This window comes from Rhodoplanes tepidamans, from assembly GCF_030813915.1.
GTDB classification, from domain to species: Bacteria; Pseudomonadota; Alphaproteobacteria; order Rhizobiales; family Xanthobacteraceae; genus Rhodoplanes; species Rhodoplanes tepidamans.
The window spans coordinates 1-57,359 of record NZ_JAUSUJ010000029.1; the positions used below are offsets into that span (position 1 = coordinate 1).

The 57,359-nt window shown below is 71.3% G+C and carries 47 protein-coding genes and 1 pseudogene (1 of these 48 running past the window's edge); 36 read left to right on the top strand and 12 right to left on the bottom strand.

Annotated features, from left to right (window positions below; all coding sequences use genetic code 11):
- Together J2S22_RS26055 and J2S22_RS26060 are read right to left on the bottom strand one after the other, a co-directional pair.
- Positions 1 to 1,052 (bottom strand): annotated as a pseudogene (locus J2S22_RS26055) (hypothetical protein); the annotation flags it as partial.
- A 183-nt stretch (positions 1,053 to 1,235) separates the two neighbouring features.
- Complete coding sequence (locus J2S22_RS26060; protein ID WP_272779526.1) at positions 1,236 to 3,335, bottom strand: methyl-accepting chemotaxis protein; 2,100 nt, start codon at positions 3,333 to 3,335, stop codon at positions 1,236 to 1,238.
- A gap of 223 nt (positions 3,336 to 3,558) precedes the next feature.
- On the opposite strand from J2S22_RS26060, the gene J2S22_RS26065 reads away from it, so the two are divergent.
- From J2S22_RS26065 to J2S22_RS26115, 11 genes are all read left to right on the top strand, one after another.
- Positions 3,559 to 3,948: a gene transfer agent family protein gene (locus J2S22_RS26065; protein WP_272779525.1), complete on the top strand. Its 390-nt coding sequence runs from the start codon at positions 3,559 to 3,561 to the stop codon at positions 3,946 to 3,948.
- Positions 3,945 to 4,145 carry a rcc01693 family protein gene (locus J2S22_RS26070; protein ID WP_272779524.1) on the top strand — a complete coding sequence of 67 codons (201 nt, stop codon included), beginning with the start codon at positions 3,945 to 3,947 and terminating at the stop codon, positions 4,143 to 4,145. The genes J2S22_RS26065 and J2S22_RS26070 overlap by 4 nt, the downstream gene beginning before the upstream one ends.
- Entirely contained in the window at positions 4,138 to 4,761 is a 624-nt protein-coding gene (locus J2S22_RS26075) for a phage tail tape measure protein (RefSeq protein WP_272779523.1), read from the top strand. The genes J2S22_RS26070 and J2S22_RS26075 overlap by 8 nt, the downstream gene beginning before the upstream one ends.
- Before the next feature lie 14 nt (positions 4,762 to 4,775).
- The gene (locus J2S22_RS26080; protein WP_272779522.1) at positions 4,776 to 5,414 is read left to right on the top strand and encodes a DUF2460 domain-containing protein; all 639 of its coding nucleotides are present in this window, start codon (positions 4,776 to 4,778) and stop codon (positions 5,412 to 5,414) included.
- A gap of 28 nt (positions 5,415 to 5,442) precedes the next feature.
- Positions 5,443 to 6,294 (top strand): phage/gene transfer agent baseplate hub protein, encoded by an 852-nt coding sequence (locus tag J2S22_RS26085; protein WP_272779521.1) that lies wholly within the window; start codon positions 5,443 to 5,445, stop codon positions 6,292 to 6,294.
- Positions 6,295 to 6,434: 140 nt separating this feature from the next.
- Positions 6,435 to 6,884, top strand: a complete 450-nt coding sequence (locus tag J2S22_RS26090; protein WP_284701467.1) for an NlpC/P60 family protein — start codon at positions 6,435 to 6,437, stop codon at positions 6,882 to 6,884.
- Positions 6,885 to 7,034: 150 nt separating this feature from the next.
- Positions 7,035 to 10,913: a baseplate multidomain protein megatron gene (locus tag J2S22_RS26095; RefSeq protein ID WP_272779520.1), complete on the top strand. Its 3,879-nt coding sequence runs from the start codon at positions 7,035 to 7,037 to the stop codon at positions 10,911 to 10,913.
- A 19-nt stretch (positions 10,914 to 10,932) separates the two neighbouring features.
- Positions 10,933 to 12,387 (top strand): DUF2793 domain-containing protein, encoded by a 1,455-nt coding sequence (locus tag J2S22_RS26100; RefSeq protein WP_272779519.1) that lies wholly within the window; start codon positions 10,933 to 10,935, stop codon positions 12,385 to 12,387.
- A 131-nt stretch (positions 12,388 to 12,518) separates the two neighbouring features.
- Entirely contained in the window at positions 12,519 to 13,517 is a 999-nt protein-coding gene (locus J2S22_RS26105; protein WP_272779518.1) for an acyltransferase family protein, read from the top strand.
- Positions 13,518 to 13,812: 295 nt separating this feature from the next.
- Positions 13,813 to 14,577 (top strand): glycoside hydrolase family 108 protein, encoded by a 765-nt coding sequence (locus J2S22_RS26110; RefSeq protein WP_272779517.1) that lies wholly within the window; start codon positions 13,813 to 13,815, stop codon positions 14,575 to 14,577.
- A 1-nt stretch (position 14,578) separates the two neighbouring features.
- Positions 14,579 to 15,193: a hypothetical protein gene (locus J2S22_RS26115; RefSeq protein ID WP_272779516.1), complete on the top strand. Its 615-nt coding sequence runs from the start codon at positions 14,579 to 14,581 to the stop codon at positions 15,191 to 15,193.
- A 63-nt stretch (positions 15,194 to 15,256) separates the two neighbouring features.
- Here J2S22_RS26115 and J2S22_RS26120 read toward each other — a convergent pair whose 3' ends face one another.
- Together J2S22_RS26120 and J2S22_RS26125 are read right to left on the bottom strand one after the other, a co-directional pair.
- Positions 15,257 to 16,255, bottom strand: a complete 999-nt coding sequence (locus tag J2S22_RS26120) for a hypothetical protein (protein ID WP_272779515.1) — start codon at positions 16,253 to 16,255, stop codon at positions 15,257 to 15,259.
- A gap of 33 nt (positions 16,256 to 16,288) precedes the next feature.
- On the bottom strand, positions 16,289 to 17,230 hold the full coding sequence (locus tag J2S22_RS26125) for a hypothetical protein (RefSeq protein ID WP_272779514.1): 942 nt from the start codon (positions 17,228 to 17,230) through the stop codon (positions 16,289 to 16,291).
- A 425-nt stretch (positions 17,231 to 17,655) separates the two neighbouring features.
- On the opposite strand from J2S22_RS26125, the gene J2S22_RS26130 reads away from it, so the two are divergent.
- The 10 genes from J2S22_RS26130 (at position 17,656) to J2S22_RS26175 (ending at position 28,609) form a co-directional block, all read left to right on the top strand.
- Complete coding sequence (locus J2S22_RS26130; protein WP_272779513.1) at positions 17,656 to 17,853, top strand: hypothetical protein; 198 nt, start codon at positions 17,656 to 17,658, stop codon at positions 17,851 to 17,853.
- Between the two features lie 433 nt (positions 17,854 to 18,286).
- On the top strand, positions 18,287 to 18,718 hold the full coding sequence (locus tag J2S22_RS26135; protein WP_272779512.1) for a PepSY domain-containing protein: 432 nt from the start codon (positions 18,287 to 18,289) through the stop codon (positions 18,716 to 18,718).
- Between the two features lie 143 nt (positions 18,719 to 18,861).
- Positions 18,862 to 19,536, top strand: coding sequence for a response regulator transcription factor (locus J2S22_RS26140; protein ID WP_272779511.1), 675 nt, complete (start codon positions 18,862 to 18,864; stop codon positions 19,534 to 19,536).
- A 150-nt stretch (positions 19,537 to 19,686) separates the two neighbouring features.
- Complete coding sequence (locus tag J2S22_RS26145; protein WP_272779510.1) at positions 19,687 to 21,066, top strand: sensor histidine kinase; 1,380 nt, start codon at positions 19,687 to 19,689, stop codon at positions 21,064 to 21,066.
- A 150-nt stretch (positions 21,067 to 21,216) separates the two neighbouring features.
- A complete protein-coding gene (locus J2S22_RS26150; protein ID WP_272779509.1) occupies positions 21,217 to 22,128 on the top strand; it encodes a polysaccharide deacetylase family protein in 912 nt (303 codons plus the stop codon).
- A 125-nt stretch (positions 22,129 to 22,253) separates the two neighbouring features.
- A complete protein-coding gene (locus J2S22_RS26155; RefSeq protein ID WP_272779508.1) occupies positions 22,254 to 22,757 on the top strand; it encodes an RT0821/Lpp0805 family surface protein in 504 nt (167 codons plus the stop codon).
- Between the two features lie 191 nt (positions 22,758 to 22,948).
- Entirely contained in the window at positions 22,949 to 24,307 is a 1,359-nt protein-coding gene (locus J2S22_RS26160; protein ID WP_272779507.1) for a hypothetical protein, read from the top strand.
- Between the two features lie 266 nt (positions 24,308 to 24,573).
- Positions 24,574 to 26,094 (top strand): c-type cytochrome biogenesis protein CcmI, encoded by a 1,521-nt coding sequence (ccmI, locus tag J2S22_RS26165; RefSeq protein ID WP_272779506.1) that lies wholly within the window; start codon positions 24,574 to 24,576, stop codon positions 26,092 to 26,094.
- Positions 26,091 to 26,633 carry a cytochrome c maturation protein CcmE gene (gene ccmE, locus J2S22_RS26170; protein WP_272779505.1) on the top strand — a complete coding sequence of 181 codons (543 nt, stop codon included), beginning with the start codon at positions 26,091 to 26,093 and terminating at the stop codon, positions 26,631 to 26,633. Before ccmI ends, ccmE begins: the two co-directional genes overlap by 4 nt.
- Positions 26,630 to 28,609, top strand: a complete 1,980-nt coding sequence (locus J2S22_RS26175; protein WP_272779504.1) for a heme lyase CcmF/NrfE family subunit — start codon at positions 26,630 to 26,632, stop codon at positions 28,607 to 28,609. Before ccmE ends, J2S22_RS26175 begins: the two co-directional genes overlap by 4 nt.
- Before the next feature lie 44 nt (positions 28,610 to 28,653).
- Here J2S22_RS26175 and J2S22_RS26180 read toward each other — a convergent pair whose 3' ends face one another.
- Both J2S22_RS26180 and J2S22_RS26185 read right to left on the bottom strand, forming a co-directional pair.
- Positions 28,654 to 29,118 carry a helix-turn-helix transcriptional regulator gene (locus tag J2S22_RS26180; protein WP_272779503.1) on the bottom strand — a complete coding sequence of 155 codons (465 nt, stop codon included), beginning with the start codon at positions 29,116 to 29,118 and terminating at the stop codon, positions 28,654 to 28,656.
- A 36-nt stretch (positions 29,119 to 29,154) separates the two neighbouring features.
- Entirely contained in the window at positions 29,155 to 29,397 is a 243-nt protein-coding gene (locus J2S22_RS26185) for a type II toxin-antitoxin system RelE family toxin (protein ID WP_272779502.1), read from the bottom strand.
- 50 nt (positions 29,398 to 29,447) lie between these two features.
- On the opposite strand from J2S22_RS26185, the gene J2S22_RS26190 reads away from it, so the two are divergent.
- Positions 29,448 to 29,927 carry a cytochrome c-type biogenesis protein gene (locus J2S22_RS26190; protein ID WP_272779501.1) on the top strand — a complete coding sequence of 160 codons (480 nt, stop codon included), beginning with the start codon at positions 29,448 to 29,450 and terminating at the stop codon, positions 29,925 to 29,927.
- 251 nt (positions 29,928 to 30,178) lie between these two features.
- On the opposite strand, the gene J2S22_RS26195 is transcribed toward J2S22_RS26190, so the two are convergent.
- Complete coding sequence (locus J2S22_RS26195; protein WP_272779500.1) at positions 30,179 to 31,228, bottom strand: magnesium and cobalt transport protein CorA; 1,050 nt, start codon at positions 31,226 to 31,228, stop codon at positions 30,179 to 30,181.
- 272 nt (positions 31,229 to 31,500) lie between these two features.
- Here J2S22_RS26195 and J2S22_RS26200 point away from each other — a divergent pair, with 272 nt between their 5' ends.
- The 6 genes from J2S22_RS26200 to J2S22_RS26225 all read left to right on the top strand — a co-directional run bounded on the left by J2S22_RS26200 (position 31,501) and on the right by J2S22_RS26225 (position 39,652).
- Positions 31,501 to 33,051: a Do family serine endopeptidase gene (locus J2S22_RS26200; RefSeq protein WP_272779499.1), complete on the top strand. Its 1,551-nt coding sequence runs from the start codon at positions 31,501 to 31,503 to the stop codon at positions 33,049 to 33,051.
- Between the two features lie 430 nt (positions 33,052 to 33,481).
- Complete coding sequence (locus J2S22_RS26205) at positions 33,482 to 34,159, top strand: response regulator transcription factor (RefSeq protein WP_272779530.1); 678 nt, start codon at positions 33,482 to 33,484, stop codon at positions 34,157 to 34,159.
- Entirely contained in the window at positions 34,143 to 35,693 is a 1,551-nt protein-coding gene (locus J2S22_RS26210; RefSeq protein ID WP_272779498.1) for a HAMP domain-containing sensor histidine kinase, read from the top strand. The genes J2S22_RS26205 and J2S22_RS26210 overlap by 17 nt, the downstream gene beginning before the upstream one ends.
- Before the next feature lie 31 nt (positions 35,694 to 35,724).
- Entirely contained in the window at positions 35,725 to 38,673 is a 2,949-nt protein-coding gene (locus J2S22_RS26215; RefSeq protein WP_272779529.1) for a bifunctional [glutamine synthetase] adenylyltransferase/[glutamine synthetase]-adenylyl-L-tyrosine phosphorylase, read from the top strand.
- An 83-nt stretch (positions 38,674 to 38,756) separates the two neighbouring features.
- Entirely contained in the window at positions 38,757 to 39,095 is a 339-nt protein-coding gene (locus J2S22_RS26220; RefSeq protein ID WP_272779497.1) for an antitoxin Xre/MbcA/ParS toxin-binding domain-containing protein, read from the top strand.
- A complete protein-coding gene (locus J2S22_RS26225) occupies positions 39,095 to 39,652 on the top strand; it encodes an RES family NAD+ phosphorylase (protein ID WP_272779496.1) in 558 nt (185 codons plus the stop codon). The genes J2S22_RS26220 and J2S22_RS26225 overlap by 1 nt, the downstream gene beginning before the upstream one ends.
- Before the next feature lie 12 nt (positions 39,653 to 39,664).
- Here J2S22_RS26225 and J2S22_RS26230 read toward each other — a convergent pair whose 3' ends face one another.
- Positions 39,665 to 42,043 (bottom strand): sensor histidine kinase, encoded by a 2,379-nt coding sequence (locus J2S22_RS26230; protein ID WP_272779495.1) that lies wholly within the window; start codon positions 42,041 to 42,043, stop codon positions 39,665 to 39,667.
- 231 nt (positions 42,044 to 42,274) lie between these two features.
- Complete coding sequence (gene pepN / locus J2S22_RS26235; protein ID WP_272779494.1) at positions 42,275 to 44,926, bottom strand: aminopeptidase N; 2,652 nt, start codon at positions 44,924 to 44,926, stop codon at positions 42,275 to 42,277.
- A 399-nt stretch (positions 44,927 to 45,325) separates the two neighbouring features.
- Between pepN and J2S22_RS26240 the strand changes: the two genes are divergently transcribed.
- The 8 genes from J2S22_RS26240 to araD all read left to right on the top strand — a co-directional run bounded on the left by J2S22_RS26240 (position 45,326) and on the right by araD (position 54,254).
- Entirely contained in the window at positions 45,326 to 45,451 is a 126-nt protein-coding gene (locus J2S22_RS26240; RefSeq protein WP_272779493.1) for a hypothetical protein, read from the top strand.
- 143 nt (positions 45,452 to 45,594) lie between these two features.
- Positions 45,595 to 46,575, top strand: a complete 981-nt coding sequence (locus tag J2S22_RS26245) for a tripartite tricarboxylate transporter substrate-binding protein (RefSeq protein ID WP_272779492.1) — start codon at positions 45,595 to 45,597, stop codon at positions 46,573 to 46,575.
- 234 nt (positions 46,576 to 46,809) lie between these two features.
- Positions 46,810 to 47,841, top strand: coding sequence for a zinc-dependent alcohol dehydrogenase family protein (locus tag J2S22_RS26250; protein WP_272779528.1), 1,032 nt, complete (start codon positions 46,810 to 46,812; stop codon positions 47,839 to 47,841).
- A gap of 146 nt (positions 47,842 to 47,987) precedes the next feature.
- Positions 47,988 to 48,791: an HAD family hydrolase gene (locus tag J2S22_RS26255; RefSeq protein WP_272779491.1), complete on the top strand. Its 804-nt coding sequence runs from the start codon at positions 47,988 to 47,990 to the stop codon at positions 48,789 to 48,791.
- A gap of 234 nt (positions 48,792 to 49,025) precedes the next feature.
- Entirely contained in the window at positions 49,026 to 50,009 is a 984-nt protein-coding gene (locus tag J2S22_RS26260; RefSeq protein WP_272779527.1) for a Bug family tripartite tricarboxylate transporter substrate binding protein, read from the top strand.
- 253 nt (positions 50,010 to 50,262) lie between these two features.
- A complete protein-coding gene (locus tag J2S22_RS26265; protein ID WP_272779490.1) occupies positions 50,263 to 51,264 on the top strand; it encodes a Bug family tripartite tricarboxylate transporter substrate binding protein in 1,002 nt (333 codons plus the stop codon).
- Positions 51,265 to 51,552: 288 nt separating this feature from the next.
- On the top strand, positions 51,553 to 52,524 hold the full coding sequence (locus J2S22_RS26270; RefSeq protein ID WP_272780530.1) for an MBL fold metallo-hydrolase: 972 nt from the start codon (positions 51,553 to 51,555) through the stop codon (positions 52,522 to 52,524).
- Positions 52,524 to 54,254 (top strand): L-arabinonate dehydratase, encoded by a 1,731-nt coding sequence (gene araD / locus J2S22_RS26275; protein WP_272780529.1) that lies wholly within the window; start codon positions 52,524 to 52,526, stop codon positions 54,252 to 54,254. The genes J2S22_RS26270 and araD overlap by 1 nt, the downstream gene beginning before the upstream one ends.
- A gap of 272 nt (positions 54,255 to 54,526) precedes the next feature.
- On the opposite strand, the gene J2S22_RS26280 is transcribed toward araD, so the two are convergent.
- From J2S22_RS26280 to J2S22_RS26290, 3 genes are all read right to left on the bottom strand, one after another.
- Entirely contained in the window at positions 54,527 to 55,507 is a 981-nt protein-coding gene (locus J2S22_RS26280) for a Bug family tripartite tricarboxylate transporter substrate binding protein (protein WP_272780528.1), read from the bottom strand.
- 211 nt (positions 55,508 to 55,718) lie between these two features.
- Positions 55,719 to 57,137: an MFS transporter gene (locus J2S22_RS26285; RefSeq protein ID WP_370878254.1), complete on the bottom strand. Its 1,419-nt coding sequence runs from the start codon at positions 57,135 to 57,137 to the stop codon at positions 55,719 to 55,721.
- A 148-nt stretch (positions 57,138 to 57,285) separates the two neighbouring features.
- On the bottom strand, positions 57,286 to 57,359 hold the 3' end of the coding sequence (locus J2S22_RS26290; protein WP_272780527.1) for a dihydrodipicolinate synthase family protein. It continues 883 nt past the right edge of the window; the window shows 74 of its 957 coding nt (coding positions 884–957); its start codon lies beyond the right edge, outside the window — the gene reads right to left on this strand; its stop codon occupies positions 57,286 to 57,288.

The following is a 57,359-nucleotide window of genomic DNA, read 5'->3' on the forward strand; positions in this document are numbered from 1 at the left end:
CGGATGACCCGGCGGCTGACGATGGCGAGGCCGCCGGCGGCCAGCGCCAGCGCGCCGATCAGCAGCGCCAGGCTGACGATCAGGTTGGTGCGGGCCGCGGTGACCCTGGCCTGGGCGTGATCGCTCGCCGCGTCCAGCGCCGTTTCGGCCAGCGCAACGACCACCGTCAGGCGCTGCGCCGCGTCCCAGGCCGAGAGCGGAATGTCGAGCGGCTGGCCGGCGGCCGCCGCCTTGACGACGCGGTCGCGCAGCGCCCCGAGCTCGGGCGCGAAATACGCCGCCTTGGCCTTGGCGATCGCGGCCGTGACGGGCGAGGCCGGCGACAGGCCGACCGCGGCGCTCTCCAGCATCTGCCACGCCGCGACGGTGCGGCCGACCCGGTTGTAGAGGGTCTGCACCGTCTCCTCGGAGATGCGGGTCTTGAAGGCGAGCGCGTTGCTGACCACGATCGAGATGTCGCCGCCCTCGGCCCGCACCAGCCAGGCGGCGTCCTTGATCAGCATCATCTGGTCGACGAACGGATCCTCGTTGCGGGACTGCGCCGTGAGGGTGGTGCCGATCTTGTCGAGAACGGCGATCAGCTCGCGGGAGGAGGCGAGGAAGTCCTTGGCGAGCACCGGCCGCCGCTGCGCCTTGGGCTTGCCGAAGTCGTCGAGCGCCGCCTTGTCGAGCTCGTCGATCCGGTCGGTCAGGCGGGCGAGGTCCTTGATCTGGGCGTCGCGGCCCGGGAAGTCGATCTTCGGCAGAATCTGGAGCGTCTCGCGCAGCGCCGGCATCGCGGTGGCGCGCGACTGGGCGATGAACTTCAGCTGGCCCGGATCCGGCATGCCGTCGGTGTTGAGGGCGCGGGCCGTGAAGGACTGCTTCACCCGCAGGCTCGCCATCGCCCTGAACATCTGGCGGGAGGCATCGGCCGTGTCGGCGAGGCGGGTCGCGATGCGGTCGGTTCGCCACGCCTCGAACGCCCCCGTCGCAAGGACGAGAACGATGATCGAGGCCATGAGCGCGATGACGGACTTCAGAAGAACGTTGGAAGAAAGGCGCGACAACATGCTGGGGGACCTGCTTTCGGAAGCCGGCACCCTAGATGCGACGACTTAACTCGGTGTTACGCGCCGGTGGTCGTCGATCGCACAACAGTTATTCAAACAGTGAGGGTCGGCTCTCGGTCCCGACTGTGCGGGGCCGGAGCCTGACGCGACCTCACCTGAGGTCGCGTCAGGCTGCCGGCTCAATCATGCCGCGCGGATCTTCGTGAGGAACTGGTCCACCCGGGCGCGCAGCGTGTCGGACTGGACCGTCAGGGTCTCGGCGCTCGACCGCACGCCGCCGGCGGCCGTGCCGGTCTCGCCCGCGCAGGAGCGCACGCCGGCGATGTTGTCGGACAGGCTCTGGGTGCGGCGGGCCGCCTCCTGCGTGTTGCGGGTGATCTCGGCGGTCGCCGCACCCTGCTCCTCCACGGCGGCGGCGATCGAGCTCGCCACGCTCGACACCTCGCCGATCGTCGTGACGATCCGGCGCATGGCGGCGAGCGCCTGATCGGCGACCTCGCGGATGGCGCCGACCTGGCCGGAGATGTCCTCGGTCGCCTTGGCGGTCTGGCCGGCGAGGTGCTTCACCTCGGAGGCGACGACGGCGAAGCCCTTGCCGGCCTCGCCGGCGCGGGCCGCCTCGATGGTGGCGTTCAGCGCGAGCAGGTTGGTCTGGTCGGCGATGGCCGTGATCAGGTTGACGATCTCGCCGATGCGGTGAGCCGCGTCGGTGAGGCCCTGGACGGTGGCGTCGGTCTCCTGCGTCTCGGCGACGGCGCGCTTCGCCACGGTCGCCGCGTGGGTGACCTGGCGGCTGATCTCGTGGATCGAGGAGGACAGCTCCTCGGAGGCGGCCGCGACGGTCTGCACGTTCTGCGAGGCCTCGTCCGAGGAGGCGGCGGCGTCGCGGGCCTGGCCGTTGGTCTGCTCGGCCGTCGCGGTGAGCGTCTCGGAGGTGCGGCGCATCTCGCCGGCCGCCGAGCCGAGCGCCTGCAGCGCCTCGCCGATGCCGGCCTCGAACTCCGCGATGGCGTGCTCGATCGCCTGCTGGCGCAGGGCGGCCTGCTCGCGCCGCTTCTGCTGCTCCGCCTCGATGCGGGCCTTCTCGATCGCGTTCTCCTTGAAGGTGGCGAGCGCGGCCGCGAGGCTGCCGATCTCGTCGGTGCGGTCGCGATACGGAACCTCGGTCGCGAGGTCGCCGTCGGCGACCTTCACCATGGCGGACCGAATGCCCTGCAACGGCCGGATGACGCGGCGGCCGACCATCAGGATGCCGCCGGCCGCCAGCGCCAGCGCACCGATCAGCAGCGCCAGGCTGACCACCAGGTTGGTCTTCGCCGCCGCCACCTGCGCGTCGGCATGGCTGCCGGCGGCGTCGAGCGCCGTCTCGGCCACCTTGGTCAGCAGCAGCAGGCGCGGCACCGAGTCGAGCGTCCACTCGCCGACCGGGATGGCGACCGGCTGGTCGGTGGCGGTGAGCGCCGCGATCATGCGGTCGCGCTTGGCGACGAACTCCGGCGCGAAGAAGCCGGCCTTCGCCGCCGCGATGGCGGCGATCACGGGCGAGCCCGCCGGCAGGCCGATCGCGATGTCGCCCATCATGTCGAAGCCGGAGAGGGCGCGGCCGATGTTGCGCTGGAGCGTCGTCGCCGGCTCGGGGCTGAGATGCTTCTTCGCTGCGAGCGCGTTGGAGATCATGACCGAGATCTCGCCGCCGTCGACCCGGACCCGCCAGGCGGCGTCCTTCATGATCATCATCTGGTCGATGAAGGCGTCGCGGCCACGCGCCGCCGTGTCGATCGCCCGGCCGGCCTTCTCGATCACGTCGATGAGCGCGGTCGCGGTCGCGGCGAGCTCCTTGCCGAGGTCGGCGCGTCGCTGCGCCTTCGGCTTCTGCACGTCGGCCGCGGCCTCCTTGTCGAGGGCGACATAGCGCTGCGCGAGCTCCCGGAACTCGCGGGTCGTCGCCTCGCGCCCGGCGAACACGACATCGGGCAGCAGCCGGGCGACGTTCTGCAGAGCCGGATGTCCGGCCGTCCGCGTGTCCTCGATCTGCTTGAGCTGGGCGGCGTCGACCACCCCGTCGAAGGCGAGCGCCCGCGGAATCAGGGCGCGGCCGAGCCGCAGGTTGGCGAGCGACCGGAACAGGTCGCGCGACACCTCGGCGACGTCGGACAGGCGGCTCGCGGTCTCCTGCCTGCGCCACGCGTCCATGGCGCCGGCGGCCAGGACCAGAACCACGATCGACGACATGAGAAGAATGACGGACTTCAGAAGCACGTTCGCGGAGGCGCGGTGAAGCATCGGGCTCGCTCGTTTCTGTCAATTGAAAAGAACTATGCAGGCGTCCTGTTAATCGGCCGTGAAGTGTGCCGATCGTGATCAGTTTTGGTCAGGCGCTGATCGCGCCGAGGTCGAAACAGATCGTCGAAGATCCGGACTCATAGCCAGTTGTTATTAGTCCGGGATCGGACGAAGGGCCGATGCACCGGCCGTTTCGCGCCGGACCGGGCCCCGGGAGGACGACATGACCAATCGGCATCGCGGCGAGATCGACGCGGAGATCGGCGGCGAGCGGCGGCGGCTGGTGCTCACGCTCGGGGCGCTGGCCGAGCTGGAGGCCGCCTTCGGGGCCGACGATCTCGTCGCCCTGGCCGAACGCTTCGCCACCGGCCGGATGGCGGCCCGCGATCTCGTGCGGGTGATCGCGGCCGGGCTGCGCGGCGCCGGCGAAGCGGTGACGGACGACGCGGTCGCCGCCATGACGGTCGCGGGCGGGATCGCCGGATGGGTGCGCATCGCGGCCGAGCTGCTCGCCGTGACGTTCGGCGGGCCCGATCCGCCGGGCCCGGGAGATCGGGCTGGCCCGGGAGATCGGGCGGACCCTCCGCGGCCGCAGGACGTCCGGCCGGCGTGAGGGGCGCACCGGCGCCGTTCCCCTGGGACGAGGCGATCGGCCTCGGCCTCGGCGTCCTGCGGCTCACCCCCGAGGCGTTCTGGAAGACGACACCGCGCGAGCTGGCGCTGGCGCTGCGCGCCCTCGGCATCGGCGCCTCGGCGCCGATCAGCCGCGCCGCCTTCGACGACCTGATGAGGAGACATCCCGATGGCTGAAGATCCCGGATGCGATTGCATGGCGGACGGCGAGATGTTCGACGAGGCCGACGAGAAGTCGAAGACGCTGATCCAGCGTCTTCTCGACATGCAGATCAACGCCAAGGCCTTCTCCAGGACCATGACGGACGCGCTGGCGGGCGCCGTCTCCGGGAGCAAGCGTCTGGACGACGCGCTGAAGTCGATCGTCCTGCGACTGTCCGACCTCACTCTGAAGGCGGCGCTCACGCCGCTGACCAACGAGCTTGCCGGAGGCCTGAACAGGTTGCTCGAGAACAGCACCGCCGGGGCCTCCGCGTCCCTCTCCTCCCTGCTCGGGGTCGCGGCGGCGGGCGGAGCCGTGAAGCCGTTCGCGGCCGGCGGCGTGATCGGCACGCCGACCTACTTCCCGCTCGCCTCGGGCGGGCTCGGCCTCGCCGGCGAGGCGGGGCCGGAGGCGATCGTGCCGCTCGCCCGCACCGCGGACGGCCGGCTCGGCATCGCCGGCGGCGGCAGCGGCGCGACGCACGTCACCGTCAACATCGCGGCCCAGGACGTCGCGAGCTTCCGCGGCTCGGAGGCCTATCTGACCGGCCGGATCGCCCGCGCGGTCGCCCGCGGCCGCCGCGGCCTGTGAGTGGAGCGTCGGTCATGGCCGCCTTCCACGAGGTGCTGTTCCCGCTCGACATCGCGCTGCGGAGCGCCGGCGGGCCGGAGCGGCGCACCGAGATCGTCACGCTCGGCTCCGGACGCGAGGAGCGCAACGCCCGCTGGGCCCATTCGCGCCGCAAGTACGACGCCGGCTACGGCGTAAAGACGTTCTCCGCGCTGTCGGCCGTGGTCGCCTTCTTCGAGGAGCGGCGCGGCCGGCTGCACGGCTTCCGCTGGCGCGACCGGCTCGACCATTCGTCGGCCGCGACGGGGCCGCCCGCGCCGCTCGACCAGGTCATCGGCACGGGCGACGGCGCGACCACGACGTTCGCGCTGGTGAAGACCTATGGCGGCGTGCACGCGCCGTATCGCCGCCCCATCGAGAAGCCGGTGGCCGGCAGCGTGCGGGTCGCGGTCGACGGCGTGACGCAGGCCGAGGGCACGGCCTTTGCCTGCGATCCGACCTCCGGGATCGTCACGTTCCTGGCCGGCCACGTGCCGGCGAGCGGCGCCGCGATCACGGCCGGCTTCCTGTTCGACGTGCCGGTGCGGTTCGACACCGATTATCTCGAGATCGACGTCTCGGCCTTCGAGGCCGGGGCGATCCCGACCATTCCGCTGATCGAGATCCGGCCGTGAGACGCGTGGCCGGGCCGGGGAGGGGGCCATGAGAGCGATTCCGGCGGCCCTGCAGCAGAAGCTCTCGTCCGGCGTCACCACGCTGTGCCGCTGCTGGGTGCTGAAGCGGCGCGACGGCGTCGTGCTCGGCTTCACGGATCACGACCGGGACATCGTCCTGGAGGGGACCGTGTGCCGGGCCGGCAGCGGCCTCGATGCCTCGGAGGCGACCACGCGCTTCGGCCTGCAGGTCGACGGCGGCGAGGTGTCCGGGGCGCTCGCCGACGATGCGCTGACCGAGGCCGACCTCGCCGCGGGGCGCTACGACGCCGCGACGGTTGAGACCTGGCTGGTCGACTGGAGCGAGCCGGAGCTGCGCGTCCTGCTCGCCGCCGCGACGCTCGGCGAGGTGCGGCGCGAGGGCGCCGCCTTCACGGCCGAGCTGCGCGCGCCCGGCGAGCGGCTGGCGCAGGAGAGCGGTCGCCTCTACACGGCGGCCTGCACGGCCGATCTCGGCGATGCGCGCTGCCGGGTCGATCTCGCCGCGGCCGCGCATCGCGGCAGCGGCGGCGTCGCGGCGCTCGCCGGCACCGCGACGTTCCGGGCCTCCGGGCTGGACGGCTTTGCCGACGGCCGGTTCACGGCCGGGCGCCTCGCCTTCACGAGCGGCGCCAATGCCGGGCTCGACTGCGAGGTGAAGCTGCACGTCGCCGACATCGCCGGCGTCACCATCGCGCTGTGGCAGGCGATGCCGGAGCCGATCGCGCCGGGCGACGCCTTCGTGATCACGGCCGGCTGCGACAAGCAGTTCGCCACCTGCCGCGACCGCTTCGCCAACGCCGCGAATTTTCGCGGCTTCCCGCACATCCCGGGCAACGACTACGTGATCGGGCACGCGTGAGATCCGGTCGTCATTCCGGACGGGCGCGTCAGCGCCCGATCCGGAATCCAGCCACGAGGGACGGCATTCGTGTCTGGAGTGCGGGTTCGCGGCTTCGCCGCGTCCCGGAATGACGGACCTCTGAGAACTGGACTCCTTCCATGTCCATCCATCGTCTCGTCACCCGCGACGCCATCGTCACCGAGGCCCGGAGCTGGATCGGCACGCCGTACCGGCACCAGGCGTCGCTGAAGGGGGTGGGCTGCGACTGCCTCGGCCTGCTGCGCGGCGTGTACCGCGCCCTGTACGGCACCGAGCCCGAGGCGGTGCCGCCCTACACGCCGGACTGGGCCGAGGCGACCGGGCGCGAGACGCTGCTCGCCGCCGCGACCCGGCATCTGATCACGATCGAGCCGGCGGCCGTGCAGGCCGGCGACGTGCTGCTGTTCCGCTGGCGCGCCGGCCTGCCGGCCAAGCACGCGGCGATCGTCGTGTCGTCCGGGACGATGGTGCACGCCCACGACGGCGCCCGCGTCGCCGAGGTGGCGATCGCCCCCTGGTGGCGCCGTCGCATCGCCGGCGCGTTCGCGTTCCCGGGCGTGATCGCCTGAACCGACGCGTGCGCGTCGCGGCCGCGACGCGGCAATACGGATCGATCACGCCGATTTCCGTCGATCAGCTCTCCGTCGTTCCGGGCGCCGAAGCGCTGCCCCGGAATGACCACCGAGCCGATCGGTCGGACGCCGCAACAGGGTCTTCCCATGGCCTCGCTCGTTCTCTCGGTCGCCGGCGGTGCGGTCGGCGGCGCGCTGTTCGGTCCGGTCGGCGCCATCGTGGGCCGCATCGCCGGTGCCGCGGTCGGCAATGCGCTCGATCACGCGCTGCTCGGCGGCAACGACCGCTCCGTCGAAGGCCCGCGGCTCGCCGATCTCGACGTGATGGCCTCGACCGAGGGCGCGCCGATCCCGCGCGTCTACGGCCGCGTCCGCCTCTCCGGCCAGGTGATCTGGGCGACCCCGATCGAGGAGGTCGCGACCACCACGGAGGAGAGCGCCGGCGGCAAGGGCATGGACTCGGGCGGCGGCACCACCAGCACCACCACGTATCGCTACTACGCCGACTTCGCGGTCGGCCTGTGCGAGGGACCGATCGGCCGGGTCGGCCGCATCTGGGCGGACGGCGAGCCGCTCGATCTCTCCGGCCTCGTGATCAGGGTCCATCGCGGCGACGAGGATCAGGCGGCCGATCCGCTGATCGTCGCCGAGCAGGGCGACGACGGCGCGCCCGCCTATCGCGGCCTCGCCTATGTGGTGTTCGAGCGGCTGCCGCTCGCGCCCTACGGCAACCGCATCCCGCAGCTCGCCTTCGAGGTGATGCGTCCGGTCGGCGCGCTGGAGCGGATGATCCGCGCCGTCACGCTGATCCCGGGCACCACCGAGTTCGGCTACGCGCCCTCGACCGTGGTGCGCGTGCTCGGCCGCGGTGTCAGCGGCGCAGAGAACCGCCACGTCGTCACGGCGGCATCCGACGTCGAGGCGGCGCTCGACGATCTCCAGGCGGCGTGCCCGAACCTCGCCGAGGTGGCGGTCGTCGTCGCCTGGTTCGGCACCGACCTGCGCGCGGCGCACTGCGAGATCCGGCCGGGCGTCGACTCCGCGATCAAGCGGACGCATCCGCTCGTCTGGTCGGTCGCCGGGCTGCCGCGCGCCGCGGCGCCTCCCGTCTCGCAGGTCGACGGCCGCCCCGCCTTCGGCGGCACCCCGTCGGACGCGAGCGTGCGCGGCCTGATCGCCGAGCTGAAGGCGCGCGGCCTGAAGGTGACGCTCTATCCGTTCGTGATGATGGACGTGCCGGCCGGCAATGCGCGGCCCGATCCGTGGACCGGCGCCGCGTCGCAGCCGGCCTATCCGTGGCGCGGCCGCGTCACCTGCGATCCGGCCCCCGGCCGGCCCGGTTCGCCCGACGGCACCGCCGCCGCGCAGGCCCAGGTCGACGCCTTCTTCGGCGCCGACGATCCCGACGCGTGGCGCTATCGCCGCATGGTGCTGCACTACGCGGCGCTCGCGGCCGGGGCCGGCGGCGTCGACGGCTTCCTGGTCGGCTCCGAGCTGATCGGGCTGACGCGGATCCGCAGCGCCTCCGGCGTCTATCCGGCCGTGACGGCGCTCGCGGCGCTGGCCGCCGAGGCGAAGGCGATCCTCGGCGCCGGCACCATGGTCACCTACGGGGCCGACTGGACCGAGTACGGCGCCCATGTGGTGGATGCCGCCGCGACGGAGGTGCGCTTCCCGCTCGATCCGCTGTGGGCGTCGCCGGCGATCGACGCGATCGGCATCGACTGGTACGCCCCGCTCGCCGACTGGCGCGACACCGCCGGCCATCTCGACCGCGCCGCCGCCGACGACATCCACGATCGCGCCTATCTGGCCCGCAATCTGCGCGCCGGCGAGGCCTTCGACTGGTTCTACGCGAGCGAGGCCGCCCGGATCGCGCAGGCGCGCACTCCGATCACGGACGGGCGCGGGGAGCCGTGGATCTTTCGCCAGAAGGACATCTGGAGCTTCTGGGCGCATCCGCATCACGAGCGTGTCGGCGGCATGCGGCTCGCGACCCCGACCGCCTTCGTGCCGATGGCGAAGCCGATCCGGCTCACCGAGGTCGGCTGCCCGGCCGTCGACAAGGGCGCCAACCAGCCGAGCGTGTTTCCCGACGCGACGTCGTCCGAGGGCGGCCGGCCGTGGTTCTCGTCCGGGCGGCGCGACGACCTGATCCAGCGCCGCGTCCTCGAGGCGGTGCTGGCGACCTTCGATCCGGCATACGGCGCGACGCTGGAGGACAACCCGGTGTCGCCCGTCTACGGCGGCCGCATGGTCGATCCCGCGGCGATCACGCTGTGGACCTTCGACGCGCGGCCCTGGCCGCTGTTCCCGGCCGCGACCGACGTGTGGAGCGACGGCCCCAACTGGGAGACCGGCCACTGGCTGACCGGCCGGCTCGGCGCCTGTCCGCTCGACGGGCTGGTCGCCGCCATGTTGAGCGATGCCGGCGTGTCGGGCTGCGACACGGCGCGGCTGGGCGAGGGACCGGACGGCGCCGTGATCGACCGGCCGATGACGCCGCGGGCCGCTCTCGATCCGCTCGGCGCCGCATTCGCATTCGACGCCGTGGCGGACGGCGCGACGCTGGTGTTCCGCCCGCGCGGCGGTGCGCCGGTCGCCGAGATCGGCGAGGACGATCTGGTGTGGCCGGAGCAGGGGGCGCCGGCCCGGCTCGTGCGCAGCCAGGAGACCGAGCTGCCGCGCGCCGTGTCGCTCGGCTTCACCGACGTCGATGCCGACTACCGGCGCGCCGCCGTGCAGTCGCGCCGGCTGGTCGGCGGGGCGGCCCGCGTGCTGCAGGCCGATCTCGCCGTGGTGATGGACCGGGCCGCGGCGGAGCGCCGCGCCGAGATCCGCCTCCAGGATCTGTGGGCGGCGCGCGAGACCGCGAGTTTCGCGCTGCCGCCCTCACGGCTCGGCCTGATGCCCGGCGACGTGATCGGCCTGACCGTCGGCGGCCGGCGGCGTCTCGTCGAGATCCGCGAGATCGTCGACACCGCGTCGCGCGCCGTGACGGCGCAGGCGATCGATCCGGAGGTGTTCTCCCTGCCGCTGGCGGCCCGGGCCCGCACCGTGCCGCGGCTGCCCGATCCCGTCGGCCCGGCCGACGTGGTGGTGCTCGACCTGCCGACCCTGCCGGGGGACGCCTCCACGGCCGACACCGTGCTGGCGCGGCTCGCCCTGGCGGCCGATCCGTGGCCCGGGGCGCTCGCGGTGTGGCGATCCTTCGACGGCGAGACCTTCGAGCGCATCGCGGTCGCCGCCGCGCCGGCCGTGATCGGCGAGACGCTCGACGACCTGCCGGCCGGCCCGGCCGGACGCATCGACCGCCACGCCGCGGTGCGGGTGCGGCTGTCCGGCGGAGCGCTCGCCTCGATCTCCGACGCGGCGCTGCTGGCCGGCGGCAACGCCGCCGTGCTGGTGGCGCCGGACGGCCCTTGCGAGGTGATTCAGTTCGGCACCGCCGAGCTGGTCGCGACCCGCACCTGGCGCCTGTCGCGGCTCCTGCGCGGGCAGGCCGGCACCGAGCATGCGATCGCGGCGCCGCTCGCGGCGGGCGCGACGATCGTGCGGCTCGACGACGTGCTGGTGCCGGTGGCGCGCGGCATCGACAGCCTGGGCCGCACGATGGTGCTGCGCGTCGTCGCGGCCGACCGCGATCACGGCGACGCCAGTGCGGTCGCCGTGACGGTGACGCCGCAGGCGACCGCGCTGCGGCCGCTCGCCCCGGTGCGCCTCGCCGGCCGGCGCACCGCCGAGGGCATCGCGCTCTCCTGGATCCGCCGCACCCGGCGCGACGGCGACTCCTGGGAGGTCGCCGAGGTGCCGCTCGGCGAGGAGATCGAGGCCTACGCGGTCGACATCCTGAACGGCGGGACGGTGGTGCGGACGCTGTCCACCGCGGGTCCGTCGGCGCTCTACCAGACCGCGCAGGAGATCGCCGACTTCGGCACCCCGCAGGCGAACCTCTCGGTGCGGGTGGTCCAGCTCTCGGCCACGGTCGGCCGCGGCATCGCGGCCACCGCCGACCTCGCGCTCTGAGCTCACACGGGACGACACCATGACCGACACGCTCCATCTCGGGCTGCCGCTGATCGCCGCCGCCCAGGCCCAGAAGCACGTCACCCACAACGAGGCGCTCGTCCGGCTCGATGCGCTGGTGATGCTGGCGGTGCTCGACCGTGACCTCTCGGCCCCGCCGGCGGCGCCGGCCGAGGGCGACCGCTACCTGGTCGCAGCGCCGGGCAGCGGCGACTTCGCCGGCCGCGACGATCAGGTCGCCCAGCGGATCGACGGCGGCTGGGTGTTCCATCCGCCCGGCACCGGCTGGGTGTGCTACGTCGCCGACGAAGGCATGCTGGTGGTTTGGACCGGCACGGCCTGGATGCCGGTGCTGGAGGCGGCGGCGGGGGCGGCGCTGCAGAATCTCGCCCGGCTCGGCGTCGGCACCGCGGCGGATGCCGGCAACCCGTTCAGCGCCCGGCTCAACAACGTGCTCCTCACCGCGGCGCGGACGGCCGACGGCGGCGACGGCTCGCTGCGCCTGAAGGTGGAGAAGGAGAGCACCGGCGCCACCGCCTCGCTGCTGTTCCAGGACGGCTTCTCGGGGCGCGCCGAGATCGGGCTGGCCGGCGACGACGACCTGCGCGTCAAGGTCTCGCCGGACGGCGCGAGCTGGATCGACGCCATCCGGGTCGACCGCACGACCGGCCGGATCGCCTATCCGGCGTCGGGCGGGCCGCGCGAGGTGCTCACGTCGGACCGCACCTACTGGGTGCGCACCGACGGGGCGAACACCAATGACGGCCGCAGCGACACGCCCTCCGGCGCCTTCCTCACCTTCCAGCACGCCGTCGACGTGGTGCGCACGAGGCTCGACCTGGCCGGCTTCCAGGTGACCGTCCGGGCCGGCGGTGCCGGCGGCACCTTCACGGGCGGCGTCTCGGTGAACGGGCCGCTGGTCGGGGCGCGCGGCGTCGACGCGCTCGTCATCCTCGGCGACACCACGATGCCCGCGAACTTCGTGCTGCAGACCACGGACGCCGGCTCGGTGGTGCGCGCCTATCAGGGCGCCCAGTTCTCCATCGCCGGCTTCAAGCTGACGTCGACCAGCGGCGTGCTGATCGACGCGCTGCATTTCGGCTTCGTCAAGGTGACCGGCAGGATGGAGTTCGGCGGCACGGCCGCCCCCCATGTGTTCGCCCGGCGGATGGGGATGGTGGAGCTGAGCAGCATCGCCTACGTCGTCTCGGGCGGCGGCCAGTTCCACCTGCGCGCCACCAACAACTCCATCGTCACGGTCCAGAGCAGCACGGTCACGATCACCGGCACCCCGGCGTTCACCGCGTTTCTCAGCATGTCCTTCATCTCGGAGATCATCAGCATCGGGGCGACCTTCACGGGCACCGTTTCGGGTCTGCAATACGCCGGCGACACCAACAGCGCGCTGATCAACGGCGCGACCCCGATTCCCGGAGCCGGGAGTTCCTCGTCGACCGGCTTCGAGGTTTCGTAAGACTCGACGCCTCGGAGAACTCGCGGTAAATGTGCTTTTCGGGACGTTGAATGTTTTTTATCGCGGATCCACTGCCGCTTCGAGCTGATTTCTAGGAGCTCGATATGGAGAATCGCGTTGGAGGAAATTGATTGCACTACAATTCGCTCGACGGCCTGCGCGGGTTGGCTGCCCTGACGGTTGCGATCTCACACTTCTCTAATGCGACAGGGATGTTCGGTGGTCTTCTCGGCCACGGAGCAGGTCAGGTCGGTGTCATGCTTTTCTTTGTTCTGTCTGGTTTTCTGATGGGGCATTTGTATTTAGCCGAGCAGTTCTCTCGGAGAACCGTCTCACAGTTTGTCAGGCGGCGCGTGGCGCGCGTGTTTCCGCTTTATCTATTTGTTGTGTTTGTGTCTTTTGTTGCTCCTCACGGATTTCATCTACACCCCGTCACTCTCGATAATGTTGTGGAGCATCTGCTTTTCTGGCGCGGGAGCGGTGTGCTTTGGACGATTCCTGTTGAGGTTCAGTTCTATGCCGTCTTTCCTCTGATATGGTTTTTGTGGCGGAAGTCGAGCGCCGTGGCATGGGCCTCTGTTGTCTGCGCCGTTTGCGCGATCGCGTGGCTCGGGTTTCCCCGCACTCCAGCGCTCGCGCAGGGCTTTTCGTTCTTCGCAATCGGATTGTGTGTATCGCGGCTTAATGTCCTCATTGTCGCGGATCGGTCCATATTTTTCGAATTGATTTTTGTGTTCTTTTTGTTGCTTTATGTGATCCTGCTTCCGCAGATCAAGGCGGGCATTGGGTTGCCGTCTGTTGGTATTTTGGGACTGCCGCTATACATGTTTTCGCTTGGGGTGCTTCTGTTTGCGACGATCAGGTCGCGCATTGCAAAATTGGTTTTTGGTAATATTGCGAGTAGGGCATTGGGTAAGATTTCGTACTCGATGTATCTCGTTCACTCGCCCGTGTTGGTGTGGATTCTCGCGGATCAAGTCATCCCCAAGAATATCGGCGCATTGCTGATATTCTTCCTTATTTCCGTCGTTGGGCTGTCGACAGTCACCTACTGGTGCATCGAACTGCCGCTCCGTAACTGGATTTCCGGCCGCGCGACCTCGCCATCTCCTGCCCCTGCTTCTGTCTGACATACAGCCCGGGGGGGGGGGACGATCCGATCGCGCCGGCCGGTGCCCGAACACTGAGCTGAAGTCGCTCTGTTGGATTCTCTCGGGCCATCAGTCCGTGATCGTCTTTGCGCCCGTTGTCATCGACGGGCGGTGCGAGATGCCCCTGCCCGGTCGAAGACTGCAGCCCGACCGCTCTCGGGCTCGCGCGAAGTGCAGCTTCATCACCGCTGATCTCCTCGATGTCCGATGTGCCGAGCAGTGACGGCACACTCGGACGTTGTTGGATTGTTCCTAAACCTCCAGAGAAACCGACATGGCGAAAGCGACCTATGACGAGGCGCTGCGGCGTCTGCTCGTGCACGAGGGCGGCTACTCCAACCATCCGAGCGATCCGGGCGGGCCGACCAAGTACGGCATCACGATCTTCGACTATCGCAAGTACATCGACGCGCGCGGCTCGGCGGCCGACGTCAGGGCCATGACGGTCGACCAGGCCAAGGCGATCTACCGGGTGCGCTACTGGGACGCGCAGCGCTGCGACGAGCTGCCCCCCGGCGTCGACTACGCGGTCTTCGACTACGGCGTGAACTCCGGCATCGGCCGGTCCGGCCGGGTGCTGCGCCGCCTGCTCGGGCTTTCCGCCGACGGCCATGCCGTCACCGACGCCGCGATCGCGGCGGCCGCGGCGCGCGATCCGGCCGGCCTGGTGCAGGCGATCTGCGACGAGCGCCTGCGCTTCCTGAAGGCGCTGCGGACCTGGCCGGTGTTCGGCGCCGGCTGGGGACGCCGCGTCGCCGACGTGCGGCGGGTCGGGCTGCGGATGGCGGCCGGGGCGCCGGCCCCCGGTCGGCGGCGCAGGGGCGGGGCGATCGCGGCGGGCGGCGCCGCGGCCGCCGGGGCCGCCGAGGCCGCCCGGCAGGGCGGCGTTCCGGTCGAGGCGATCCTGGTCGCGGCCGGAACGGTCGCGGCTGTCGCGCTGGTCGCCGGGGCGATCTGGCTCATCCGGCGCCGGCGGGCCCGCCGCGCCGTCGCCGGCAAGGCGATCGCTCCCGAGGCGCTCGCCGGACAGGGAGGCTGACATGGACTGGCGCGATCTCGGCGGGGCGCTCGCCAAGGCGGGGGCCCCGATCATCGGCACGGCGCTCGGCGGCCCGTTCGGCGGGCTGATCGGGCAGGCGATCGGCAGCGTGGTGGCCGACGCGCTCGGGGTGGAGGCGACGCCGGCGGCCGTCGACGCCGCGGTTCGGACCACGGCCGCGCCCGATCTCGCGGCGAAGCTCTCGACGGCCGAGACGGAGGCGCAGGCCCGGTGGCCGGCGCTCGCCGAGATCGCCCGGGCGGAGGCCGAGCTCGCCGGCCGGGCGATCGCCGACACCAACGCCACCATGCGGGCCGAGCAGGCGGCCGGCGACGTGGTGCAGCGCTGGTGGCGGCCGCTCTACGCGTTCGAGCTGACGCTCGAATGCGCCGCGTTCTGGGCCGTCGTGATCGTCGCGCTGGCGCGCCGCGACACCGCTCCGCTCGACGCCGCCATCAACGCGACCGGGCTGCTGACGCTCTACTGGGGCGCCCGCTTCGCGGTGCTCGGCGTCTATGTCGACGGCCGCTCGCGCGAGAAGCTGACGGCGCTGACCGGTGCGCCGGCGAACGGGGTGGTCGGGGCGGTCGTCAAGGCGGTGCGGCGGGGCAAGTGAGCACCGCCGGTGCGTCGTCCGGCGTCGCCCGGGACGCGGTCGAGTCGCGGCGACGCGCAGGCGCTAACGCGGTGCTGCCTTCCTGGCTCGCGTCCTGCCGCGGGTCGACGTCGCGGCGCCGCGGGCGGCGACGGAAGCTGCCGGGGTCGGCACGGCGCCGTCGGACAGAACCCGAGACAGCATGTCCCTCTGCTCGGCGGTCCGCGGCCGAAGCGTGATCGGATGCTGGCTGTGGAAGCGCCAGGCCCGGGCCGCGTTCGTTCGGCGCCCGTCCAGCGTCTCCTCCACGACCCGGCAGTCGGACAGCGTGAGAACGACGCCGTGTGCTCCGGCCGGGCACTGAACCTCGACCGACTTGCCGGTGTCGTCCTTCCACAGCGCGACGACACGCGAGCGATCGTACATGGCGGTGTCGTTCGCGCGCTCGATCAGACCCAGCGAGGTGTATTTCAGGACCGAGCAGCCCGGATCGTCGGCGAGCGTGGTCGAGTACCGGGCGGACCAGCGGCTCTTGAGCTGAGGGCCGTCCATCAGCATCACGAAGACGAGATTGGGGCCGACGTCACGCAGGACCGCGTGGCAGGGGTCGCTGCGCGCCAGATCCTCGCAGATGAGCGTGGTGAAGGCCGAGGAGGACCGGAAGACGTTGAACTTGATCTCGCGGGGGCCGAGCGGCGTGGCCTCCCACCACACGGCGCGCGGATCGAGCGTCGAGCCGAGAGCGTAGTTGGAGACCTGCGGCTCGTCGATGCGCCAGGGATGGTGCTTCGACCGGCTGCCGACGAAGCAGGTGCGCGCCGTCCGCGGGGAGCCGGCGGCGTCTGCCTCCCGCAGCTCGATATCGAGGAACACAGCGGAGAGCGCGAAGTTGCCTTTCTGGTTTCCGCAGTTCGAGCTGGATCCGGAGACCAGGAATTCGAGCTTCGGGAACTCGTCCAGCACGCGGTTCTTCAAGGCCTCGAACGTCGACCAGTCGAGCGCGTACTCGGGAAAGAGAACGCCGTGAATCGCGCCGGTGTCCTGCTGGGCCTCCTTGATCAGCTCCACCGTGAAGTCGACCACGTCCGGCGACAGCCACTTCTGATCGATCTCGAATCAGCCTCGCTCGATCGCTCCATCCACCCCGTCGTCTCGCCGGGCGCCCTTCGCGCGGGTCGGGGCGAACCAGGTCGCGCGCAGCTTGAACGGATACGGCACGATCAGGATGTTCAGCGCCGCGGTCTCGTTCTCGGTCGACAAGCGGCCCGGCGGAACGTGCCACCCGGTGCTGACGATGCCGCGCGGCGGAAGCAAGGCGAGATTCTGCGTGTAGCTGCGCAGGGTGCAGCCGACGGCGGCCGTGCGCACCTTCGGCTGGACGCAGACGACGTCCGGATCGACGAGCACGCACAGGGACGGAAGGTCGTTGCTGACGACCGCGGTGCGCCTGCCGTTTCCTCGTCCCCGCCTGTCGGTGAACCGGTCGGCGCTGGCGCGCCAATAGGCCAGCGCGGCGATGCTCGCGACCCAGTTTTGCGTCGGCTCCGACGCGACGCTGTACCCGACGCCCTCGCACGCCTCGTCGGCGACGATCATGAGGGCCAGCGCGTAGGTCCACCAGATCGGGTATGCGCCGTGCCTGTCGACCTGCGGATAGATCGGCTCGGAGCCTGCGGCGACGATCCTGCTCCAGTACTCCTGCACGATATCGGGCGCCGGCAGCTTCCGCGCCCACGCCTTGCCGGCCTCCTGGAAGGTCTTTCGGAGGTCCTCGTCGTGAAGGTCTAGTCCGCCGGCTTCGACGGTGCGACACAGGTTCTCGAAGGAGGGCCGAAGAGGGGTCGGAACCCCGCCGGCCGGTGGACCCACGAAGAGCTGGTTGAGGGCCCCCGCCCGCAACAGCAGCAGAGCGGTCGCGGCGAACACGTCGGTCGGGAAGATCGGCGCCTGCGTCACCTCGACGGCCTCGCGGGTCTCCCGCCCCGTCGAAAGGAGCGTTCCGCTCGGGAAGATGCGCCGGAGGAGAGCGAGGACCGTTTTTTGCGGCGGTTCGGTCATGGGTTGGTGTTTTGCGGCGGATCGGCCGGTGGCCGAGCGTGCGGCTCACCGGCCGGGCTGGTCGTGAGCGGCCACAAGCCATGGTCGAAAAGTACCGCCGTCAAACCGGCGGAGCAACCTGTGATTGCGATTGCGGCGATCCACGCATTTGGTTAAGAGTCCTTTACCCTGAGCGGGCAGCCGAAGGATGCACGGTGTCGCATGCGGCTCGACGATCGTCGGCGCCGGCCAGGACGTCATCTCGGGCGCCGGGGCCGTGGCATCAGGGTCGCGGCATCGGGGCCGCAGCATCTCGCTGGAGCGAATTGCAGGACGAACGGGATCGACGCGCGGAAGGCCTGCGCTTTGCCCGATCGGGTTCGAGCTTTCTTAGCGACTCCCTGCCACCCTCCGCCATGCGGGGTGCGCAGCTCGAGGAACGGGCGATGACCAACCAAGTGAACAAGCGGTTCATGGAAATCGCCGACGAGACCGGAGAGACGCTGGACCAGCACCTTCGGGAGGTTGTGTTCGGCTCGTACGGACGTGACGCGAACGGCATGGTCGATGCGGCGATCGGCAAGATGATCGCCAACATTCGAGGCACGGAAGGCGAGGCTGAGCCGTCGAAGCCGTCCGACTGACCGGCACCAGCCTCGTTCCGACGACGTCCCCATGTCCTGGGGGTCGTGCAGGTCCGGACGCCGTGGCCCGCGGTGCCTGTGAATGCCCGCAGGGGGCCAGCCGATCAGAATGACGCCGTCGATTGCGCCGCCGCGAACGCGGCCCCGCGGTCGGGTGCGCCGGACGCCGCCCCGGGCGCCGGTGGCGAGCCGCGGGGACTCACGGCGGCAGCCTCCGAGCACCGCACGCCGCGTGGGGCGGCCTCGCCCGGACACCTTCACCCGCATCGTCGACTTCAACTGCCACGGGCGGCCGGTCAGGACCCGGCCGAGGGATTGCGGTCGGCACCCTCGTACCTAGATCCCCGGCTGCACGACTCGTCTGCCGACCCTATTGTTGACGCGGACCGGGTGCAGACCGCCGTCTTCGTCCCCCGGTCCGGCGAGGCATGACATGAGGCCGCGAACAGTGTTGGTTGCGCTCGGGACGGCGGTGCTGTCGGCCGCCCTGGTTCCGGGCGCCGAGGCCGCCGACCCGGAGGGCCGGCCGGAGGCGCGGCCGCAGGCCGTCGCGGTGCCGCCGCGGCCCGAGACCGGCCCGAACGGCGCCGGCACAACCGGCAACGGCACCACCGGGACGGCGACCGCCTCCGGGCTGCGCTGCCTCACCCGGGCCGAGCAGCGCAGCCGCACGGCGGCCAAGCAGGTGGTGCCGCTCGCCCGCGCCGCCAAGGCCGTGAAGGCCCGCCACGGCGAGCTGCTGCGCGCCCGCCTGTGCGAGCAGAACGGCAGGCTGGTCTATCTCCTCACCGTGCTGCCGCGCGGCGGCAAGCTCGTCCGCGCCACGGTCGACGCCGGCACCGGCACCCTGATCTCCGGCCCGTAGGCGGACCGGGCCCTCCCGCGCGGCCGACGGGCGCGGCCCTCCGGACATCGAACGTTTGCACACGCCCCGCGACCCACATTAAGGAACACCTGCCGCTGCCGTCCGGCCATCCGCCGGCGGCGCCGCCCAAAGGACCCGAGACCATGCGGCTCCTGGTCGTCGAGGACGATCCCGACCTCAATCGCCAGCTCGCCACCGCCCTGACCGACGCCGGCTACGTGGTGGACCGCGCCGCCGACGGCGAGGAGGGCCATTATCTCGGCGAGACCGAGCCCTACGACGCCGTGATCCTCGACATCGGCCTGCCCAAGATGGACGGGCTCTCGGTGCTGGAGAGCTGGCGCCGGGCCGGCCGGGCGATGCCGGTGCTGATGCTCACCGCCCGCGACCGCTGGAGCGACAAGGTGCAGGCCTTCGACGCCGGCGCCGACGACTACGTCGCCAAGCCGTTCCATCTCGAGGAGGTGCTGGCCCGCATCCGGGCGCTGCTGCGCCGCTCGGTCGGCCATGCCCGCTCCGAGTTCCTGTGCGGGCCGGTGCGGCTCGACTCGCGCACCGGCCGCGTCACGGTCGACGGCGCGCCCGTGAAGCTCACCTCCCACGAGTACCGGCTGCTCTCCTACCTGATGCACCACTCCGGCCGGGTGGTGTCGCGCACCGAGCTGGTCGAGCATCTCTACGACCAGGACTTCGACCGCGACTCCAACACCATCGAGGTGTTCGTCGGGCGCATCCGCAAGAAGCTCGGCGTCGACGTGATCCAGACGGTGCGCGGCCTGGGCTATCTGCTCACCCCGCCCGGGGAGAGCCGGTCGTGACAGGGGTCGTCACGGCGTACCATGTCCTCGAGCCCGTCATGGCCGGGCTCGTCCCGGCCATCCACGTCCTTGCGCGACCCCCGGTCGCGCCGTGGATGCCCGGCACAAGGCCGGGCATGACGACGTCGGGATCCGGGGATCCGGCCTGAGATGCGCGCCAACTCGCTCGCGCTGCGCCTCTTTCTCTCGGCCACCGCCTGGACCGTGATCATCCTGCTGGCCACCGGCATCAGCCTGTCGTCGCTCTATCGCCAGGCGGTGGAGCGCTCCTTCGACCGCCGGCTCGGCGTCTATCTGCGCACCCTGGTCGCCGAGGTGGCGGCCCCGGAGGAGGGCACCGAGCGCGGGCCGCTGTCGCTCGGCGAGCCGCTGTTCGAGCTGCCGCTGTCCGGCTGGTACTGGCAGATCACCCGGCTCGGCGCGCCCAAGCCGGAGACCCGCTCGTCGCGCTCGCTGTGGGACTCGACCCTGCCGCATCTCGCCGAGCAGGGCGTCCAGGCGGGACCGGACGGCAGCCGGCGCTCCTACGTGCCCGGCCCCGAGGATCAGCGGCTGCGGCTGGTCGAGCGCACCGTCGATCTCGGCGACGAGGGCCGCTTCCTGGTCGCGGTCGCCGGCGACCCGCAGGAGATCGACGAGGAGACGCGCTCGTTCGACAACGCGCTCGCCATCACGTTCGTGATGCTGGCGGCCGTGCTCCTGCTGATCACCATGTTCCAGGTGCGCTTCGGCCTGGCACCGCTCAAGCGGATCTCCGAGAGCCTGGCGGCGATCCGGGCCGGACGCAGCGAGCGGCTGGAAGGCGACTTCCCGCACGAGATCGCGCCGCTCGCCCGCGAGACCAACGCCCTGATCGAGGCGAACCGCGAGATCGTCGAGCGCGCCCGCACCCATGTCGGCAATCTCGCCCACGCGCTCAAGACGCCGCTGTCCGTGGTGGTCAACGAGGCGGCGACCCGCGGCGACGACGATCCGCTGGCGCGCAAGGTGCGCGAGCAGGCCGCCATCATGCGCGACCAGGTGACCCGGCATCTCGAGCGGGCGCGGCTCTCCGCCCGGCTCACCGTGGTCGGCACCGTCACCGAGGTGAAGCCGGTCGTCACGGCGCTCGCCCGCACCATGGAGAAGCTGCACCACGATCGCGGCCTGGTCATCGACGCCGACGTGCCGGAGACGCTGCGCTTCGTCGGCGAGCGGCAGGACCTCGAGGAGATGGTCGGCAACCTGGTCGACAACGCCTGCAAGTGGGCCGAGGGCCGGGTGTCGATCGAGGCCGGGCCGGCGCCGTCGCCGGGCCTGCGCGCCGGGGCCGGCCTGCGCATCGTGGTCGACGACGACGGTCCCGGCCTCTCGGCGGCCGAGCGCGAGCAGGCCGCCCGCCGCGGCAAGCGGCTCGACGAGACCAAGCCGGGCTCCGGCCTCGGCCTCTCGATCGTGACCGAGCTCGCCGGCCTCTACGGCGGCAAGCTGACGCTCGCCGCCGCCCCGATCGGCGGCCTGCGCGCCGAGCTGGTGCTGCCGGCCGTGTGAGCCCGGTCGCAGAGGCGCCGGATCGCTTCTGCCCCTTCATCCCCGCATCGCTTCGATGCGACCGCGCCCGGACACAATCGCGCCGAGCCCTGCTAGGCTGACGGTCCCGCTTCGCTGCCCTCAACGAAAATCGACACGGAGAGACGCACCATGAGCGAGACCCTCGGCCACACGCTGCGCGGCCGCATCCCGTACCAGCCGATCCATCGGCGGCCGCCGCTGAAGCTGCCCGGCGGCGCGAGGGTCGCGGTGTGGACCATCGTCAATGTCGAGAACTGGCAGACCGAGGGCGCGATGCCGCGCGCCGTGCTGCCGCCGCCGATGGGCCAGCCGCTGCTGCCGGACGTGCCCAACTGGGCCTGGCACGAATACGGCAACCGGGTCGGCTTCTGGCGCTTCGTCGATGCGCTCGGCTCGCGTGGCCTGAAGGCGACCTTCGCCCTGAACGGCACCTGCTGCGAGGTCTATCCCGAGGTCTGCGCCGCCGCCCGCGACGCCGGCTGGGACTTCATGGGGCACGGCTTCGTGCAGCGGCCGATGCACCGGATCGAGGACCAGCGGGCCGCCATCCGCTCCACCGTCGAGGCGATAGAGGCGTTCACCGGCAAGCCGCCACGCGGCTGGGAGAGTCCCGGCCTCACCGAGACCGACGAGACCATCGACATCCTGGCCGAGGAGGGGATCGAGTACGTCGCCGACTGGGTGCTGGACGACCAGCCGTTGCCGATCCGCACCCGCGCCGGACGCGTCGTCTCGGTGCCCTACACGGTGGAGGTCAACGACGTCGTCATCAGCGCCGTCCAGCAGCAGCCCTCCGACGAGATCCTGCGCCGCGGCCGCGACCAGTTCGACCGCCTGTTCAAGGAGGGCGCCACGGCGCCGCGCGTCATGGCGATCGCCATCCATCCCTACCTCACCGGCGTGCCGCACCGGATCAAGTATCTCGAGCAGCTCTACGACTACATCCTCGGCCACGGCGACGTGGTGATGTGGACGGGCGCCGAGATTCTCGACTGGTACAAGTCGCAGGTGCCGGAGGCGTCGTCCGCCGCGGCGGAGTGACGGCGGGTTGCGGCGCGCCGCCGCGTCGCGGCGCGCCCGTTCCCTCGTTTCGCCCCATTCCTCCCCCCATAGCAGGACGCAGGGATTGGGCTCGGCCTCGTGTGCCGGGCGCGTGGGGGATATCGATGAAGCTCTTCGGCTCGACCGCGTTCGCGGCCGCTCTCGCTCTGTCGGGTGCTCTTGCGGTCGCCGGCTGTGCCGGCGATCCGGTAACCGGCACCGGACCGCGGGAGAACACCGGCACGCTGGTCGGGGCGCTCGGCGGAGCGGCGCTCGGCTCGGCGGTCGCCGGCGGCGGCACCGGGTCGCGGGTCGCCGGCGGGGTGATCGGGGCGGCGCTCGGCGGCCTGATCGGCAACCGCATCGGCGCCGCCATGGACGACGAGGACCGCCGCCGCGCCTACGAGGCCCAGATGGCGGCGCTGGAGACCGGCCGCTCGGGCGCGCCGGTGTCCTGGCGGAATCCCGATTCGGGCCGTTACGGCACCATCGTGCCGGGCCCGGCCTACGACCAGGGCGGCCAGAACTGCCGCCAATTCACCCACACGATCTATATCGAGGGCACGCCCCAGACCGCCCGCGGCACCGCCTGCCGCAATCCCGACGGCTCGTGGACGCCGATCGGCTGACCGGGCGAAACGTTACTGTATGATCAAACCGCAAATGCGCCGCGCGGGGCGCGCTTAACGCGTTCTTCAGACCACGCGCCTATACCCGAGCCAGGAAATTCCGTCGGCAGGGTGTCTGGATGGCAGGCGACGAGCAAGCCTCCGAGAAGTTGCGCGCGTATCTCCGCGGCTTGTCCCCGGAGGCACGGGCCATGCTGATGGCCGAGGTCGAGCGCGGCCTGCAGGCCGGCCACGACCACCTGCCGGCCCCGAACGTGCTGCTGTCTCATCTGCGCGAGGTGCTGCAGGAGCGCGAGGACGATCCCGCTCCGGACCGCGCCGCCAATCCGTCGCGCCTGTTCTTCGCCCCGGTCGAGCCCTTCCTGACCGACGACGAGACCGCCCTCGAGCCGGACGGCCGGGTGTCGCGCGCCAGTCTCGCCCCGCTGTGGGACTGGATCGCCACCGAGGTCGCCCCGGCCGAAGCCAAGGTCTACGTCGCCGACGTCGCCCGCCATCTGGCCGCCAAGGACCAGGGCAAGGCCGAGCTCGCCGCCCGGACGCTCCAGGACCAGGTGGTGCGCCAGCTCGGCGAGCTGCTGCAGGCGGCCGGTCGCGACGACAAGGCGCGCCGCCGCATCGCCTTCCGCATCGGCACCCCGCGGGCCCAGTCCGACGTCGCCGAGTTCTTCACCATCATGAAGAACCGCGACACGCTCGCGGCGGTCGGCAGCCGCCTGCCGTCGCGCATCCGCTCGGCGGCGGGCGACCAGCTCGACCAGATCGTCGCCGTCCTCGACAACGCGGTGGCGCGCGACAAGTCGCTGATCCGCTACGGCCTCATCCTCGCGATGAACCGCATGCCGGTGCCCTGGCATCTCGTCCGCGTCGCGGTGCGGGCGGCGCAGTCCGACAAGGCCGAGCGCATCGCCGAGAGCCCCTACGGCATCGCGCTGGCCATGGTGCTGGCCGACACCGAGCGGACGGTGCGCGAGCTCGTCCATCATTTCCGCCGCGGCCAGATGGGGCGGGCGATCGAGAGCCTCAAGGACGTGCACGAGGCGGTGCGCGGCCTGCGCAGCGAGGTCAACATGGTGTCCGGCACGGGGCCGGCCCGCCAGCTCGCCGCCATCCGGGCCGGCGTCGCCGACGCGCTGAAGTCGGACCTCGACACCATTCCGGGCCGGGTGCGCCGCATCATCCGCATCGTGCCCGGCAAGCATCTGCCGGCGGGCGCGTCGATCGACTCGTCCGAGGTCGCCGAGATCGAGGCGCTGCTGGGCTTCCTGGCCGCCTGCAAGACGTATGCGAGCGAGCTCGCCCTCAACGAGATCACGCTGCGGGTCCTGTCCGACCTGCAGACCCAGCTCGACAACGGCTCGCGCTCGATCATCGACGTGCTGCGCGCCTGCGATCCCGGCGAGCTGCCCTACCGCAAGGCCCAGATGGAGGCGGCCATCCGCTTCTCCGCCAAGATCCTCGGCGAGGAGTTCGCCGCGGTCATCGCCCGCGCCGCCGAGGTCGCCGTCAGCAGCGAGCGCAAGGCACCCGGCAAGGCCGCCAAGGGCTGACCCCTCCCGTCGCGGTCCGGTCTCTCCGGGACGCGCCCAACGGTGCGCGCCTGATCCTCGACCCATCCCCCGCCTCCCTGCGCGGTGCCATGCCACCGCGCCCCCGATCCTGCCCTCCCGGCTGCCGGCGTCCGTCGGCCCGGCCACAATTTCCCCGACAGTCCGCCCTATCCGGCTGCCGGCCGCGTCACGCGCCTTTGACATTTCCCAAGGTTGCGACCTGGGGTGTCATGGTCAATGACAGGGCCACCGTTTAGGGTCTCGCCATGATGCTCTCCTTCCTGCTCGCGCTGATGACCGCCGTGGCCCTCGGCGCGGCGCTGTGGCCGCTGATCCGGCGCACCGGGCCCGGGCGCGGTGGCGACGACGTCGCCGTCTATCGCGACCAGCTCGACGAGATCGAGCGCGACCTGTCGCTCGGCGCCATCGGCCCGGCCGAGGCCGAGGCCGCCCGGGTCGAGGTGTCCCGCCGGCTGATCGCCGCCGCCGAGGCGGCGCGGGCGCCGGTCGAGACGCCGATCTCCAAGAGCCCCGGCCTCCGCAAGGCCGCCGCCGCCGTGCTGGTGGCGCTGCCGCTCGCCGGGCTCGGCTGGTATCTCGTCACCGGATCGCCCGAGATGCCGGCGCAGCCGCTGGCCCAGCGGCTCGCCCGCCTCCATGCCGGCAAGGCCGGCGAGACCGACCAGAACGCCGCCATGGCCGCCATGGTGCCGCGGGTCGAGGCGCATCTGCGCACCAATCCGGAGGACGGCCGGGGCTGGGCCGTCCTGGCCCCGGCCTACATGCGGCTCGAGCGCTTCGACGAGGCCGTGAAGGCCTATCGCAACGCCATCCGGCTGCTCGGCGAGACCGGGGACCGGGTCGCCGATCTCGGCGAGGCGCTCACCAGCCAGGCCGGCGGCATCGTGACGCCGTCCGCCAAGGCGCAGTTCGAGCGCGCCCGGGTGCTCGACAAGGACCATGTCTCGGCGACCTATTATCTCGGCCTCGCCGCCCGCCAGGCCGGCCGCCCCGACGAGGCGCGGACCCTCTGGCAGGGCCTGCTGGACCGGGCGCCCGCCGACGCCCCGTGGGCCGGCTTCGTCAAGACCGCGCTCGCCGGGCTCGACGCCCCCGGGCCGGGCGGCGTGCCGGCCGAGGTGCCCCAGGCGCTGAGCGAGGAGCAGAAGGCGATGGTGCGCGGCATGCTCGACCAGCTCACCGAGCGGCTGCGCCGGGACGGCACCGATGTCGAGGGCTGGCTGCGGCTGATCCGCTCGCATCTGGTGATGCGCGATCTCGATCGGGCCCGCGCCACGCTCGCCGAGGCGCGCCGGGCGCTCGCCGACCTGCCCGACCGGCTGGTCCGGCTGGAGGCCGAGGCGCGGGCGTTCCGGCTCGACGCGGGTGGCCCTGCGGGCGCGGCCGCGGCGCCGGCGGCGGGACCGCGCGTCGCCGCTCCGGCAGCGGGGGCGGACATCGCCCTGCCGGCACCGGCCCGGCCGTCCGGAGCCGTCGAAAAGTCCGCCTCCGCCGACACCGGCGCCGACTACGACGAGACGATGCGGGGCCTGATCGACCGCCTCGCCCGGCGGCTCGCCCAGGACGGCAGCGACGTCGACGGCTGGCTGCGGCTGGTGCGCACCCATATGGCGCTCGGTGAGCGCGACCGGGCGACCGTCGCGGTGGCCGATGCCCGCAAGGCGCTGGCCGGCGCGCCCGACAAGCTCGCCCGCCTCGATACCGTCGTGAAGGAGCTCGGCCTCTCCGAGGCCGGCTCCGCAGCTGGTTCCGGAGCCGTGCAATGACCCGCAAGCAGCGTCGTTTCGCCCTGATCGCCGGCGGTGTCGCCGTGCTGGCCGTGGCGGTCGGCCTCGTCCTCAACGCGCTCAACGACTCGATCGTGTTCTTCAACTCGCCGACCGACGTGGTCGAGAAGAAGGTGCAGCCCGGCACGAGGCTGCGCATCGGCGGCCTGGTCGCGCCGGGCTCGGTGGAGCGTGGCGAGAACCTGGCGGTGCGCTTCCAGGTGACCGACGGCGCCAACACCATCACGGTCGCCTACAAGGGGATCCTGCCGGATCTGTTCCGCGAGGGGCAGGGCGTGATCGCCGAGGGCGTGCTCGACACCGCGGGCGTCAAGGCCGACAGCGTGCTCGCCAAGCACGACGAGAAATACATGCCGCGCGAGGTCGCCGACGCGCTGAAGAAGCAGGGCCACTGGCAGAGCGACTACGACAAGGGGCAGGGCGCCGCGACGCCGGCCTCGACCCCGGCGCAGGCCCCGGCGCCCGGGCCGCAGTCCTCGGTGGCGAAGCCCGCCTCGACCGGAGCCGCGACGCAATGATCCCGGAGCTCGGCCACTACGCCCTCGTGCTGGCGCTGGCGCTGGCGCTGGCGCAGGCGATCGTGCCGCTGGTCGGCGTGCGGACCGGCGACGCCGCCCTGATCGCGGTGGCCAAGCCGACCGCGCTCGCCCAGTTCCTGTTCGTCGGGCTGTCCTTCGCGGCGCTGACCGCGAGCTACGTCGTCTCCGACTTCTCGGTCGAGAACGTCGCCGCGAACTCCCATTCGGCGATGCCGCTCGTCTACAAGATCACCAGCGTGTGGGGCAACCACGAGGGCTCGATGCTCCTGTGGGTGCTGATCCTGGCGCTGTTCGGCGCGCTGCTCGCCGCCTTCGCCCGGAATCTGCCGGCCGCCCTGCACGGCGCCATCCTGGCCGTGCAGGCGATCGTCGCCACCGCGTTCTACCTGTTCATCCTGCTCACCTCGAACCCGTTCGCCCGGCTCGCCCAGCCGCCGCTCGAGGGACGCGACCTCAACCCGATCCTGCAGGACATCGGCCTCGCCATCCATCCGCCGCTGCTCTACGTGGGCTATGTCGGCTTCTCGATGGCGTTCTCGTTCGCCGCCGCGGCGCTGCTGATCGGCCGCATCGACGCCGCCTGGGCGCGCTGGGTGCGGCCGTGGATCCTGGTCGCCTGGATCTTCCTCACCCTCGGCATCGCGATGGGCTCCTACTGGGCCTATTACGAGCTCGGCTGGGGCGGTTGGTGGTTCTGGGACCCGGTCGAGAACGCCTCGCTGATGCCGTGGCTCGCCGGCACGGCGCTGCTCCACTCCGCCCTGGTGATGGAGAAGCGAGAGGCCCTCAAGGTCTGGACGATCCTGCTCGCCATCCTCACCTTCTCGCTGTCGCTGATCGGCACCTTCCTGGTGCGCTCCGGCGTGCTCACCTCGGTGCACTCCTTCGCCACCGACCCGGCGCGCGGCGTGTTCATCCTGATGATCCTGGTGCTGTTCATCGGCGGCAGCCTGACGCTGTTCGCCTGGCGGGCTCCGATGCTGCGCCAGGGCGGCCTGTTCGCGCCGGTGTCGCGCGAGGGCTCGCTGGTGTTCAACAACCTGTTCCTCACCACGGCCTGCGCCACCGTGTTCGTCGGCACCCTGTATCCGCTGGCGCTCGAGGCGCTGACCGGCGCCAAGATCTCGGTCGGGGCGCCGTTCTTCAACATGACCTTCGGGCCCCTGATGGTGCCGCTGCTGATCGCCGTGCCGTTCGGCCCGCTGCTCGCCTGGAAGCGCGGCGACCTGCTGGGGGTCGCGCAACGGCTGATGGCCGCGTCGGGCGCCGCGATCCTGGCCCTGGTGGTCACCATCGCGGTCGCCGGCGGGCCGGTGCTGGCGCCGCTCGGCATCGGCCTCGGCGTGTTCGTGATCGTCGGCGCCGCGACCGACCTCGCCGAGCGGATCGCCCTGTTCCGGGCGCCGGCCGGGACGACCCTGCGCCGCGCCGCCGGCCTGCCGCGCTCCGCCTGGGGCACCGCGGTCGCCCATGCCGGGCTCGGCGTCATGCTGCTCGGCATCGTCGGCGAGTCGCAATGGAACATCGAGCGCATCACCGCCATGAAGGCCGGCGACGTCGCCACGGTGGGGCGCTACGAGCTCGCCTTCGACGGTCTCGACCAGCGCGAGGGCGGCAACTACCGCGAGCTCGTGGTGCGCTTCTCGGTGCGCGAGGGCGGGGTGAGGATCGCGACGCTGGCGCCGTCCAAGCGCGCCTTCACGCATCGCGACATGGCGACCACCGAAGCGGCGCTGATGCGCCACGGCGTCGGCCAGCTCTACGTCTCGCTCGGCGATCTCAACCCGGACGGCTCGGTCGCGGTGCGGGCCTACGACAAGCCGCTGGTGCTGCTGATCTGGATCGGCACGCTGGTGATGGCGATCGGCGGCGGCCTGTCGCTCTCCGACCGCCGCCTGCGCGTCGGCGCCCCGCGCCCGTCGAAGGCCCGGCTGGCCGCCCAGCCGGCGGAGTGAAGATGGTGTCGCCCGCCGTGATCGCGCGCCTTGCGCGCCGCGTCTCAGCGGCGGGTCGTCTTGCGGCCGGTCGCGCGTTGCGCGGGCGTGCGGCGCGACGGCGTGCCGGGTGGCGTGATGTCGGTCTCGACGGGCGCCAGGAGATCGAGCGGCACGGCGAGCACCCGGGCGAGCTTCCGATGCAGCGCCAGCGGGCCGGCACGCTTGCCGCTCTCGAGATCGGACAGATAGCCCTGGGTGATCCCGAGCGCGGCGGCGAGCTCGACCTGGGTCATCTCGCGAAAGCCGCGCAGCACGCGGATCGGGTTCTCGCCGTCGGCGAGCGCCTCCGCGACTGCGACCGGAAAGACCGGTGCACCAGCCGAGATCTCCTCGCGGGCCTTCGCGACCAGCCGGGCCGTGCCGGCATCCTCGGCGGCTTCCGCCGCGAGGGCGACGAGCCGCTCGTATTCGGCGCGCGGCAGGATCGCCACCTCGCCCTTCGGGGTCGTCTCGAACCGGACCTTCATGGTGGTCTCCCGGCGTCTAGCGTGTCGGTCTTGCGTTCAGTCGTAGATGTCGCGGCGATGGCCGACCGCGACCACCACGATCGTGTCTCCGTCATGGTCGAAGATGATCCGCCAGTCGCCGACGCGGAGCCGGGCGCCCGCCCGGCCTCTCAGCACCTTGACGTCCCCGTGGCCGGTGGCCGCGTAGGCTTCCAGCCTCGTCCTGATGCGGGTCCGCGTCGCCTTGGGCAGCTTGGTCCACTGTCGCGTCGCGGCCGGGGTGAAGACGATCGACCGCATGCTTCGATATCGCATTATGCGATATCGAAGTCAACCGGGATTGTGCCCTCATGATCCGACGCCTCCTGATCTGCACCGCGACGCTGATCGCGCTCGTCCTCTGTTTCGCCGCGCCCGCTCTCGCCGTGCAGCCCGACGAGATGCTGAAGGATCCGGCGCAGGAGCAGCGGGCGCGCGACATCTCGCAGCATCTGCGCTGCCTCGTCTGCCAGAACCAGTCGATCGACGATTCCGACGCCGGGCTCGCCCGCGATCTCCGCCTCCTGGTGCGCGAGCGGATCAAGGAAGGCGACAGCAACAGCCAGGTGATCGACTATCTGGTCGCCCGCTACGGCGAGTTCGTGCTGCTCAAGCCGCGCTTCTCCTGGCACACCGCGATCCTGTGGGTCGCGCCCGCCCTGATCCTGCTCGCCGGCGCGATCGGCTTCGGCGTGATGCTGCATCGCCGCCGCGACGCCGCGGAGCTGGCCGTCGCCGCACCGCTCAGCGAGGAGGAGAAGAAGAAGCTCTCCGAGCTGACGAAGGGGTAGGGCGGGGGATCGCCCGCCGCCGTAGAGGGGGCAAAGGCGCGTGAGCGTCGTGCCCACGCCGTCGTGAGCAACGCCGCGGTGGTCGACCCACCCTGCGCGGTATGCATTCTCGTCAGTCCGGAATGCCGCGAAGCGGCTGTCCGGAATCCATGACCCCGGTCTGATTTGCTTCGGATAGACAGGGGCCATGGGAGGACCGCGTTCCGGCTTTCGGCCAGCCCGGAACGACGGACTCCGAACATTGAATCCTGCTACAGCCACCCGACCCGGCGGAACCACCAGAACAGCGTGCCGCAGACGCCGGTGATGGCGGCGATGACGACGTAGTAGCCCCAGACCCATTCGAGCTCGGGCATGTGCTTGAAGTTCATGCCGTAGATGCCGGCGACCGCGGTCGGCACGGCGAGGATGGCGGCCCAGGCGGCGAGCTGGCGGGTGATCACGGTCTGCTGCATCTGGCCGACCATCAGGCCGGCCTCGAACGCGAAGGCCAGCACCTCGCGCAGCGCGTCGATCTCCGACTGGACGCGGCGGATGTGGTCGGTGACGTCGCGGAACAGCGGCTGCAGGTTCGGGTCGATGGCGGTCAGCTTGGAGTGCTCCAGCCGCTGGCAGACGTCGACCAGGGGGCCGGCGGCGTTGCGCAGCCGCAGCAGGTCGCGGCGCAGCATGTAGAGGCGGTTGATCGCCTCGGTGCTCAGGCTGTCCTCCAGCACCCGGTCCTCGATGCCCTCCACCTCCTCGGTGATCGCCTCCAGCACCGGCCCGTAGTTGTCGACGATGAAGTCGAGCACGGCGTAGAGGATGTAGTCCTCGCCCTGCAGCAGCATCTCGCGGGCCGCCTCGCACCGGTGCCGCACCTCGGCGTAGGAGCTCGAAGGCCCGTGCCGCACCGTCACCACGTAGCCGTGGCCGACGAACAGATGCGTCTCGCCGAAGGCGATGCGGCCCTCGACCATCTGGGCCGTGCGGGCGACGACGAACAGCGTGTCGCCGTACTGCTCGAGCTTGGGCTGCTGGTGCGCCTTCTCGGCGTCCTCGATGGCGAGCGGATGCAGCCTGAACTGGCCCTGCACGCGGGCGAGGAGGTCGTGGCTCGGCTCGTAGAGGCCGATCCAGACGACGTGGCCGGGGCGCTCGGCCCAGCGGCCGGCTTCGTCGACCGGGATGTCGGCGAGCCGGCGGCCGTCCCGGTAGACGACGGCGTTGACGAGGCCCCGGCTGTCGAGGTCGGCCGGTCCTGTCGCGGCGGGGAAGGGGGACGCCGGCGCGTCGCGCCGGTCCGGCAGGGTCTCGGTCATGGTCGGTCTCGGCGGGCCGGACGGGCGGAGGACCCGCAGGGCGGGGAACAGGGTCCGGCCGATGTAATCCCGCCCGGCCCCGCCGCCAAGCGAAACCCGGGAGCGGTCGCCGTTCTTCCGCCCAATTCGTTGATTTTCCCGGTCTTTCATCGGAATCCCACCTTACCGATGTTTAATCCGCCGGTCAGGACACGGTAATCCTCCCGCTCTCATCTTCTCTCCCGACGGTGATGCGGTTCGCGCCGCCGGACGATGAGACGATGGAGCCTTTCATGATCGAGAGCCAACCCCTGAAGCAGAAGGCGCGCAGCATCGTGTCGGCGCGGCGCCTGGCGCTTCTCGCGACCGTCGGTGCGCTGGGCGCCGGCGTGCTGTTCGTCAATCCGGACTTCGTGCCGGGCAGCCGGCAGTCCGCCCTTCTCGCCCCGGCCCACGCCCAGACCCAGAACGCCCAGCGTCCCGCCGGGTTCGCCGACATCGTCGACAAGGTGAAGCCGGCCGTGATCTCGGTGAAGGTCAAGGTCAGCAACGAGCGGCCGCGCGTCGGCACCCGCGGCGAGGAGGATCCGTTCGGTCCGGGCTCGCCCTTCGAGTTCTTCTTCCGGCGCTTCGGCCAGCCCGACGGCATGCCGGACCAGCCGCGTCAGCGCCGCCGCCAGTTCTCCACCGGCCAGGGCTCCGGCTTCTTCATCACGCCGGACGGCTACGCCGTGACCAACAACCACGTGGTCGACAAGGCGGAGAGCGTCCAGGTCACCACCGACGACGGCAAGACCTACACGGCCAAGGTCATCGGCACCGATCCGCGCACCGACCTGGCGCTGATCAAGGTCGAGGGCCGCACCGACTTCCCGGCCGTGGCGCTCGGCGACAAGGCGCCGCGCATCGGCGACTGGGTGCTGGCGGTCGGCAATCCGTTCGGCCTCGGCGGCACCGTGACGGCCGGCATCGTCTCGGCGCGCGGCCGTGACATCGGCGCCGGCCCCTACGACGACTTCCTGCAGATCGACGCGCCGGTGAACCGCGGCAACTCGGGCGGTCCGAGCTTCGACATGGACGGCAACGTGGTCGGCGTGAACACGGCGATCTTCTCGCCGTCGGGCGGCTCGGTCGGCATCGCCTTCGCGATCCCCGCCGAGACGGTCCGCACCGTCGTCGCCCAGCTCAAGGACAAGGGCCAGGTGACGCGCGGCTGGATCGGCGTGCAGATCCAGCCGGTCACGGCCGACATCGCCGACAGCCTCGGCCTCAAGGCCGAGCAGGGCGCCCTGGTCGCCGAGCCGCAGAGCGGCAGCCCGGCCGCCAAGGCCGGCATCCGCTCGGGCGACGTGATCACGGCCGTCAACGGCGAGCCGGTGAAGGATGCCCGCACCCTCGCCCGGACCATCGGCACCATGGCGCCCGGCGCCAGCGTGAAGCTCGACGTCTTCCGCAAGGGCAAGACCGAGACCATGACCCTGACCCTGGGCGAGCTGCCCAAGGAGCGGGTCGCCTCGCGCGGCGACGACGACGGCGAGCGCGGCGGCCGGGGCGGCGACACCAAGGTGCCGCGGCTCGGCCTCACCCTCGCCCCGGCCGGCTCGGTGGCCGGCGGCGGCAGCGACGGCGTGGTGGTGACCCAGGTCGATCCCGACGGGGCGGCCGGCGACCGGCTGAAGACCGGCGACGTGATCCTCGACGTCGGCGGCGCGACCGTGAACTCCCCGGCGGACGTCCGCAAGGCGCTCGCCGAGGCCCAGACGGGCGGCAAGAAGACCGTCCTGATGCGCGTCAAGACCGGCCAGAACACCCGCTTCGTCGCGGTGCCTCTCGGCAAGGGCTGACCGCCACCTCGGGGTGCTGCCGTCGGCACCTGTCGCCCCCGCCGCGCAGCCCCCGTGAGAGGGACGGGCCCCGCCCGTCCCTCCTGTCTTCCGCAGGGACGGTCCGACCGTCCCGGAGCCTCATCGGGCGGTTCCGGCAATCCTCGCCCCGCCGGGGCCGTCGGTGGAGGGGACGGCGGTTCGCCGCCGTCCCCTTTCCGTCCCGCCTGTCCGCCGGCGCGGGCCAGTCCCGCCCTTGCGGCGGCTGCCCGCCGGTGCGGGGCCCCCGCGCCGCGCGGCGGGAGGAAACCGCCGCCCGACGCGGTTGTCACGGCGTCGGGGGCTCGCTACTTCTCCGGAGGAGGCGGCGATGTCGCCCATTCTGCGTATGCCGACGGTCGAGGCGTCACCCGAGGGACGGGCCGTCGCGTCCGACGCCAAGGGCCACACGATGCGGCTGTTGATCATCGAGGACGATCGCGACGCGGCCGACTACCTGGTCAAGGCGCTGCGCGAGGTCGGCCATGTCGCCGACCACGCGGCCGACGGCGAGGAGGGGCTGGCGCTCGCCTCGCACGAGACCTACGACGTGCTGATCGTCGACCGCATGCTGCCCAAGCGCGACGGCCTGTCGGTGATCGGCGCGCTGCGCACCAAGGGCGTCACCGTGCCGGCCCTGATCCTGTCGGCCCTCGGCGCCGTCGACGACCGGGTGAAGGGCCTTCGCGCCGGCGGCGACGACTATCTCGCCAAGCCCTACTCGTTCGCCGAGCTGCTCGCCCGCATCGAGGTGCTGGCGCGCCGCCACGGCGGCCGTGAGGAGACGGTGTATCGGGTCGGCGACCTCGAGCTCGACCGCCTGTCGCACCGGGTGACCCGCGGCAAGGAGGAGATCGTGCTGCAGCCGCGCGAGTTCCGGCTGCTCGAATACCTGATGAAGCACGCCGGCCAGGTGGTGACCCGCACCATGCTGCTGGAGAACGTGTGGGACTATCACTTCGATCCGCAGACCAACGTGATCGACGTGCACGTCTCGCGCCTGCGCTCGAAGATCGACAAGGGTTTCGCGCAGCCGCTCCTCCATACCGTCCGCGGGGCCGGATACATGATCCGTGACGGCGCTCGCTAAGCTCCTCAAGACCACGGCGTTCCGCCTCACCCTGCTGTACCTGCTGGTGATGGCGCTGTTCGCCGCCTTCCTGCTCGGCTACTTCGCCCTCAACACGCGGCGGCTGATGAACGAGCAGATCGTCCGCACGGTCGACAACGAGATCGAGGAGCTCACCGGCCAGTACGAGGCCGCCGGGCTGCGCCGGCTCGTCCACATCGTCGAGAGCCGCGCCAATCAGCCGGGCTCGAGCCTCTATCTCGTCACCACGCCGACCGGCGCCGGCGTCGCCGGCAACGTCGCCTCGCTGGAGCCCGGGGTCATCGAGCGCACCGGCTGGGTCGAGACCAGCTACCGCCGGCTGGAGGAGCCGGACGGCGGCGAGCACATCGCGGTCGTCAAGGTCACGGCCCTGCCGGGCGGCTTCCGCCTCCTGGTCGGCCGCGACCTCGCCGAGCGCGAGCACATGTTCCGCATCGTCGCGACCGCCGGGCGGTGGTCGGTGGCGATCGTCCTCGTGCTCGGCCTGGTCGGCGGCGTGTTCGTCAGCCAGCGGGTGCTGCGCCGGATCGACGCCATGACCGACAAGGCCCGCCTGATCATGGCGGGCGACCTCTCGGGGCGGCTGCCGGTCGGCGGCTCGGGCGACGAGCTCGATCGCCTGGCGACCAGCCTCAACACCATGCTGGAGCGGATCGAGACGCTTCTGCGCGGCCTCAAGGAGGTGACCGACAACGTCGCTCACGACCTGAAGACGCCGCTGACCCGGCTGCGCAACCTCAGCGAGGCGGCGCTGCGCCACGCGACCAGCGAGGCCGACTACCGGCAGGCGCTGGAGGCGGTCATCGAGGAGTCGGACGGGCTGATCCGCACCTTCGAGAGCCTCCTGATGATCGCCCGGGCCGAGTCCGGCGAGCCGCGCGCCGACATGGTGGTGTTCGACGCCGCCGCGATCGCGCGCGACGTCGGCGAGCTGTACGAGCCGCTGGCCGAGGAGAAGGGGCTCGCCCTGCGGGTCGAGGCGGCCGAGACGGTGGCCGTCAGGGCGAACCGCGAGCTGATCGGACAGGCGCTGGCCAACCTGATCGACAACGCCATCAAATACGCGGCCGAGGCCGAGCCCGCGGCGGCCCGCCTGCCGGTGCCGGCCGCGGCCGAGGCCGTGTCCGCGGATGTCGGCGCCGGTCCGGCCGGGCCCGTTCCGGCCGGGGCCGGGGAGATCGAGCCGGCGGCCGGCACGGGCGCCCGGCTGCTGCTCGACGCACCGCCGATGTTCCCGGCGGCGCCGGCCGACGTGGTGGTCTCCGCCGCCGTGGTGGGGGACCGGGTCGAGCTGGCGGTCGCCGATCGCGGGCCCGGCATCGCGCCGGAGGACCGCGCCCGGGTGCTGGAGCGGTTCGTCCGGCTGGAGAAGAGCCGTTCCAAGCCGGGCTCCGGATTAGGATTGAGCCTTGCATCCGCGATCGCCCGGCTTCATGGAGGGGAACTGCGGCTCGAAGACAATGCGCCGGGTCTCCGGGTCGTCCTCTCCCTCCCCCGTCCGGCCCCCGCCTGAAGGACCTTCCGTGGCGAACCAGCCGGCAGCGATGGCCGTGGACGCGACGCCCGCGACGCTCGCGGCGCGCATCGTGCGTGCCCCCCTGATGGTCGAGGCCGAGACCGCCCGCGAGGCGGTCGACGACTGGATCGGCGAGGCGGGCGAGGCCGGCGCCGCCTTCGCCGCGATCGCCGCCCGGCATCCGATGGTGCGGGCCCTCGCCGAAGGGCTGGCCGACGGCTCGCCCTTCCTGTGGGAGCTGGTCCGGCGCGATCCCGCAACCTTCGTGGCGCTGCTCGGCTCCGACCCGGACGCGCGCTTTCCGGCTCGTCTCTCGGAGACGTTCCGGGCGGTCGCGCAGAGCCGCGACGACGCCGAGGTGATGCGGCTGCTGCGCCGGCTCAAGGCCGAGGCGGCGCTGCTGATCGCGCTCGCCGACATCGGCGGGGTGTGGGCGCTGGAGCGGGTCACCCGGGCGCTCAGCGACCTCGCCGACACGGCCGTGCGGGCGGCGGTGCGCTATCTGCTCCTCGCCGCCATGCGGGCCGGCAAGCTGGTGCCGCGCGATCCCGACCACATCGAGGAGCACTCCGGCTACGTCGTCTTCGCCATGGGCAAGGGCGGCGCCCACGAGCTCAACTATTCGAGCGACATCGACCTCATCGTGTTCTTCGATCCGGCGGCGCCGCTCGCCCCCGACATCGAGCCGGGCCTGCTGTTCGTGCGGATCACCCGCAGCCTGATCAAGCTGCTGCAGGAGCGCACCGGGGACGGCTACGTGTTCCGCGTCGACCTGCGCCTGCGCCCCGACCCGGCCTCGACCCAGGTCGCGGTCTCGGTGCCGGCGGCGCTGCACTACTACGAGAGCATCGGCCAGAACTGGGAGCGCGCCGCCTTCATCAAGGCGCGGCCCTGCGCCGGCGACCTGGCGCTCGGCGGGGTGGTGCTCAAGGAGCTGACGCCGTTCGTCTGGCGCAAGTATCTCGACTTCGCGACGCTCGCCGACGTGCACGCGATGAAGCGCCAGATCCACGCCTACAAGGGCCACGGCGACATCGCGGTGGAGGGCCACAACGTCAAGCTCGGCCGCGGCGGCATCCGCGAGATCGAGTTCTTCGTGCAGACCCAGCAGCTCATCGCCGGCGGCCGCAATCCCGGCCTGCGCGGCCGCGAGACGCTGGCGATGCTCACCGTCCTCGCCGAGGGCGGCTGGATCGCGCCGGAGGCGGCGACCGAGCTCGCCCGCGCCTACCGGTTCCTGCGCGAGGTCGAGCACCGCCTGCAGATGGTCGCCGACGAGCAGACCCACAACCTGCCCTCCGACCGGCCGGCGCTGGAGCGCTTCGCCCGTTTCCTCGGCTACGAGAGCCGGGACGCCTTCGCGGCGGCGCTGCTCGCCGAGCTGAACGTCGTCCAGCGCCACTACGGCGCGCTGTTCGAGCACGCCGCCCTGCGTGCCGCCGAGCAGCGCGGCCTCGCCTTCCCGGCCGACCGCGACGACAAGGAGACGCTCGACAAGCTCGGCGCCATGGGCTTCCGCACCCCGCTCGAGGTCTCGACCACGGTGCGGCGCTGGCTGACCGGGGCGCCGCGCGGCCTGCGCGGCGAGACGGCGCGGACGCATTTCGAGCAGCTCGTGCCGATGCTGCTCGACCAGCTCGCCAGCTCGGAGAACCCGGACGGCGCGGTGCTGGCCTTCGATCATTTCCTCAATGGCCTGCACGGCGGCGGGCGGTTGTTCGCGCTGCTCAACCAGAACCCGGACCTGGTGGCGCTGGTCGGCCTGCTGCTCGGCACCGCGCCGCGGCTCGCCGACATCCTGGCGGCGCATCCGCAGGTGATGGATCCGCTGATCGATCCGGCCTTCTTCGGCGCGCTGCCGGACGCCGCGCGGCTCGACGCGGAGCTCGAGCGCTCGCTCGCCCAGGCGCGCTCCGACGAGGACTTTCTCGACCGCGTGCGGCTGTTCGGCCAGGAGCACATGTTCCTGATCGGCGCCCGCATCCTCTCCGGCACGGTCTCGGCCGTGCAGGCCGGCGACGCCTTCGCCGGGCTCGCCGACGTGGTGATCAAGGCGCTGCACCGCTCGGTCGAGCGCAGCTTCGCGGCGACCTACGGCCGCATCAAGGGCGGCGAGAGCGCCGTGCTCGCCATGGGCAAGCTCGGCGGCCGCGAGATGACGGCCTCCTCCGACCTCGACCTGATCGTCATCTACGACTTCGACGAGCAGAGCCCCGAGTCCGACGGCGCCCGCTCGCTCTACGGCAGCCAGTACTGGGCCCGCTTCACCCAGCGGCTGATCAACGCGCTGACCACCCAGACCAATCATGGCCGCCTCTACGAGGTCGACATGCGGCTGCGGCCGTCCGGCCGCTCCGGCCCGGTCGCCACCTCGCTCGCCGCCTTCCGCGAGTATCAGCGCAGCGAGGCGTGGACCTGGGAGCACCTGGCGCTGACGCGGGCCCGCGTCGTCTCGGCGTCGCCCGCCTTCGCCCGCGCCGTCGAGCAGGCGATCCGGGCGGTCCTGTGCGTGCCGCGCGACGCGAAGACCATCGCGGGCGACGTCGTCGAGATGCGCCGCGCCATCGCGACCGAGAAGGGCGACAGCGAGCGCTGGAACCTGAAATACGTCGCCGGCGGCCTGGTCGACATCGAGTTCGTCGCCCAGTACCTGCAGCTCGTCCACGCCGCCAAGACGCCGGCCATCCTCGACACCTCGACCATCCGGGTGCTGGAGAAGGCGGCCCGGCACGGGCTCCTCGCGGTCGAGGACGCCGAGGTGCTGCGCCCGGCGGCGCGTCTCTATCACGACCTGACCCACGTGCTGCGGCTGTGCCTGCCGGGACCGTTCGTCCCGGAGAAGGCCGGCGCCGGCCTGCTCGCGCTGCTCACCCGCGCCGCCGACGTGCCCGATTTCCCGACCCTGGAGGCCCACCTCGCCGAGACCCAGGAGCGGGTCCGCGCCAGCTTCGTGCGGATCCTCGGGGAGGAGCCGTAGCATCGCGGCCGGCCGGCGGTTGCATATCGATTTCAATTGGATGATGATTTGAAATCGATGTGCGATGTGCTGGAGGCGTGGTGATGTCCACGGCCGTGAGCCGGATCCTCGATCGACTTCGAGAAGGTGGTGGCCTGCAGGGCAAGGACATCGCCAACATCGTCGCAGTCTCTCCCGCGACGGTGTCGCGCTGGGCGAGCGGCAAGGCGATGCCGGACTTGCGCACCCAGACCGTGATGGCCGAGCTGCGTTATGTCGTCGACCGGCTCGCCGAGCTCTACACGCCGGACGAGACGCGGCTCTGGCTCCATGCGCGGCATCCGATGCTCGGCGGCGAGCGGGCCATCGACCTGATTCATTCCGGCCGGACCGAGGATGTTCTGGCGATCATAGAGGCGCTGGACCAGGGCGCCTTCACCTGATGCCCGACGATCTCCGCCGGGCCCGCGACCTCGAGCTTCTCGACGCGGTCGACGCGCTGGCGCGCGAGCCGTTCGAGGGCGAGACGTGGCGGATCGTCCGCGAAGGGCGGGACCCGTGCCTCGGCGGCGCCTCGCTCAGTCGGTGGTGCAACGGACGGTTCGAGGTTCTCTATACGGCTTTGGACCGTGACGGCGCCGGGGCCGAGATCCACGCGCTGCTGTCGTCGCAGCCGGTCTTTCCGTCCAGGCCGCGTTGGTTCGCGCATCGGCTGCGAATTACGGGAGTCCGAACGTTGCACATCGCCGACATGGCGATGCGCGCCCGCCTCGGTGTCGATGTCGATCGCTGGGGGGAGCGCGACTACGGACGAACGCAGGACATCGCCGATGCGGCCCATTTCCTCGGTTTCGACGGTCTGGTGGCGCCGAGCGCCCGATGGTCCTGCGCGAACCTGATGCTCTTCACCGATCGTCTCGCACCCGATGCGATCACGGTGGTCGCGAGCGAGCCCGAGCCGATCGACTGGATGGCCTGGCGCCTGCGGGTGCGCCGTTAGGCTGTCCGCTCCTCACGCGCAGGGGCGGACGGCGGCGCCGTCGAGGTCGGCGCCGGCCAGGGCGGCATCGAAGCGCCGGGCGGCCGCCTGCAGCTCGCCGATGCGGGTGGCCTGCTCGCGGGTCGCCTCGATCGGCAGGCGCACCACCACGATCGTGCCCTTGTTCGGGGTCGAGCGCAGCCGCATGCTGCCGTGGTGCAGCTCGACCAGCGACTTCGAGATGGCGAGGCCGAGACCCGAGCCCTGGTGGCTCTTGGTGAACTGGTCCTCGACCTGCTCGAACGGGCGGCCGAGTCGGGCCAGCGCCTGTCGGGTGATGCCGATGCCGGTGTCGGCGATGGCGATGACGATGCTGTCGCCGCTGCGGCGCCCGTGCACCCGCACCTCGCCGCCGTCCGGGGTGAACTTCACCGCGTTGGAGAGGAGATTCAGCACCACCTGCTTGACGGCGCGGCGGTCGGCGACGAGGCCGATCTCCGGCGCGATGCGCGACGTGACGGTGAGCGACTTGTCCCGGGCCCGCTTCGCCACAACCCGGATCGCCTCGCCGAGGATGCGGTCGACCTCGACCGTCTCGAAGTCGAGGCGCAGCCGGCCGGCCTCGATGCGCGACATGTCGAGGATGTCGTTGATGACGTCGAGCAGGTACTGGCCGCTCTCGCGGATGTCGCGGCAGTACTCGTCGTAGCGGTCGACGCCGAGCGGCCCGAACAGCCGCGCCTCCATGATCTCCGAGAAGCCAATGATGGCGTTGAGCGGCGTGCGCAGCTCGTGGCTCATGTTGGCGAGGAACTTCGACTTGGCCTGGTTGGCGTCCTCGGCCCGGGTCTTCTCGACGGCGTATTTCTCGGCGAGCTCGGAGAGCTGGCGCGCCTGGCTCTGCAGCGCCTGCTGCGAGTTGCGCAGGTCGCTGATCGTCGCCATCAGGCGGCGCTCGCTCTCGATCAGCTTCTCCTCGTGGCGCTTGATCTTTGTGATGTCGGTGCCGACCGAGACGTAGCCGCCGTCCTTGGTGCGCCGCTCGCTGATCTGCAGCCAGCGGCCGTCGTCGAGCTGGGCCTCGAAGGTGCGGCCGCCCGCCGCGGCGGCGCCGTTCTCGGCCACGATGGTGCGCACAACGTGCTGGCTGCCGGCGGCGAGCACCGCCTCGTAGGAGGTGCCGGCGACGACGGCGGAGTCGGAGAGGTTGTACAGCTCCTGGAAGTTGGAGTTGCACATCACCAGGCGGTTCTCGGCGTCCCACAGCACGAAGGCCTCGGGCACCGTCTCGATCGCGTCGCGCAACCTCAGATCCGCGGCGACCGTCTTCTCGACCAGGCTCTTCTGCTCGGTGATGTCGACCGCGATCCCGATCAGATGCACGCCGCCGTCCTGGCGGATGATCTCGCAGCGCACGCGCAGCCACACCCAGTCGCCGCGCGCGTGGCGCATGCGGAAGGCGCGATCGATCGCGCGGGTCTGGCCGTCGGCGATCTGGGTCGCGAGACCGGCGAGGTCGACGTCCTGCGAATTGACCAGCGCCTCGAGATCCTCGAACTCCAGCAGCTCGTCGCGGGACTCGATGCCGAGGATCGCGAACATCGAGTGCGACCAGAAGATCCGGCCCGAGGCGAGGTCCCAGTCCCACAGGCCGCAGCGGCCGCGGTTGAGGGCGGTGTCGATGCGGTGGCGCACCGTGTCGTGGATCAGGTCGGCTTCGCGGGCCCGCACCGCCTGCCAGTGGAAGGCGAAGCCGAGGATCAGCACGACGAAGCCGGTGGTCGCCGACAGCGTGACGGTCATCGCCGCGTCGGACCGCCACGCCGCCGTGGCGGTCGACGACGGGATGATCACCAGTACCCGGCCGAGCGGGGCCGGCAGGTCGCGCACCGTCACCAGGCCGGTGCCACCCTCGGCGAGCTCGCTCTCGACGACGCTGGCGCGGTGGCCGAGCGGTGCCGCGCCGGCGATCGGGGTGGCGAGATCGGCGAGACGGCGGCCGCGGCCGCGCTCCGGCGGGGTCGAGGCGATCACCACCCCGGCCGCGTTGCCGACGAAGACGTCGCGGTCGCGCAGCGCCGGGTCGGTGCCGATCAGCGCCGTCACCTCGTCCTGCAGGCGACCCGGCGCCGTCGTGCGGGCGACGCGATCGAGCCGCTCGGCGAGCAGCGCCGCGAGCACCTCGAGCTCCGAAGCCGCGGCGGCGACGGCGTGACGATGATTGTCGCGGATCTGCACGGCCGCGCCGGTAGCGATCGTGATCAGGAAGACCAGGATGAGAACCGGAACCGCACGTCGCAGGACGGGCTCGGCCACCAGGAGCCGACGATACGTCGGCTTGGCGACGGACTGCGCCAACGCCTTGATGGAATCGGTACTCGCCGACGCGCTCGCGCCGTGAGCGGGCGCCATCGCCAGCCTCCGTTCGGATTCAGTCCTGAGTTGGTCGGAAGGATGTGCCGCATCTCCCCGAACGGCGGCATTGGAATCGAATATTAACGATTTGTCGAGAGTCACCGAATCGATTTCGGCCACATTTTTCTCGACCGAGAAAAACCCGAGTCTTTGGAATCTGATAGTCGGTCGCCGGAGCGCGCCCGACCGGCCGCCGACGACGGCTTCAGGCGCGGCGGCGCGCGCCGCTCAGCGCTCGCCGAGCGAACGCTCGACGATGTCGGCCAGATCGCGCGACAGCGACGGCCTCGCCGCCACCCGCTCGAGCGTGGCGCGCGCCTTGTCGCGGCGCCCCGGCTCGAGCGCCCGCCAGCTCCGGAACGCCGTCATCAGGCGCGCCGCGACCTGCGGATTGCGGCCGTCGAGCGTCGTCACCATCTCGGCGACGAAGTCGTAGCCGGCCCCGTCGGCGCGGTTGAACTGGGTGTGGTTCGCCTGGGCGAAGGAGCCGAGCAGGGCGCGCACTCGGTTCGGGTTGCCGAGCGAGAAGGCGGGGTGGGCGGTCAGCCGCTGCACCCGGGCGAGCGTTCCCGCGTCCGGGATCATGGCCTGCAGCGCGAACCACTTGTCGATGACGAGCGGGTCCTCGCGGAAGCGGTCGGCGAAATCGGCGAGCGCCTCCTCGCGCTCGGCCGTGTCGTGCAGGCTGAGGGTGCCGAGCGCCGCCATGCGGTCGGTCATGTTGTCGGCCTCGGCATACTGGGCGGCGGCGAGCCCGATGGCGCCCGGATGGCCGGGCGCGGCGAGGAGGTCGAGGCACACGTTGCGCAGCGACCGCCGGCCGGCGCTCGCCGCGTCGGGCGAGTAGGGGGCGTCGTCGCGCAGCCGGTCGTAGAGGACCCGCAGCGTCGGGGCGAGGTCGTTGCCGATCGCCCGGCGCAGGGCGTGGCGGGCCAGCCAGATCGCCTCCGGATCGACGTCGCGGCCGATGTCGCGGGCGATGTCGCCTTCCGACGGGATCGACAGCACCTGCGCCACGAAGGCCGGCTCCAGCCGCTCGTCGGCCAGCACCGCGGCCAGGGCGTGGACGAGCCCGCCATCGTGGCGCACGCCGCCGCCGGCCCGGATCACCGCGACGTTGCCGATCAGGATCTCGGAGGCGAGCGTCTGCACCGCCTGCCAGCGGTTGAACGGGTCGGAGTCGTGGGTGGCGAGGAAGCGCAGGTCGTCGCTGCCGAGGTCGGCCTTGATCTTCACCGGCGCCGAGAAGCCGCGGTTGAGCGACGGCACGACCCGCCCGGGGAGACCCTCGAGCACGAAGGTCTCGGCCGGCCTGGTCAGGACGAGAACGCCGCGCTCCACGGGGCCGTGTCCGCGGAGCACCGGCGGCACGTCGGCCCCGTCCGGCCCGACGAGACCCAGCACCAGCGGGATCACCATCGGCGACTTGGTCGGCTGGCCCGGGGTCGGCGGCACCACCTGGGCGATGTCGAGGCTGAGCGTGCCGGCCTGGGCGTCGTAGCGGCGGGTCACCGCGAGCTCCGGCGTGCCGGCCTGGGCGTACCAGAGCATGAACTGGGTCAGGTCGGCGCCGCCCGCCTCGGCGAAGCAGGCGACGAACTCCTCGATGGTGGCGGCGCGCCCGTCGTGGCGGGCGAAGTAGAGATCCATGCCGGCCCGGAACCTGTCCGGTCCGAGCAGGGTCTTCAGCATGCGCACCACCTCGGCGCCCTTCTCGTAGACGGTCGCCGTGTAGAAGTTGTTGATCTCGCGATACGTCTCCGGCCGCACCGGATGGGCGAGCGGCCCCGCGTCCTCGACGAACTGATGGCCGCGCAGCACCCGCACGTCGGCGATGCGCTTCACCGGCCGGGAGCGCATGTCGGAGGAGAACTCCTGGTCGCGGAAGACGGTGAGCCCCTCCTTGAGACAGAGCTGGAACCAGTCGCGGCAGGTGATCCGGTTCCCGGTCCAGTTGTGGAAGTACTCGTGCGCGATCACCGCTTCGATATGGGCGAAGTCGGCGTCGGTCGCGGTCTCGGGCGAGGCGAGGACGTACTTGTCGTTGAAGATGTTGAGGCCCTTGTTCTCCATCGCTCCCATGTTGAAGTCGGCCACGGCGACGATGTTGAAGACGTCGAGGTCGTACTCGCGGCCGAACGCCTGCTCGTCCCACCGCATCGACCGCTCGAGCGCCTCGAGCGCGTAGCCGGCGCGATCCTCCTTGCCGGGCTCGACATAGACGGCGAGCTCGACCGCGCGGCCCGACATGGTGGTGAAGCCGGTGCGGCGCGCCGCGAGGCGCCCGCCGACCAGCGCGAACAGATAACAGGGCTTCGGGAAGGGGTCGTGCCAGACCGCGTAGTGCCGGTTGGTGCCGGGCACCTCGCCGCGCTCGACCGGGTTGCCGTTGCCGAGCAGCACCGGCGCCTCGTCGCGGTCGGCCTCGATGCGGGTCGTGTAGACGGCCATCACGTCGGGCCGGTCGGGGAAATAGGTGATGCGCCGGAAGCCTTCGGCCTCGCACTGGGTGCAGTAGTTGCCGCTCGACCGGTAGAGCCCCATCAGCTTGGTGTTGGCCGACGGGTCGATCTCGGTCTCGACCTCCAGCACGAACGGGCCGGCCGGCGGCTGCGGTATGGTGAGACCGTCCGGTGTCGCGGCATACGCGCTCTCCGGCAGCGCGACGCCGTCGACGCCGACCGACAGCGGCGTCAGCTCGTCGCCGTCGAGCACCAGCGGGGCGGGACCCGCGGCCTGCGGGTTCGGCCGCAGCGCCAGACGGGCCTTCACCCGCGTGCGCGTCGGGTGCAACGCAACATCGAGATGGACCGTGTCGACCAGCCAGTCGGGAGCACGATAGTCCGAGAGGCGGATCGGGCGGGCTTGTTCGGTGCGCATGAAGGTCCTCGATGTCTGCGAGCGCCATGTAATCCCGATGGGCTCCGAATTCCAACCGCGCCGCGGCGCCGCGCGGCCATTTCGCCGCAGCGCGACCATCGGTGCCGGATTTGCGGCATGCGACCTTTGTGCTTTAGTGGTGGCGGTCACCCGCTACTTCGAACGACAGCCACGACACGCATCGCGACGCAGACGTGCGATCGGCCTCTCCGACCCGTCCGATCGCATCGTGAAGGAGGAGCCCCGACGTCGCCGCGCCGGCGACCGCGTCCACCCACCGCCGTCCACCCATCACGATCGCCGATCAATCAAAAACCGACCGGTCACAATCAGAAGCCGGCCGCGGCTCCCACCGGAGCGCCACGCGGACCTGCCGCAGAGATCAGGGAGTTGAAACACATGCTGCCGAGAACGATCGCGTCCACGCCACCCGCGCCCGACATCGACCTGCCGCGCACGATCGCGCGCCTGCACGTCCCGGGCGCGACCGCGCGTCTGCACGAGGGCGGCGCCGGCCCCCGCTGACGCCCGCGACCCGCCGCCGCGCCGCCGCAGAACCGCATCCCCGGCGGTTCTCCGCCGGCTCGACCGGTCCCGTTCCGCACCATCCATCACAAGAACACGCCGGGCGGTCGCACCCGCACCGGCGCGCCCAGGGAGAGAACGCAATGCGAGCAGTGAAGACCACCATCGCGGCCGGTGCCGCCCTTCTGGCGCTCGGCCTGCCCGGCTTCGCCCAGTCCTCCGGGTCGGATGCCGGCGCCTATCCGAGCCAGCTGGTGAAGATCGTCGTGCCGTTCGGGGCCGGCAGCATCACCGACAATCTCGCGCGCATCCTGGCCGACAAGCTCGGCGAGATGTGGAAGCAGCAGGTGATCGTCGAGAACCGCCCGGGCCTGACCGGCACCACGGCGGCCGCCAAGTCGCAGCCGGACGGCTACACGCTGATGCTCACGTCGAACGGCCACACGGTCGCCGGCACGGTCAACAAGAACATCCAGTTCGACCCGGTGAAGGACTTCGCCGGCGTCAGCAAGGTCGCCTCGGTGCCGCTGGTGGCGATCGTGCCGCCGGAGCTCGGGGTGAAGTCGCTGCCCGAGTTCCTCGCCATGGCCAAGGAGAAGCCCGGCAAGCTGAACTTCTCGTCGGCCGGCGTCGCCTCGACCTCGTTCCTCGGCTCCGAGCTGATGCGCCAGGGCGCCGGCGTCAACATCGTGCACGTGCCCTACAAGGGCGTGCCGGACGCCGTCACGGCGGTGGTGCGCAACGACGCGCAGCTCTATTTCGCGCCGATCCCCAACGCCCAGGAGCTCGCCGCCGCCGGCAAGGTGCGGATGATCGCAATCAACTCCAACAGCCGCAGCCGCAAGCTGCCGGAGGTCGCCACCGTCAAGGAGGCGGTGCCGTCCTACGACTACGACTCGTGGTTCGCCGTGCTGGCCCCGGCCGGCACCCCCAAGGCGATCGTCGCCAAGGTGAGCGCCGACATCGGCAAGGTGCTCGCGATGCCGGACGTGGTCGAGAGGCTCGACACGCTCGGCGCCGTCGCCTCGCCCGGCACGCCGGACGCGCTGGACAAGCAGCTCGCCCGTGAGACCGAGTTCTACGCCAAGGTCCTGCGCGACGCCGGCATCGGCGGCACGAACTGAGCCGGTCCGGCTCGGACCGGCGACTCCGCGTTCGGGCTCACCCCCTCCCGTCGTCGCTTCGCGGCGACGGGAGGGGCCCCCACGGCACTCGCGACGTCGCCACCGAGGAAAAGGGCGCCGGAGCGGTCTCCAACGCGCTATAATGCCGCCCTCGGACGGGATCCGGAGGCGGTCATGCCGGACGATCTCACGTCGGGCGATCTCACGTCGGGCGAGGGCCGGCGCGCCGAGATCATGCGCGCCATGGTGCTGGAGCGGCCGGGCACGCCGCTGGTGCTGCGCGAGCGCGCCGTCCCGCGGCCCGGTCCCGGCGAGGTGCTGCTCGCGGTCTCGGCCTGCGGCGTCTGCCGCACCGATCTCCATGTCGTCGACGGCGAGCTGACCCATCCCGTCCTGCCGGTGGTGCCGGGCCACGAGATCGTCGGCCGCGTGCTGGCGGTCGGCGACGGCGTCACCGGCTTCCATTCCGGGCAGCGCATCGGCGTGCCGTGGCTCGGCTCGACCTGCGGCACCTGCCCGTACTGCCGCGATGGCCGCGAGAACCTGTGCGACGCGCCGCGCTTCACCGGCTACACGCGCGACGGCGGCTACGCCACGCATGCGGTCGCCGATCATCGCTTCTGCTTCCCGCTGCCGGACGGGATGGACGACGCGGCGATCGCGCCGCTGCTGTGCGCCGGCCTGATCGGCTGGCGCAGCTATCGGATGGCGGGCGAGGGGAGGGTGCTCGGCCTGTACGGGTTCGGCGCCGCCGCTCACATTCTGACCCAGGTCGCGGTCCAGCAGGGACGGCGCGTCCTCGCCTTCACGCGCCGCGGCGACGACGCCTCGCAGGCCTTCGCCCGGTCGCTCGGCGCGGCCTGGGCCGGGGCCGCCGACGAGGCGCCGCCGGAGCCGCTCGACGCCGCCATCATCTTCGCGCCGGTCGGGGCGCTGGTGCCGGCCGCGCTCGCGGCCGTGCGAAAGGGCGGGCGCGTCGTCTGCGCCGGCATCCACATGTCGGACATCCCGACCTTCCCCTATGCGCTGCTGTGGGAGGAGCGCCAGCTCGTCTCGGTCGCCAATCTCACCCGCGCCGACGCGCGCGAGTTCTTCGGCGTGCTGCCGAGCGTGACCCTCGCGACCGAGGTGACGCTGTATCCGCTGGCCCGCGCCGACGACGCGCTCGCCGACCTGCGGGCCGGGCGGCTGCAGGGCGCGGCGGTACTGGACTGCGCAGCGCCGGGTGAAAACTCGAGTGAATTCAATGGGCGGCGTTCCGCCTAGGGGAAAATACTCGGATCCGGCCGGAACCCGGCCGCGGCCAACTCGTTCTATGCAGGAGTGTCGCCGGGTCGAACGTGCGGGGTTCCGCTCTCCGCATCGCCAGTGAACTCACCAATCTTCAGGGCGGGGGAGCGGACGAGGGACGCATGGCTGTTGCGCGCAGGATTCGTCGACGCGGCTGGATGAACGCCGCCAACAAGACCAACCAGACGGTGGAGCCGAGGCGGCCGGCGGTTCGGCATCTCGCGGTGCGCTCGCGCGCCGGCGGATCGCTCGCCGAGGCCAAGGCTTACGTTTTCGTCGTCGAAGGCGCCGTGATCGATACGGTGCTGCCATCGGTGAACTGCTGGCTGCAGACGCTCGCCGAGTTCGGCTTCACGTTCCGCACAGCCGACGTGCATCGCTATCACGGCCTGGATCCGGAAGGCCTGCTCGACCGACTCCTGCCCGCGGACGAGTCGCCGGAGACCAAGGAGTTCATCCTCGCGAAGTACCGCACGCGCTGGGCCGCCGAGGTGGTGCCGCTGCTGCGTCCGTTCCCGGGCGTACGCGAGCTGATCGGCGATCTCGTCTCGCGCGGCGCCAAGGTTGCGCTGGTGACCACGGCCCGCGGCGAGGAGCTCGCGCAGTACCGCGCGCTGCTCGGCCTCGACGACGCCCTGCCGGTGCAGGTGGTGGTGTCGGGCGACGACGTCGCCCGCGGCATGCCGCATCCCGATCTGCTCGCCGGTGCGCTCGACCGGCTCGGCATCCGCCAGCCGGGCGACGCCCTGCTGGTCGGTGCGAGCCCGTTCGACGCCGAGGCGGGGCACGCGGCGCGCATGCGCTCCGTCGGCATGCTGAGCGGCCTGTTCGCCCGCGCCGACCTCCTCGACGCCGGCTGCCAGGCCGTGTTCCTCGACGCCAAGAGCCTGCAGCACGCGCTCGCCGCGCCGGAGGTCGTCGCCTGACGGCGCAGCGTGCGCCCGGCGACACACGCCGAAACATTCTCGATCGTGCATGAGGCCGCCGCGGCTCCGTCCGCGGCGGCCTTTTTCGCGTCCGCTCCACCCCGACGAAAGGCGGGTCTTGCCGGCCGTCGGCGGACGCGCATAAGCTCCCTCATCAAACAACACGAACGCCCGGCCGTCCTGACGACGGACCGCGGCGTCGAGGGAGCGTCCATGATCCGCAAATCGTCCTCCATCCTGTCTCGACGTGCGTCCATTCTGCTCGCCGCCGGGCTCGCCGCGGGCGCCACGCTCGCCGGTCTCGCCGCGGCCTCGGCCGCGCTCGACTATCCGGTCCGGCCGGTGCGCTGGATCGTCTCCTATCCGCCGGGCGGCGCCACCGACATCACGGCCCGGCTGGTCGGGCAGGCGGTGTCGGATCGGCTCGGCCAGCAGATCGTCGTCGAGAACCGGGCCGGCGCCGGCAACAATATCGGCACCGAGCTCGCCGTGAACGCGACGCCGGACGGCTACACGCTGTTCTTCGTCAATCCGGCCAACACCATCAACGCCACGCTCTACAAGAAGCTGTCGTTCGACTTCGTGCGCGACATGCAGGGCGTCGCCGGCATCATCCGGGTGCCCAACGTGATGGTGGTGAACCCCTCGGTGCCGGCCAAGACCGTGCAGGAGTTCATCGACTGGGTGAAGGCCAATCCCGGCAAGGTGAACCTCGCCTCGTCGGGCAACGGCACCTCGATCCATCTGTCGGGCGAGCTGTTCATGGCGATGACCGGCGCCAAGATGACCCACGTGCCGTATCGCGGCTCGGCCCCCGCCGTCACGGATCTGCTCGGCGGTCAGGTGCATGTCATGTTCGACAACCTGCCTTCGGCCATCGAGCACATCAAGGCGGGGCGGCTGCGGGCGCTCGCCGTCACCACGGCGGTGCGCTCCGACATGCTGCCGGACGTCCCGACCGTCGCGGAGACCGTGCCGGGCTACGAGGCGAGCGGCATCTTCGGCATGGGCATCCAGAAGGCGGCGCCGAAGGAGATCGTCGACAAGCTCAACAAGGCGGTCAACGACTCGCTCGACGACCCCAAGCTGAAGAGCCGCCTGCTCGAGCTCGGCGGCATTCCGCTGAAGACCTCGCCGGCCGAGTTCCAGAAGGTGATCGAGGACGAGACCGCGAAGTGGGGCAAGGCCGTGCAGTTCTCCGGCGCGTCGGTCGACTGAGCCGGAGCGGACCGAGGGTCGGCTGTCGGCGGTCGACCGGGTGCCGGTACGACACGGGCGTGATCGTGATCGGGCGTGAGCGTGGGCCGTGACAATCGCAGCGGCGGTCGTGACGGCTCGTTCACGCTTCGACGAAGGAAGGGTTGTCGACGGAAGCGTGTGCCGCCTACGATTGCGGCGTCGATCAACAACAGAGCCGGGACAATCGGCCTTCGGTGGACATGGCGCCGCGGCGCCGCACAGGAGGAATGCAATGCGGGTTCTCGGAAGTTTCGGCTCGGGTCTGGCGGCGCTCGCGGTGACGGCGGGCGTGGTCGCGAGCCTCGCGTTCGGCGGCACGGCGGTCGCCGACGACGCGGCGGATTATCCCAACCGGCCGGTGCGCATCGTGGTGTCGTATCCGCCCGCCGGCACCACCGACATCCTGGCCCGCATCGTCGGCCAGCATCTTTCGGAGACGCTCGGGCAGCAGTTCATCGTCGAGAACAAGCCGGGGGCCGGCAACAACATCGGCACCGAGATGGTGGTGAACTCGGCGCCGGACGGCTACACGATGCTGCTCGTCAACCCGGCCAACGGCATCAACGCGACGCTCTACAAGAAGCTCTCCTTCAACGTCCTGCGCGACATCGCGCCGGTCGCCGGCATCGTGCGGGTGCCGAACGTGATGGAGGTGAATCCGAACTTCCCGGCCAAGACGGTCGCCGAGTTCATCGAGTACGCCAAGGCCAATCCCGGCAAGGTCAACATGGCCTCGTCCGGCCACGGCACCTCGGTGCATCTGTCCGGCGAGATGCTGATGGCGATGACCGGCATCAAGATGACCCACGTGCCGTATCGTGGCGCGGGGCCGGCCCTCACCGACCTGATCGCCGGCACGGTCGACGTGATCTTCGACAATCTGCCCTCGTCGATCGCCCACATCCGCGCCGGCAAGCTGCGCGCCCTGGCCGTGACCACCGAGGAGCCGTCCGAGCAGCTGCCCGGCGTGCCGACCGTCGGCGCCACCGTGCCGGGCTACGAGGCGAGCGCGTGGTTCGGCTTCGGCGTCCCCAAGGGCACGCCGCCGGCCATCATCGCCAAGCTCAACGCCGCCGTGAACAAGGCGCTGGCCGATCCCAAGGTGAAGGCGCGGCTCGCCGAGCTGGGCGGCGCTCCGATGATCGGCTCGCCGGAGGACTTCGGCAAGGTGATGAAGTCCGAGACCGAGAAGTGGGAGAAGGTGGTCCGCTTCTCCGGCATCAGCGTCGACTGAGCACCGCCGGGGCGGCCGGCGACGCGCCGCCCACCCCGGACCGCACCCCGCGGCGCCGTCACGACGGCGCCGCCTCCGCCTCCCTCGCCGCGCTCCTCCCGCCCCGCTCCTCCCGCCGGGCCCGGTCCCGCCCTCCGTATCCGCCGGCGACGTGCGCCCTGCCGCAGGGCCGCCCTGTCCGGCGCGCCGGTCTTCTGCCCTTCGCCGATGCCCGAGCCTGAGCTAGGCTCCCGGCCGTCGGTTCTCGACTCTCCCGCCCGCGCGTCGCCGCGAAAGGAGCGCGCCGCCATGCTGGCTCCCGTCGATTCCCTCGAGGTCCAGATCCTGGTCGACAATGCGGTGGACAGCCTGTCCACCGTGCCGCGCTACGCCGAAGCCGAGTGGCCCTATCTGCTGCGGCGCGGCTCGCCGCTCACCGCCGACTGCCTGTGCTGCGCGGCGCACGGCCTGTCCTGCCTGATCACGGCGCGGCGCGGCGACCACGCCCGGACCGTGCTGTTCGACGCCGGGCCGGAGCCCTATGCCTTCGAGCGCAACGCGCTGCGGCTCGGCGCCGATCTCGGCGCGGTCGAGGCCATGGTGCTGTCGCACGGCCACTGGGACCACGCCGGCGGCATGGTGACGGCGCTCGGCCTGGTCCGAGCCCGCAACGGCGGCCGGCCGGTGCCGTTCTACACGCATCCCGGCATGTTCCGCTCGCGCGGCATGAAGCTGCCGAACGGCAGCATGCGGCTGATGGACGACATCCCGAGCGTCGAAGGCCTGACCGAGCACGGCGCGACCGTGGTCAACACCACCGCGCCGCAGGTCTTTCTCGACGACATGTTCTTCCTGTCCGGCGAGATCCCGCGCGTCACGCCGTTCGAGAAGGGGCTGCCGGGCCAGCACCGGCGCACCGAGGACGGGCAGGGCTGGGAGCCCGATCCGTGGATCATGGACGAGCGCTTCCTCGCCGTGCACGTCGCCGGCAAGGGCCTGTTCGTGTTCTCGGCCTGCTCGCATGCCGGCATCGTCAACGTGCTGCTGCATGCGCGCGACTGCCATCCGGGCGTGCCGGTGTTCGGCGTGCTCGGCGGACTGCATCTCTCCGGTGCGACCGAGGCGATCATCCCGGACACGGTCGCCGCCCTGCGCCAGTTCGACCTGAAGATCGTCGCCGCCGGCCATTGCACCGGCTGGCGTGCCGTCAACGCCCTGACCAACGCGTTCGGCGACGGCGTCGTCGCACCGTCGGTGGTCGGCAAACGCTACGTGATGTGATGACGACCCGTCGCAAGACTCCCGAGACGCTGCGCAGCCACCGCTGGTTCGGCGTGTCCGACCTCCGCTCCTTCGGTCACCGCTCGCGGCTGCGCCAGCTCGGCTACGACGCCGCCGACTGGGCCGGCAAGCCGGTGATCGGCATCGTCAACACCTGGAGCGACATCAATCCCTGCCACGGCCATCTGCGCGCCCGCGCCGAGGACGTGAAGCGCGGCGTGCTGCAGGCCGGCGGCCTGCCGCTCGAGCTGCCGGCGATGTCGCTCGCCGAGCCGATCGTCAAGCCGTCGGCGATGCTCTACCGCAACTTCCTCGCCATGGAGACCGAGGAGCTCGAGCGCAGCCATCCGATCGACGGCGTCGTGCTGATGGGCGGCTGCGACAAGACCACCCCGGGCCTCCTGATGGGCGCCATCAGCATGGGCCTGCCCGCCATCTACGTGCCGGCCGGACCGATGCTGCGCGGCCACTGGCGCGACGCCACGCTCGGCTCCGGCTCGGACGCCTGGAAGTACTGGGACGAGAAGCGCGCCGGCAACATCAGCGACGCCGAATGGACCGAGATCGAGGGCGGCATCGCACGCTCCTACGGCACCTGCATGGTGATGGGCACGGCCGCCACCATGATGGCGATCGCCGAGGCGCTCGGCTTCTGCCTGCCCGGCGCCTCGTCGATCCCGGCCGTCGACGCCTCGCATTCGCGCATGGCGGCGGCGTCCGGGCGGCGCATCGTCGACATGGTGTGGGAGGACCTGACGCCGGCCCGGATTCTCTCGCCGGCGGCGTTCGACAACGCCATCCGGGTGCACATGGCGATGGGCGGCTCGACCAACGCCATCATCCATCTGGTCGCGATGGCACGCCGCGCCGGCCTCACCATCGACATGGCCCGATTCGACGCGATCTCGCGCGAGATCCCGGTGCTGGCCAATGTCCGCCCGTCCGGCCAGTGGCTGATGGAGGATTTCTACTACGCCGGCGGCCTGAAGGCGCTGATGGGCGAGCTGCGCGAGGCGCTAGACCTCTCCTGCGTCGGTGTGTCGGGACAGCCGCTCGGCGAGGCACTGCACGGGGCCCGCGTGCACCGGCCCGACATCATCCGGACGCTCGCCGACCCGGTGTCGCGGGCCGGCGCCACCGCGGTGCTGACCGGCAATCTGGCGCCGCGCGGCTGCGTGATGAAGCCGCCGGCCGCCGATCCGCGCCTCCTGAAGCACTGCGGCCCGGCGCTCGCCTTCGAGAGCTACGACGCGATGGCGGCCGCGGTCGACCGTGACGACCTCGACGTCACGCCCGACCATGTGCTGGTGCTCAAGAACGCCGGCCCCAAGGGGGGCCCCGGCATGCCGGAGTGGGGCATGCTGCCGATCCCCAAGAAGCTCCTGCGCGCCGGCGTGCGCGACATGGTGCGGGTCTCGGACGGCCGGATGAGCGGCACCAGCTACGGCGCCTGCATCCTGCACGTCTCGCCGGAGAGCTTCGTCGGCGGCCCGCTGGCGCTGGTCGAGACCGGCGACCGCATCGAGATCGACGCCGACGGGCGCTCGATCCATCTCCATGTCGGCGAGGAGGAGCTGGCCCGCCGCCGCGCCGCCTGGACGCCGCCGCCGCCCCGCTACGAGCGCGGCTGGGGGGCGATGTACTCGGCCCATGTCGGCCAGGCCGACGAGGGCTGCGACTTCGATTTCCTCACCGGCACGGCCCCGACAGGCGAGCCGGAGATCCATTGAGGTGAGACATCCGCTACTCCGGAAGCCGGGCGGAGCTCGGCTTCCGGAGTCCATGACCTCTGTCTGCGAGCATGGAGTCCGGGCTCGCTGACCTTTCGGTCCGTGCCCCGGACGATAACGGATCATCCGAGATCTTCGGCCCTGGAGACCATCATGCCCGCGCTCGTCGCGGGCATCCGCGAACTGAAAGCTCCGCAAGGACAAGATCGTGGATGGCCGGGACAAGCCCGGCCATGACGATGGAGGAGAGTCGCGGCTGACGGAGGCAGGTATCACACCGGCTCGAAGTTGACCGACTTCAGGAGCTCGGTGTTGCGCTTCACGTCCTTCGCGATGAAGTCGGCGAACGCCTCCGGCGTGCCGCTGACCGGCTCGATGCCGAGCTCGGCGAGCCGGCCGGACGCGCCGAGCTCGACGGCGGCCTCGTTGCAGGCCTTGTTCAGCCGGGCGACCAGGTCGGCCGGCATCCCCTTCGGACCCCACACGCCGTACCACGAGGCGTATTCGAGGCCGGGCATGCCGCTCTCCGCCGCGGTCGGGATCTCGGGGGCGAGGGCGACGCGCTTCGCCGCCGTGACGGCCAGAGCCTTGACGTTGCCGCCGCGGGCCATCGGCAGGAGGGCGAGGACCGGGTCGATCATCAGCTGGACGTGCCCGGCGGCGACGTCGGTCAGGCCCGGCGCGGTGCCGCGATAGGGCGCGATGGTCAGGTTCAGCCCGGCGAGCTTGTTGAAGGCGACGGTGGCGAGATGGCCGGGCGCGCCGAGCGCCGAGGTCGCGAAGGTCCACTTGTCGGGGGTCTTGCGGGCGTCGGCGACCACCTCGGCGATGGTCTTGAACGGCAGGCCGGGAGCCATCACGACCAGCATGGGCGCCTCGCCGACGCGGGCGACCGGCGTGAAGTCGGTGACCGGATCGTAGGGCGGGCTCTTCATCACCTGCCTGGCCATCACATGGGTGGCGGCGGAGAACAGGAGCGTGGTCCCGTCCGGCTCGGCGGTGCGCACGGCGGAGCCGCCGATCGAGCCGTTGGCGCCGCCGCGGTTCTCGACCACGATGGTGATGCCGTTCTTCTCCTTCAGTTTCTCGGCGAGGAGACGAGCGAACACGTCGACGCCGCCGCCGGCCGCGAACGGCACGATCAGGCGGATCGGGCGCTTGGGCAGCGCGTCGCTCTGCGCGAGGACGGGGGCGGCGGCCAGCGAGCCGGCAGACGCCGCGGTGGCGATGAGAAAGTCACGTCGATGCATCATAGTGCTGTCCTTCCTGCGAAGGGCGGCCAAGGCGCCCGAGTGAACGGCACCGCCGCCCGGGCGGGCCGCGGTGTTGACGAGACGCTTTCGGCGCACGAGGTGCGCCGCATCGAAAAGGTACGAAACGAGGCCCGAGGGCCCGAGACTTCAGTCAGAAAAGACGAGAGAAGGTGGCCGGCCCGAAACCGCGGGCCGGCCGAGGTGCTCCAGGTCAGGGAGACAGTTCTTCCAGGACGCGGCCCTTGGTCTCGATGGCCATCAGGGTGGTGACCACCCCGCCGAGCACCGCGACCCCGGCGAACGCCGCGAACACGTAGGAGATGCCGAAGTCGGCCATCAGGAAGCCGACCATCAGCGGGCCGATCGACGAGCCCGCCCGCAGCCAGGCGCTGCCCATGCCGGTGCCGATCGCCCGCAGGCGGGTCGGATAGAGCTCGGCCGAGTAGAGGTAGAGCGAGAAGGCGATGGTCTGCAGCACCGCGTAGACGCAGGTCGCCAGCACGAGCACCTGCAGGGCCGAGGTGCCGCCGAGGAACGACAGCAGCAGGAGCGGAATCGTCGCCAGGAAGAAGGCGGCGATGTACCACGGCCGGCGGCCGACCTTGTCGATCAGGAGGGCGCAGGCGATGGAGGCCAGAACGCCGACCGCCGAGGTGGTCCAGCCGTAGGCGAGCGCGGTCTGCAGCGGCAGCTTGAACACGCTCTTGTAGAGGGTCGGAAGCCACGTGATCATGCCGTTGTTGATCATGTAGGCGCAGACCCACAGCGACCAGATGGTCAGCGTGCGCTTCAGGTAGATGCCCCTGAACAGCTCGCGCCAGTCGGACTTCGCCATCGCCTTCGGGTCGATCGGGCGAACCACCGGCTCGGGCAGCGCGACGCCTCGCTTGGTGACGTCGTTCTCGAGCATCTGGACGACCTTCTCGGCCTCGGCGATGCGGCCCTTCGAGGCGAGCCAGCGCGGCGACTCCGGCATCAGCCACCGGAGCGGGATGGTGAGCACCGAGGGGACCAGCCCGACGATGAACATCGCCTTCCAGCCGTAGATCGGCACGAGAAAGTAGCCGATCATGCCGGCGAACATCAGGCCCACGGGGAAGATCACCTCGTAGAGCAGGAAGAAGCGGCCGCGCTTCTTGGCGCCGATGAACTCGTTGATATAGGCGCTCGCCACCGGAACCTCGGCGCCCGTGCCGATGCCCTGGAAGAAGCGGAACACCATCATCGACATGCCGCTCCAGGCGAACAGGCAGCCGATGTCCATCGCGACGAACAGGATGATGGTGAACATCAGGACGTGCAGGCGGCCGACCTTCTCGGCGAGCCAGCCGAAGAACACGGCGCCGAAGAGCTGTCCGATATAGCCGGCCGAGATGATCATTCCGACCTGCGACGGCGTCAACTTCCATTCGCCGACCAGCGCCGGCATCGCGAAGGCGATGGCCAGAACCGTGTAGGCGTCGAAGAAGGTGGCGATGCCGACGATGACGCGGATCAGCATCAGTCGCCGGGAGACGGGGAGACGCTCGATCCGGGCGACCAGCATCTGGACCGCTTCGGGGGAAACCGCGGGCGCGGCGGCCTTGGTGGCCGCGGCTTGTGCGGCGCCCGCGTAGGCTTGGACGGACATTGGAAACCCCTTTTGTCGCGACGGCGGCTCGTTCGGGGGTGCGAAGGGCGCGAGCCTCCAGGGCCGGGCGGCCGGTGTGGCCGCCCGGGTTTGTCGCGTTGCGGAAGAGAGCGCGGCGCCGCCGGTCGTCCGGCGGCGCCCGGCGTCGTCAGGCCGCGATGGCGGCGGGCTTGTCGCTGACCAGGCCGGCCGACTTCATCGCCTCGGCGATCTCGACGTCGG

Excerpts from the sequence above, each read along its gene's own strand:
- ccmI (WP_272779506.1), top strand. The coding sequence starts at position 24,574 with ATGATGCTCTCCTTCCTGCTCGCGCTGATGACCGCCGTGGCCCTCGGC.
- J2S22_RS26080 (WP_272779522.1), top strand. The coding sequence starts at position 4,776 with ATGGCCGCCTTCCACGAGGTGCTGTTCCCGCTCGACATCGCGCTGCGG.
- J2S22_RS26150 (WP_272779509.1), top strand. The coding sequence starts at position 21,217 with ATGAGCGAGACCCTCGGCCACACGCTGCGCGGCCGCATCCCGTACCAG.
- J2S22_RS26095 (WP_272779520.1), top strand. The coding sequence starts at position 7,035 with ATGGCCTCGCTCGTTCTCTCGGTCGCCGGCGGTGCGGTCGGCGGCGCG.
- J2S22_RS26220 (WP_272779497.1), top strand. The coding sequence starts at position 38,757 with ATGTCCACGGCCGTGAGCCGGATCCTCGATCGACTTCGAGAAGGTGGT.
- J2S22_RS26140 (WP_272779511.1), top strand. The coding sequence starts at position 18,862 with ATGCGGCTCCTGGTCGTCGAGGACGATCCCGACCTCAATCGCCAGCTC.
- J2S22_RS26195 (WP_272779500.1), bottom strand. The coding sequence starts at position 31,228 with ATGACCGAGACCCTGCCGGACCGGCGCGACGCGCCGGCGTCCCCCTTC.
- J2S22_RS26205 (WP_272779530.1), top strand. The coding sequence starts at position 33,482 with ATGCGGCTGTTGATCATCGAGGACGATCGCGACGCGGCCGACTACCTG.
- J2S22_RS26200 (WP_272779499.1), top strand. The coding sequence starts at position 31,501 with ATGATCGAGAGCCAACCCCTGAAGCAGAAGGCGCGCAGCATCGTGTCG.
- J2S22_RS26225 (WP_272779496.1), top strand. The coding sequence starts at position 39,095 with ATGCCCGACGATCTCCGCCGGGCCCGCGACCTCGAGCTTCTCGACGCG.
- J2S22_RS26135 (WP_272779512.1), top strand. The coding sequence starts at position 18,287 with ATGAGGCCGCGAACAGTGTTGGTTGCGCTCGGGACGGCGGTGCTGTCG.
- J2S22_RS26280 (WP_272780528.1), bottom strand. The coding sequence starts at position 55,507 with ATGATGCATCGACGTGACTTTCTCATCGCCACCGCGGCGTCTGCCGGC.
- J2S22_RS26090 (WP_284701467.1), top strand. The coding sequence starts at position 6,435 with ATGTCCATCCATCGTCTCGTCACCCGCGACGCCATCGTCACCGAGGCC.
- J2S22_RS26175 (WP_272779504.1), top strand. The coding sequence starts at position 26,630 with ATGATCCCGGAGCTCGGCCACTACGCCCTCGTGCTGGCGCTGGCGCTG.
- J2S22_RS26160 (WP_272779507.1), top strand. The coding sequence starts at position 22,949 with ATGCTGATGGCCGAGGTCGAGCGCGGCCTGCAGGCCGGCCACGACCAC.
- J2S22_RS26230 (WP_272779495.1), bottom strand. The coding sequence starts at position 42,043 with ATGGCGCCCGCTCACGGCGCGAGCGCGTCGGCGAGTACCGATTCCATC.
- J2S22_RS26185 (WP_272779502.1), bottom strand. The coding sequence starts at position 29,397 with ATGCGGTCGATCGTCTTCACCCCGGCCGCGACGCGACAGTGGACCAAG.
- J2S22_RS26285 (WP_370878254.1), bottom strand. The coding sequence starts at position 57,137 with ATGTCCGTCCAAGCCTACGCGGGCGCCGCACAAGCCGCGGCCACCAAG.
- J2S22_RS26085 (WP_272779521.1), top strand. The coding sequence starts at position 5,443 with ATGAGAGCGATTCCGGCGGCCCTGCAGCAGAAGCTCTCGTCCGGCGTC.
- J2S22_RS26190 (WP_272779501.1), top strand. The coding sequence starts at position 29,448 with ATGATCCGACGCCTCCTGATCTGCACCGCGACGCTGATCGCGCTCGTC.
- J2S22_RS26065 (WP_272779525.1), top strand. The coding sequence starts at position 3,559 with ATGACCAATCGGCATCGCGGCGAGATCGACGCGGAGATCGGCGGCGAG.
- ccmE (WP_272779505.1), top strand. The coding sequence starts at position 26,091 with ATGACCCGCAAGCAGCGTCGTTTCGCCCTGATCGCCGGCGGTGTCGCC.
- J2S22_RS26110 (WP_272779517.1), top strand. The coding sequence starts at position 13,813 with ATGGCGAAAGCGACCTATGACGAGGCGCTGCGGCGTCTGCTCGTGCAC.
- J2S22_RS26255 (WP_272779491.1), top strand. The coding sequence starts at position 47,988 with ATGGCTGTTGCGCGCAGGATTCGTCGACGCGGCTGGATGAACGCCGCC.
- J2S22_RS26115 (WP_272779516.1), top strand. The coding sequence starts at position 14,579 with ATGGACTGGCGCGATCTCGGCGGGGCGCTCGCCAAGGCGGGGGCCCCG.
- J2S22_RS26245 (WP_272779492.1), top strand. The coding sequence starts at position 45,595 with ATGCGAGCAGTGAAGACCACCATCGCGGCCGGTGCCGCCCTTCTGGCG.
- J2S22_RS26180 (WP_272779503.1), bottom strand. The coding sequence starts at position 29,118 with ATGAAGGTCCGGTTCGAGACGACCCCGAAGGGCGAGGTGGCGATCCTG.
- J2S22_RS26250 (WP_272779528.1), top strand. The coding sequence starts at position 46,810 with ATGCGCGCCATGGTGCTGGAGCGGCCGGGCACGCCGCTGGTGCTGCGC.
- J2S22_RS26145 (WP_272779510.1), top strand. The coding sequence starts at position 19,687 with ATGCGCGCCAACTCGCTCGCGCTGCGCCTCTTTCTCTCGGCCACCGCC.
- J2S22_RS26270 (WP_272780530.1), top strand. The coding sequence starts at position 51,553 with ATGCTGGCTCCCGTCGATTCCCTCGAGGTCCAGATCCTGGTCGACAAT.
- J2S22_RS26125 (WP_272779514.1), bottom strand. The coding sequence starts at position 17,230 with ATGACCGAACCGCCGCAAAAAACGGTCCTCGCTCTCCTCCGGCGCATC.
- J2S22_RS26265 (WP_272779490.1), top strand. The coding sequence starts at position 50,263 with ATGCGGGTTCTCGGAAGTTTCGGCTCGGGTCTGGCGGCGCTCGCGGTG.
- J2S22_RS26240 (WP_272779493.1), top strand. The coding sequence starts at position 45,326 with ATGCTGCCGAGAACGATCGCGTCCACGCCACCCGCGCCCGACATCGAC.
- araD (WP_272780529.1), top strand. The coding sequence starts at position 52,524 with ATGACGACCCGTCGCAAGACTCCCGAGACGCTGCGCAGCCACCGCTGG.
- J2S22_RS26100 (WP_272779519.1), top strand. The coding sequence starts at position 10,933 with ATGACCGACACGCTCCATCTCGGGCTGCCGCTGATCGCCGCCGCCCAG.
- J2S22_RS26060 (WP_272779526.1), bottom strand. The coding sequence starts at position 3,335 with ATGCTTCACCGCGCCTCCGCGAACGTGCTTCTGAAGTCCGTCATTCTT.
- pepN (WP_272779494.1), bottom strand. The coding sequence starts at position 44,926 with ATGCGCACCGAACAAGCCCGCCCGATCCGCCTCTCGGACTATCGTGCT.
- J2S22_RS26130 (WP_272779513.1), top strand. The coding sequence starts at position 17,656 with ATGACCAACCAAGTGAACAAGCGGTTCATGGAAATCGCCGACGAGACC.
- J2S22_RS26075 (WP_272779523.1), top strand. The coding sequence starts at position 4,138 with ATGGCTGAAGATCCCGGATGCGATTGCATGGCGGACGGCGAGATGTTC.
- J2S22_RS26215 (WP_272779529.1), top strand. The coding sequence starts at position 35,725 with ATGGCCGTGGACGCGACGCCCGCGACGCTCGCGGCGCGCATCGTGCGT.
- J2S22_RS26155 (WP_272779508.1), top strand. The coding sequence starts at position 22,254 with ATGAAGCTCTTCGGCTCGACCGCGTTCGCGGCCGCTCTCGCTCTGTCG.